The following is a 55,785-nucleotide window of genomic DNA, read 5'->3' on the forward strand; positions in this document are numbered from 1 at the left end:
CATCTCCGCCGGCCCGGTCGCACAGTTCAAACCGATCATGTCGATACCCAGCGGCTCCAACGCGGTCAGCGCCGCCCCGATCTCCGAGCCGAGCAGCATCGTCCCCGTCGTCTCCACCGTCACCGAACAGATCAGCGGAACGTTGATGCCGAGCGCGTCCATCGCACGGCGGGCACCGATGATGGAGGACTTGGTCTGCAACAGGTCCTGGGTGGTCTCCACCAGGAGGGCGTCGGCGCCGCCGGTGATCAGGCCCTCGGCATTGATCTGGTAGGCGTCACGGATCTGCGCGTAGGTGATGTGACCCAGGGTGGGCAGCTTGGTACCGGGGCCGATGGAGCCGAGGACCCAGCGCTGCTGACCGGTGGAGGCGGTGAACTCGTCGGCGACCTCGCGGGCGATGCGCGCACCGGCCTCCGACAGCTCGAAGTTGCGGTCCGCGATGTCGTACTCCGCCAACGCGGCGTAGTTCGTACCGAAGGTGTTGGTCTCCACACAGTCCACACCGACCGAGAAATACTCCTCATGGACGGAGCGCACGATGTCGGGGCGGGTGATGTTCAGGACCTCGTTGCAGCCCTCCAGCTGCTGGAAGTCCTCCATCGTGGGGTCCTGGGCCTGGAGCATGGTTCCCATGGCTCCGTCGGCGACGACCACGCGGGTGGCGAGCGCCTCTCGGAGGGCGTCGGCCCGGGTCTGGGTGTCTGCGGGCGGGTTCGGCAACGAGGCCATGGTTGAGCTCCCTGGGATGCGACGGCTGTCGGCTTTGCACCCCCTCTGTGTCAAGGGTGCACGCGGTCAGGGTAACCGCGCGGCGCCGGCCCCGGTGGGGCCGTCCCACGTGGCGGACTGCATTCTGTGCGCGGGGGTCCGTACGGGGAGCGGCGATCTCGCGCCGCCCCGGAAAGTGCCCGCACATGCACGAGGTCGACATCGACCGATAGTGTTCAGCATTGTCGAACTACGTCAGCAGGAGGCTGCGCGATGGCACGGAACATCCAGTCGCTCGAACGAGCAGCTGCGATGCTGCGGCTCCTGGCGGGCGGGGAGCGCCGGCTGGGTCTCTCGGACGTGGCGTCCTCCCTGGGCCTGGCCAAGGGCACGGCGCACGGGATCCTGCGCACCCTTCAGGCCGAGGGCTTCGTGGAGCAGGACCCGGCCTCGGGCCGTTATCAGTTGGGCGCCGAGCTGCTGCGGCTCGGCAACAGCTACCTGGACGTGCACGAGCTGCGCGCCCGCGCCCTGGTCTGGACGGACGACCTCGCCCGGGCGAGCGGGGAGAGCGTGTACGTGGGGGTGCTCCACAAGAGCGGGGTGCTGATCATGCACCACGTGTTCCGGCCGGACGACAGCCGCCAGGTGCTGGAGGTCGGGGCCATGCAGCCGCTGCACTCCACCGCCCTGGGCAAGGTGCTGTCGGCCTACGACCCGGTCGCGCACACCCAGGTGGTGGAGGTGGAGCGGGAGGCCTTCACCCCGCGCACGGTCACCGATCCGGCGGGCTTCGAGGAGGTGCTGGCGCTGATCCGGGCGCGCGGCTGGGCCTCCGACGTCGAGGAGACCTGGGACGGCATCGCCTCGGTGGCCGCGCCCATCCACGACCGGCGCCGGATGCCCGTGGGGGCGGTGGCCGTCGCGGGCGCCGTGGAGCGGGTGTGCGGGGAGTCCGGGGAGCCGCGGGCGGCCCTGGTGGCCTCCGTACGGGACTGCGCACGGTCGGTTTCGCGCGATCTCGGGGCGGGCCGGTTCTGAGCTTGATCTGACCGATCTGGTCCACCCGATGGCCGCTCCGACTGCCATTTGGGTGGACTTTTTCGTTTCCAGACTGACCAGTGGCTTGATTTGTTCGATCGTACCGCGTGGTAACGATCCGGTTCTTTGACCTGGCGGACCCTTGACGCGTTCTTCACCCAGGCGGAAAACTGCCGTTCACCGGTCGGCATTGTCGAACACCTAACGGCAATACGCGTTAGGGTATGGCGAGGCCAAGGACCGGTGCAGCACTCACCGAGTGCGTGGACCACCGGAGGGACCCGGTGTCCGCCCACCCCTGGACGTAAGACAAAGGAGTCGCGGGTGTCCAGCTCCGACATCTTCATCGGCGAGACCATCGGTACCGCCCTGCTCACTCTGCTCGGCGGTGGCGTCTGCGCCGCGGTCACGCTCAAGAGCTCCAAGGCCCGCAACGCGGGTTGGCTCGCGATCACCTTCGGCTGGGGTTTCGCCGTCATGATCGCCGCCTACGTCTCCGCTCCGCTCTCCGGGGCGCACCTGAACCCCGCGGTCACGGTCGGCATCGCCGTCAAGACCGGCGAGTGGGGCGACGTGCCCGTCTACTTCGCGGGCCAGCTGCTCGGCGCCATGCTGGGCGCGGTCCTGATGTGGGTCACGTACTACGGCCAGTTCCTCGCACACCTGTCCGACCCGGAGCACATCCGCGACGCCAAGCTCGGCCCGGAGGACCCGCACCCGCACGACACGGCCGGTCCGGTGCTCGGCATCTTCTCCACCGGCCCCGAGATCCGTAATGTCGTGCAGAACCTCGCGACCGAGATCATCGGCACGGCCGTCCTGGTACTGGCCATCCTGACCCAGGGCCTCCAGGACGACGGCAAGGGGCTCGGTGTCATAGGCGTCCTGATCACCTCGTTCGTGGTCGTCGGCATCGGCCTCTCGCTGGGCGGTCCGACCGGTTACGCCATCAACCCGGTGCGCGACCTCGGTCCCCGCATCGTGCACGCCCTGCTCCCGCTGCCCAACAAGGGCGGCTCGGACTGGGGGTACTCCTGGATCCCGGTCGTCGGCCCGCTCGCCGGTGCCGCACTCGCCGGCGGTCTGTACAACATCGCGTTCGCCTGATCAGCATCGGCCTGATCGCAAGATCCGCACCGACCTCCTGATTCCGCCTACTCACCAGACCCGCCAGGAGCAGCCACCATGACCAGCAGCACCGGCCCCTTCATCGCCGCGATCGACCAGGGCACCACCTCCTCCCGCTGCATCGTCTTCGACCGCGACGGCCGCATCGTCGCCGTCGAGCAGAAGGAGCACGAGCAGATCTTCCCGAAGCCGGGCTGGGTCGAGCACGACGCCACCGAGATCTGGACCAACGTCCAGGAGGTCGTGGCCGGGGCCATCGCCAAGGCCGCCCAGGACATTCCGGGCTTCACCACCGCCGACGTCAAGGCGGTCGGCATCACCAACCAGCGCGAGACCACCCTCCTGTGGGACAAGAACACCGGCGAGCCGGTGCACAACGCGCTGGTCTGGCAGGACACCCGCACCGACGCCCTGTGCAAGGAGCTCGGTCGCAACGTCGGCCAGGACCGCTTCCGCCGCGAGACCGGCCTGCCGCTGGCGAGCTACTTCGCCGGCCCGAAGGCCCGCTGGCTGCTCGACAACGTCGAGGGCCTGCGCGAGCGCGCCGCCGCCGGCGACATCCTCTTCGGCACCATGGACTCCTGGGTCATCTGGAACCTCACCGGTGGCGCGCAGGGCGGTGTGCACGTCACGGACGTCACCAATGCCTCGCGCACCATGCTGATGAACCTGCACACCCTGGAGTGGGACGAGAGCATCGCGCGGTCCATGGAGGTGCCGCTCGACCTCCTCCCCGAGATCAGGTCCTCCGCGGAGGTGTACGGCCACGTCAAGGAGGGCGTCCTCGCCGGTGTCCCGGTCGCCTCGGCGCTCGGTGACCAGCAGGCCGCCCTCTTCGGCCAGACCTGTTTCGCCGAGGGCGAGGCCAAGTCCACGTACGGCACCGGAACGTTCATGCTGATGAACACCGGCGACAAGATCATCAACTCCTACAGCGGCCTGCTGACCACGGTCGGCTACAAGATCGGCGACGAGAAGCCGGTCTACGCGCTGGAGGGCTCCATCGCCGTCACCGGCTCGCTCGTCCAGTGGATGCGCGACCAGATGGGCATGATCAAGACCGCTGCCGAGATCGAGACCCTCGCGTCCTCGGTCGAGGACAACGGCGGCGCCTACTTCGTGCCGGCCTTCTCCGGTCTGTTCGCCCCGTACTGGCGCTCCGACGCCCGCGGTGTGATCGCCGGCCTCACCCGGTACGTCACCAAGGCGCACATCGCCCGTGCCGTCCTGGAGGCCACCGCCTGGCAGACCCGCGAGATCACCGACGCCATGACCAAGGACTCGGGCGTCGAGCTGGCGGCCCTCAAGGTCGACGGCGGCATGACCTCCAACAACCTGCTGATGCAGACCCTCTCCGACTTCGTGGACGCCCCCGTGGTCCGTCCCATGGTCGCCGAGACCACCTGCCTCGGCGCCGCCTACGCCGCCGGCCTGGCCGTCGGCTTCTGGCCCGACACCGACGCCCTGCGCGCCAACTGGCGCCGCGCGGCGGAGTGGACCCCGCGCATGCCCGCCGAACAGCGGGACCGCGAATACAAGAGCTGGCTCAAGGCCGTGGACCGGTCCATGGGCTGGGTCGACGACGAAGACGTCAGCTGACCGCACCAGCTGAGTCAATCGACGAGGAGCTAAGAGAGATATGAGCAGCCTGCAGAGCGTTCCCGCCCTGGGTACGCACCCGACCGCCGGCACGAACGCGAGCCGCGCCGAGACCCGCGAGCAGCTGGCCAAGGCCACGTACGACCTGCTGGTCATCGGCGGTGGGATCCTGGGCACCTCGGTGGCCTGGCACGCCGCGCAGTCGGGCCTGCGGGTCGCCATGGTGGACGCCGGCGACTTCGCCGGCGCCACCTCCTCGGCCTCCTCCAAGCTCGTCCACGGCGGTCTGCGCTACCTGCAGACCGGCGCGGTCAAGCTGGTGGCGGAGAACCACCACGAGCGCCGGGTGCTGGCCAAGGACGTGGCCCCGCACCTGGTCAACCCGCTGACCTTCTACCTGCCCGTGTACAAGGGCGGTCCGGTGGGCGCGGCCAAGCTGGGCGCGGGCGTCTTCGCCTACTCCGCCCTCTCGGCCTTCGGCGACGGCATGGGCAAGGTCATATCCCCCGCCCGCGCCGCCGCCGACAACCCCGGTCTGAAGACCGACAACCTCAAGGCCGTCGCGGTCTACTACGACCACCAGATGAACGACTCCCGCATGGCCGTGATGACGGTCCGCGCGGCCGTCGAGTCCGGAGCGGTCGTCCTCAACCACGCCGAGGTCACCGGGCTGCGCATGACGCGCGGCCGGGTCTCCGGCGCCGAACTCAAGGACCGTCTCGACGGCACCGAGTTCGGGGTCGACGCACGCGTCGTGCTCAACGCCACCGGCCCGTGGGTGGACCACCTGCGGCGCATGGAAGACAAGCACTCGATGCCGTCGATCCGCCTCTCCAAGGGCGCGCACATCGTCATGAAGCGCAAGTCGCCGTGGAAGGCCGCCATGGCCACCCCGATCGACAAGTACCGCATCACCTTCGCCCTCCCCTGGGAGGACCAGCTGCTCCTCGGTACGACCGACGAGGTCTACGAGGGCGACCCGGCGGACGTGCGCGCCACCGAGTCCGACATCGACCAGATCCTGGACGAGGCGGCCTTCTCGGTGAAGGACGCCGATCTGGACCGTTCCCTGATGACGTACGCCTTCGCGGGCCTGCGGGTGCTGCCCGGCGGCCCCGGCGGGGTCGAGAAGGCCAAGCGCGAGACCGTGGTCTCCGAGGGCGCGGGCGGCATGCTGTCGGTGGCGGGCGGCAAGTGGACCACGTACCGGCACATCGGTCGCGTGGTCATGGACAAGCTGGCGAAGCTGCCCGGCAGCCCGCTGACGGAGGACATGGAGCCGCTCAAGTCGCTCGTGCGCCGGATCGCGCTGCCCGGTGTCGCCAACCCGAACGCGGTCGCGCACCGCCTGCTGGTGGACCGTGAGCCCGGCTCCCGGATGGACCCGTTGACGGCCCGCCACCTGGCCTCGCACTACGGCTCGCTGGCCTTCGACATCGCCCGTCTGGCGAACGAGGACCCGGCGCTGGCCGAGCGCATCCACCCCGACGGTCCGGAGATCTGGGCGCAGGTCGCGTACGCCCGCGACAACGAGTGGGCCGAGACGGTCGACGACGTGCTGCGCCGCCGTACGACGGTGACGGTCCGAGGCCTGGACGACGAGGCCGTACGGGCCCGGGTCCAGGAGATGCTGGGCCGGAAGGCGTAGCCGTAGTTCAGATGGGGAAGAGGGGCGGTTCCGAGAGGAACCGCCCCTCTGTCGTGGGCTGTGGCCGGTGCCCCATGAAGGCTTAGGCTGACCCCCGTACGCAAGGGAACTTCGGAAGGAGACCTGGGTGATCGAGCTTGAGGGCGTGCCCGAGCTGATCGACCCGGTCATGGTGGCCGCGTTCGAGGGCTGGAACGACGCGGGTGACGCCGCCTCCGGTGCGGTCGCGCACCTTGACCGGGAGTGGAAGGGCGAGGTCTTCGCGGCTCTGGACGCCGAGGACTACTACGACTTCCAGGTCAACCGTCCGACGGTGTGGCTGGACAACGGGGTCAGGAAGATCACCTGGCCGACGACCCGGCTGTCGGTGGTCCGGATCGGCGGTGCGAAGCCGCGGGACCTGGTGCTGGTGCGGGGTATCGAACCGTCCATGCGCTGGCGGTCGTTCTGCGAGGAGATCCTGGGCTTCGCCGTCGAGTTGGGCGTGGAGATGGTGGTCATCCTGGGCGCGCTGCTCGGGGACACCCCGCACACCCGGCCGGTGCCGGTGAGCGGGGTGACCTCCGACGCGGACCTGGCGCGGACGATGGACCTGGAGGAGACCAAGTACGAGGGGCCGACCGGGATCGTGGGCGTGCTCCAGGAGGCCTGCACCCATGCCGGGATGCCGGCGGTGTCCCTGTGGGCGGCGGTGCCGCACTACGTGTCGCAGCCGCCGAACCCGAAGGCGACCCTCGCCCTGCTGAACCGACTGGAGGACCTGATCGACCTGCGGATCCCGCTGGGCGAACTGCCCGAGGACGCGCGGGCCTGGCAGCTCGGGGTGGACCAACTGGCCGCCGAGGACAGCGAGGTGGCGGAGTACGTCCAGACGCTGGAGGAGGCGCGGGACACCGCCGACCTGCCGGAGGCCTCCGGCGACGCGATCGCCCGGGAGTTCGAGCGCTACCTGCGGCGCCGGGATCCCTCGGCCCCGTCGACCGGGGAGCCCGGTGACGGCTCGTACCTGCGGGACACCTCGGGCGGGCTGACCCTGCCGCCGAAGCGGAAGGCCGATCCGGCCGCCGCGCCGGAGGAGCCGGAGCCGTCGCCCGCGGCGGATTCGGGGTCCGAGCCGGGTTCGGGGTCCGAGCCGGAAGCGGGGCCCTCGGCGGATTCGGCGCCCGAGCCGGAAGCGGGGCCCGCGAAGCCGGGGCCCGCGGCCGAGTCGGGGCCAGTACCGGAGCAGGAGTCCGGGGCCGCGGCCGAGCCGCCGGCGGAGGCCGGGCCGGAGGAATCCGGCGACGACGCCCCGCCGCACCCCGACACCCCGGGGTCATAGCCCGGGCGGGCCCGGTTCGGACCCGGGCCGCGAACGTGAGAACGCCGGACCCGCCGCCTGCGCGGCGGGTCCGGCGTTGCGTCGTTCGGGGTCGCTCCGTGTCGCTCCGGGGCGGGTCGGTTACAGGGCCACGCCCAGGAGGGCGTCGACCGTACGGGAGACCAGGCCCGGGGCCGATTCGTCGTCCCCGCCGGAGGCGAGCTGGAGCTCGGCCCAGCGGTCCACGGCCGCCAGCGCGGCCGGGGCGTCCAGGTCGCGGGAGACGGCCTCTCGGACCTCTTCGACCAGGGCGTCGGCCGCGATCCCGTCCGGGCGGGAGACCGCCGCGCGCCAGCGCTCCAGCCGGGCCAGGGCCTCGTCGAGGACGGCGTCCGTCCACTCCCAGTCGGCGCGGTAGTGGTGCGCGAGGAGGGCCAGCCGGATGGCGGCCGGGTCGACGCCCGCGCGGCGCAGCGAGGAGACGAAGACCAGGTTGCCCCGGGACTTCGACATCTTCTCGCCGTCCAGGGCGACCATGCCCGCGTGGACGTACGCCTTGGCCATCGGGAACTCGCCCGTCAGCGCCTGGGCGTGCGAGGCACCCATCTCGTGGTGCGGGAAGGCCAGGTCGGAGCCGCCGCCCTGGATGTCGAAGCCCATGCCCAGGTGGTCCAGGGCGATGGCCACGCACTCGATGTGCCAGCCCGGTCGGCCGCGGCCCAGCGAGGCCCCGTCCCAGCTGGGCTCGCCCGGGCGGGCGGCCATCCACAGCATCGGGTCGAGGGGGTTCTTCTTGCCGGGGCGCTCCGGGTCGCCGCCGCGCTCGGCGGACAGCAGCCGCATCGCGTCGGCGTCGAGGTGGGACACGCCGCCGAAGTGCGGGTCGGACTCCACGGAGAAGTAGACGTCGCCCTCCAGCTCGTAGGCGGCGCCCGCGTCACGGAGCCGCTCCACCAGCGGCACGATGCCGGGTATGGCCTCCACGGCACCGATGTAGTGCTTCGGGGGCAACATCCGCAGGGCGGTCATGTCCTCGCGGAAGAGGGCGGTCTCGCGCTCGGCGAGCTCGGTCCAGTCGTGCCCGTCGCGCAGGGCCCGCTCCAGGAGCGGGTCGTCCACGTCGGTGACGTTCTGGACGTAGTGGACCTGTCGCTTGTTGTCGAGCCACACGCGTTGGACGAGGTCGAACGCGTTGTAGGTCGCCGCGTGACCGATGTGGGTCGCGTCGTACGGAGTGATGCCGCAGACGTAGAGACGGGCGACGGGACCGGGGGCGAGGGTGATCGTCCCTTGGGTCGCGGTGTCGTGGATCTGGAGGTCGCGGCCCTTGCCAGGAAGGGCGGGGACCTCAGAAGCGGGCCAGGCATGCATGCTTCGAGACTAACCGGACGCGTGTTCCGGAAACGAACCGGACCTGCACTGTTGGCCTGATGGGCGGTCTTGCGATCCGGCCGCGAGTGTGCCTCGCGCCCGGATCCGGCTCAGACCGGTGGCCAGGGGATCGCGGGCCACTCACCGGAGGGCTGCGGATGCCTCCCGGTACGCAGCAGGAGGGCCACACGGGCCCGTACGGCGGCCAATTCGACGGGGGTGATCAGTTCGGCCAGTCGGGTGGCGAGGGGCCCTTCGGGGGCCAGCTGCGTCTCCAGGGAATCGAGGACGGCGCGGGCCTCCTCGGTGAGCGGCTCCCCCGCCCATCCCCAGAGGAGGGTGCGCAGCTTGTCGTCGGTGTGGAAGGTCACTCCGTGGTCGATGCCGTAGAGCCGGCCGTCGGGGGCGGGCAGCAGGTGGCCGCCCTTGCGGTCGCCGTTGTTGATCACGGCGTCCAGGACGGCGAGCCGGCGCAGTCGGGGGTCGTCCGCGTGCACGAGCAGCGCGGTGCGGCCCTCGCCGACCTCGGCGAAGGCGACCGGCTTCCAGCCCTCCCCCGCCTCCTCGCCGTCGACGAGGGCCAGCAGGGAGGCCTCGGGGGACTCCCCGGCGTCGATCCAGTGCTGGACCATGCCCTCGCCGTAGGGGCCGTCGCGCAGCACGGTGGTCGGGACGAGCCCCCAGCCGGTGGCCTCGGAGACCAGGTAGGCGGCGCGTTCGCGCTGGGCGAGGTTGCCGTCGGGGAAGTCCCAGAGCGGCCGTTCGCCCTTGACCGGCTTGTAGACGCAGTCCACGCGGGCGCCCTCGTGCGTCACGGTGCACAGCAGGACGGCGTTGGACGCCTCGGCGATGCGGCCTCGGACGGTCAGCTCGCCTCGGGTGAGCAGCTCCTCGATCGGGGTCCCGGGGCTCACGCCTGGCGCCGGTACCCGTTCTGGCGGGGGCACACGTGCCCCTCCGGGTCCAGCGGCAGGCTGCACAGCGGGCACGGCGGCCGGCCGGCGTTGACCACGTCGAGGGCGCGCTTGGCGAAGGCCCGGGCCTGGGCGCCGGAGAGGCGGACGCGGAGCATCGGCGGGCCGTTCTCCTCGTCCTGGAGGAGCCGCTCCTCCGCCTCGGCGAGGTCCTCGTCCGAGCCGGCGTCGAGCTCGACGAGCGCCTGGGCCTCGACGATCATGCGCTGTTCCTCGCCGTCCCAGGCGAGCGCCATGGTGCCGACGCGGAACTCCTCCTCGACGGGGACGTCGAGCGGGGCGGTGTCGGCGGCCTCGGTGGAGGCGACGGCGGGGACCGGGGCGTTGCCGCCGGTGCGCCGTACGACCTCGTCGAGCAGCTCGTCCATCCGTTCGGCCAAGGCCGCGACCTGGGTCTTCTCCAGGGAGACGCTGGTGACCCGGGGGCCGGTGGAGGCCTGGAGGAAGAACGTACGGCGTCCAGGCAGACCGACCGTGCCGGCCACGAAGCGGTCCGGGGGGTCGTAAAGGAACACCTGACGGGGCACGTCCAGTCTCCAAGTCTCAGGCAGGGCAGGGCCGCGCGGTGGCGCCGACCCTGCCACCCTACTGCGCCGTTCGATCAGGCCGCGCCCGCGCCGCCCCCCACGACGGCGTTGCCCTCCCCCTCGGCGTCGTCGCGCGCGGGGGCCTGCGGGTGCGGCACCAGCGGGGCGAAGTCACCGGTGTCGCCGAGGCGGATCAGGAAGGGCCGGGTGGGGGTGTAGCGGATCACGGTGACCGAGCAGGGGTCGACGTGGATCCGCTGGAAGAGGTCGAGGTGCATGCCGAGGGCGTCCGCGACGAGGGACTTGACGATGTCGCCGTGCGAGCACATGAGGTAGACGGCGTCGGCGCCGTGCTCCTCCTCGATCCGCGCGTTCCACTCGCGTACGGCCTCCACGGCGCGGGCCTGCATCGCGCGCATGGACTCGCCGCCCGGGAAGGTGACCGCCGAGGGGTGCTGCTGGACGATCCGCATCAGGGGGTCTTCGGACAGCTCGGAGAGCTTGCGGCCGGACCAGTCGCCGTAGTGGCACTCCCCGATCCGCTCGTCGGGGTGCACGGCCAGGTCGGGGCGGGCCGCGAGGAGCGGGGCGAGGGTCTCCCGGCACCGCTGGAGCGGGCTGGTGACCACGGCGGCGAGGGGGATCCCGTCGAGGCGTCCGGGCAGGGCGGCGGCCTGTTCGGCGCCGCGTTCGTCGAGGGCCACTCCCGGGGTCCATCCGGCGAGCAGACCTGCGGTGTTGGCGGTGGACCGCCCGTGTCGTACGAGGATCAGCGTGGCCATGGGGGCAGCCTAAACGGTGCCGTGCGGTGGGAGCGCGGGCCGGTACGGAAGAATGCGCCGGGTGATTGTCGACTGCGCGATGTACCGGGACGGCCGCCGCTCCGAGGCACCCGAGGACTTCTCGGACGCCCTGGACGAGGCGAGGGCCATCGGTGACGCCTTCGTCTGGGTCGGCATGCACGAGCCGACGGCCGAGGAGTTCGACCACGTGAGCCGGGAGTTCGGGCTGCACGCGCTGGCCGTGGAGGACGCGCTGACGGCGCACCAACGGCCGAAGCTGGAGGTGTACGACGACTCCCTGTTCGTCGTCCTCAAGCCGGTGGTCTACGACGACGACGCGGACACGGTGAGCACGGGCGAACTGATGGTCTTCATCGGCGACTCGTTCGTGGTGACGGTCCGGCACGGCGAGGGGGCGGCGCTGTCCGCCGTGCGCCACCGGCTGGAGCGGGAGCCCGACGTACTGCGGCACGGTCCGACGGCGGTGCTGTACGCGGTGTGCGACGCGGTGGTGGACCACTACATCGAGGTGGCCGCCGAGCTCCAGGGGGACCTGGAGGAGCTGGAGGCGGAGGTGTTCTCCCCGAACGCGTCGAGCTCGAAGAACACGGCCGCCCGGATCTACGCGGCCAAGCGCCAAGTGCTGGAGTTCCGCCGGGCGATCAGCCCGCTCCTCCAGCCGATGGACCGGCTGGCCTTCGGTCAGGTGCCCTTCGTCCACGACCACGCCCAGCCCTTCTTCCGGGACGTGGCCGACCACCTGACCAAGGCGAACGAGTACATCGAGGGGCTGGACCGGCTGCTGTCGGACGCGCTCGCGGCGCACCTGGCGCAGATGGGCGTGCGGCAGAACGACGACATGCGCAAGATCTCCGCCTGGGCGGCGATGGCGGCCGTCCCGACGATGGTCGCGGGCATCTACGGGATGAACTTCGACCACATGCCGGAGCTGCGGCAGGGCTGGGGCTACCCGGCGGTGGTGGCGCTGATGGCGGGTCTGTGCTTCGGCCTGCACCGCATGTTCAAGCGGCGCGGCTGGCTGTAGCCGGCACGAGGGGGACGCCCTAGGCGTACTCGCGCACCGGCTTCGGCAGGCCGCCCAGGGCGTCGGGGCGCGTCGGCGGGCGCAGGCCGATCATCCGGTGCCAGCCGCCGAAGCGTTCGTAGGCGTACGTCGCGCGGATCCCGGCGGCGAGGGCGGCGGCCTTGGGAGCGGGCCAGCGCAGCAGGCGCCCCATGTGGTCCATGACGGCGAGGCTGACCTCGCGGTAGACGGCGATCTCGGCGAGCGCGCTCTCGCGCAGCACCCCCTGGATGGTCCGGCCGTGTCCGGCCCGGGCCAGGCGCAGGAGTTCCTCGTGGCAGTAGGCGAGGTGGTTGTCCTCGTCGTCGCTGATCATGCGGACGGCCCGGCCCAGGTCGGGGTCCGTGCCGAAGTGGCGCACCAGCATCCGCATCTGCTCGGAGGCTCGCTGTTCGGTGACCCGGCTGTGGGCGAGGTAGACGACGATGTCCCGCTCGGTCAGGGGCTCCTCGCGGCGCAGCGTCCCGTGGGCGAGGCCGATGCCCCGGCGTTCGAGCAGCATCGTGTAGTCGGTCTCGGGCGGGACGGGGACGGCGGTGAGGCCGCGCTTGTGCAGCAGGGCGCGGAAGATCCGGCCGTGCTTGTCCTCGTCGGCGCCGTGCCGGGTGATCTTGGGGGCGAGGTCGCGCATGCCGTCGGGCACGAGGGCGGCGATGCGGGCGTTCTCCCAGCCTCCCTGGGACTCCCCGCTCGCGGCGATGGAGCAGAACAGCTGGAAGGACTCGTCGTGCTCGACGATCTCCTGGAACAGGCTGCGGGCAGAGAGCATGCAACGAGTCAAAAGCGGATCCGCCGGCCGGGCAACCGATGCGCCGCGCCGCTCGGCCGAATGAGCGAGTACGACGGCCGCGCCCCGGGGCGTAACCCCGGGGGCCGGCCGCGCGTTGTTGGCTGTGTCGGCCGTGGCGGGGAAGACCCCCCGAGCCCCCACCACGGCCGCAGACCTCCCCCGGCGCACGCCGCCCTCCCGACCGCCGCGCGCGGCCCGCGGGAGGGTGGCGGCGCGGTGGATCAGGCCAGGCCGGCGAGTTCCATGGCCTCGGTGCCGGCCCGCAGGGCGGTGAGCCGCTCCTCGCGGGTGAATCCCGCCGGGGCCAGCGTCAGGGTGGTGACGCCGGCTTCCGCGTAGGCCTTCATCCCGTCGGCGATCCGCTCCACGGAGCCGAGCAGGGTGGTCGAGTCGATCAGGGAGTGCGGGACGGCGGCGGCCGCGCCCGTCTTGTCGCCGCCCAGGTACTTGGTCTGGATCTCGGCGGCCTCCTTCTCGTACCCCATGCGCTGGGCGAGCTGGTTGTAGAAGTTCTGCTTCGGGCTGCCCATGCCGCCGACGTACAGGGCGGTGTAGGGGCGGAACATGTCGGCCAGCGCCGTGACGTCCTCGCCGACGGCGAGGGGGACGGTCGGGCAGACGTCGAAGCCGTCCATGGTCAGACCGGCCTTCTCGCGGCCCGCGCGGACGTGCCGCAGGGCCGTCTCCTCCAGGTGTTCGGCCGCCGGGAAGATCAGCAGGGCTCCGTCGGCGATCTCGCCGGTCTGCTCCAGGTTCTTCGGTCCGATCGCGGCGATGTAGAGCGGGATGTGCTCGCGCTCGGGGTGCACGGTCAGCTTGAGCGGCTTTCCGGGTCCGCCGGGCAGCGGGAGGGTCCAGTGCTCGCCGTCGTAGGAGAGGCGCTCGCGGGTCATCGCCTTGCGGACGATCTCCACGTACTCCCGGGTCCGGGCGAGCGGCTTGTCGAACTTCACGCCGTACCAGCCCTCGGAGACCTGCGGGCCGGAGACACCGAGGCCGAGGCGGAAGCGGCCCTTGGTGAGGGAGTCCAGGGTGGCGGCGGTCATGGCCGTCATCGCGGGCTGGCGGGCGGGGATCTGGAAGATGGCGGAGCCGACGTCGATCCGTTCGGTCTGGGCGGCGACCCAGGCCAGGACGGTGGCGGCGTCCGAGCCGTAGGCCTCGGCGGCCCAGCAGACGTCGTAGCCCAACCGGTCGGCCTCCTGGGCGACGGCGAGGTTGTCGGCGTCCATGCCAGCACCCCAGTAGCCGAGATTGATGCCGAGCCTCATGTGTCGTCCCCTTACGGTCGCGCCTTGCGGTGTACCCATCAGTAACGTGAGTCTGCGGGGACTGTAGCGCGCCCGGCGGCCCCGCGGCAGTGCCCCAGTACTCTCAGCGCTCATGGAGCAGAGGCATCTCGGCCGCACCGGACTGCGCGTCTCCCGGATCGGCCTCGGCACCCTGACCTGGGGCCGTGATACCGGCGAGGAAGCCGCCGCCATGCAGTTGAAGACGTTCTGGGAGGCCGGCGGCACGCTCGTCGACACCGCCGACGTGTACGGCGACGGGGAGGCCGAGTACCTCCTCGGGCGGCTCGTGGGCTCCCTCGTACCGCGCCGGGACCTCGTCATCGCCACCAAGTCGGGCAGCGTGCCCGATCCGGACCGGCGCTTCAACGGCTCGCGCAGGCACCTGCTCGCCGCCCTGGACGACTCCCTGGACCGCCTCGGCACCGACCACGTGGACCTCTGGCAGGTGCACGCCTTCGACCCGGCGACCCCGCTGGAGGAGACCCTCCAGGCGGTGGACCTGGCCGTCAGCAGCGGGCGGGCCCGGTACGCGGGGGTGTCCAACTTCAGCGGCTGGCAGTTGGCGAAAGCCGCGACCTGGCAACTGGCCGCTCCCGGGACGCGGACCCGGCTGGCCTCGACCCAGATGGAGTACTCGCTGCTCCAACGGGGTGTGGAACGGGAGGTGTTGCCGGCGGCGTTGGACCTGGAGGTCGGCCTGTTGCCGTCCTCGCCCCTGGGACGCGGGGTCCTGACGGGCAAGTACCGCGACGGGACCCCGGCCGACTCCCGGGGCGCCTCGCAGTCGCTCGCCGCCCTGGTGGAGCCGTACCTGGACGAGGCGGCCCGGCTGATCGTGGACGCCGTGGTGACCGCGGCCCAAGGCCTGGCCGTGACCCCGCTCCAGGTGTCCCTCGCCTGGATCCGCGACCGGCCGGGGGTGGTCGCCCCGATCGTCGGGGCGCGGACAGCGGAACAGCTCTGCGCGGCGCTGTCGGTGGAGGCCCTTACTCTTCCGGAGGAGATCTGCCGGGCTCTGGACGATGTGTCGGCGCCCGTGCACCGCTATCCCGACCAGGACTGGAGCACGTTGTGAGTACGGACCCCGAGGCCGCCACCCCCGCTGCCGCGGAGGAAGCGGAGGCCCAGGCCGCCGGTGCCGCCACCCCCCGGCCCGGTCCGAGCGAGCCCCCGACCCCACGACCCGACGAGGACCCGGAGGCCGGGGAGGACCCGCAGGCCGGAGATACCGCCGAGGGCTCCGCCGATGTCGAGGCCTCCGAGGCGGACACGGGAGCGGACGCCGAGGTCGGGGCGCCGGTCGAGGCGGAAGGGGACGTCGAGGCGCCGGTCGCGGACGCCGAGGGCGAGGCGGAAGCGGAAGCGGACACCGAGAGCGAAGCCGACGCGGAGGCCGGCCCGGACGCGGAGACCGACCCCGACGCAGAGGCCGTCGGCGGGGCGGACGCTGACTCCGAGGCCGGTGCCGCCGAGGCGGAGGCCGTCGCCGCCACCCCCGCCGCGCCGGGCCTCACCGAGGCCCAGGCCGAGCTGGCCGCCCAGAAGGTCGAGCGGGAGCGCATCGCGCGCCGCAAGGCCGAGCGCGAGGCTCCGGTCGACGCGGGCGCCAAGCTCAGCGGTACGGCCGCAGACCTGCTGGCGGCCGTACGGGCCGTGGAGGGCGGGGGCAAGGCCCCCTCCGTCTACTTCGACGACGCCCCGGCCGCCCCCCGCACCCCGGCCCCCGCTCCCCCGGCGCCCCGCGCCGCGGCCGCTCCCGCCGTCGCCACGCCCCCCGCCTCGGTCGGCGACGTGGACGCCGTACGCGCCGTCCTGACCCGCGGGGGCGCGCCGGAGGCCCTGGCGGCCGCGACCGCGGAGGCGCTCGGCGAGGGCGCCGCCGAGCAGCTCGCCGAGGACCCCTGGCGCCTCTTGGCCGTCCCCGGCGTGCGCCCGACGCAGGCCGACGGCTTCGCGCAGGCCCTCCTCGGCCCGGAGGCCGGCCCCGCCGACGAGCGGCGCGGAGCCGCCCTGGTGGGCTGGCTGCTGGACCAGGCCGCCGTGAAGGGGCACACCGCCCTGGAGGCCCCGCTCCTGGAGAAGGCCCTGGCCCAGTACGGCGTCCCGACCCCGGCCGAGGCCCTGGAGGCGGCCATCGGGGACGGCGCGGTGCTGGTGTTCCACGAGCCGCTGGGCGAGCCAGTCGGGGAGGACGAGGAGCAGCCCGTACGCGTCCTCGTGGGCCTGGAGGAGTACGCCCTGGCGGAGGAGAGCCTGGCCGACGGGCTGGCCCGACTGTCCGCCGGCTTCGACGCCCCGGCGGACTGGAGCGCGGCGGCGAGCGGCCCCGGCGCGGAACTGGTCCGGGCCGTGTCGGCGCACGGCCTGGTCACCCACACGGGTGGTGAGGCCGCCCGCGCCGAGCCCTTGGCCCTGCTGGCGGCGGCGCGCGGGCTGGGCCTGCGGGCCTGCCTGGCCGCGCACGTCCCGGCCGGGGACGCCGTCACCGTGTCCGATCTGCTCTCGGGTGCGAAGGGCCCCGGGCGGGACGCCGACGGCCGCTTCGACCTCGACCTCCTCGTGGTGCTGGACGCCCCCCAGTTGGACGTCGAGACGGCCGCGGCCCTGGTGGAGTCGGTGCCGGACGGCGCCCGTCTGGTGCTGTCCGGCGATCCCGGGGTGCTCGGGTCGGCCGGGCCCGGGCGGGTGTTCGCCGATGTGCTGGCGGCCAGGGCCTGCCCGCAGGTGGTCTCCCGCGTCCCGGATCCCGGCCCCGTCGGCGAGCTGGTCTCGGGCATCGGGATCGGAGAGCTGAACCAGGTGGCCGCCCCCGGCAAGGAGGTCGTCATCGTCCCGGTGCGGGACGCCGGGGAGGCCGTCCACCGCACCGTGCAGCTGGTCGCCGAGTCGGTGCCCCGCGCCTTCGGGATCCCCGCCGAGGCCGTGCAGGTGATCACCCCGGGTCACGGCGGCTCGGCCGGGACCCGGGCGCTGAACGCGGCCCTGAAGGAGCGGCTGAACCCGGGCCCCGGCCGGTTCGGGGGCTTCGACCCCGGCGACCGCGTGGTCCACGTGCCCTCGCCCGGTCGGGCCGTGCCGGCCCGGGTGGTGACGGCCGACGCGGAGGGTCTGCACCTGGAGGACGCCGCGGGCGCGCGGATCGTCGTACCGAGGGAGCGGGTCGAGGCCCGGGTCCGGCACGGCTGGGCGGTGACGGCGCACCAGGCCGTGGGCGCGCGCTGGCCGGCGGTGGTCGTGGTCCTTCCGGGTGACGCGGCGCAGGCCCTGTCCCGGGACTGGGTGTACACGGCGTTCGGTCGGGCCGGGCGGCACCTGTCGGTGGTGCACGGGGTCGACCAGGCCTTGCCGCAGGCGGTGGCGGAGGGGCTCCCGAAGCCCCGCACGACCCGGCTGACGGGGCTCCTGCTGGCCCTGACGGCGGCCCAGGAGGAGCGGCCCGCCGAGTGACCCGCGCGGGCGGGCCCCTCGCCGCGCTCGTGGCGAGGGGCCCGCCGTGCGCTCAGGCGGGCGTCACGCCGGCGTCAGGCCCGGCGCGGCGCTCTGCCGTCCGGCGGCCTCCCCGCCGCCCACGCCGTCACCCTCGTGCCCCGCCCCGTTCCCGTGCCCGTCCTCGTCCTCGTCCTCGTCCTCGAAGGGTTCGTCCTCCTCGTCGAAGACGGAGCTGACGTCGAAGCGGTGCAGCACGTCCTGAAGGTCGGTCTCGCCGAAGGGGGCGCCCAGCCAGTCCCCCGGCTCCGCAACCTCCTCCAGGGCCGCGATCCACAGGGTGGAGTCGCCCTCCTCCAGCCCGAACTCCTTGTAGCGGGAGGCGATCTCGTCGGGCTCGTACTCCCCGAAGAGCACGCCCAGCGCGCCCGCCGTGCCGCCGTCCTCGACGAGTTCGGCGTCCCGGTCGTGCGAGGCGACCCGTTCGGCCTGGGCGATCAGCCGGGCGGGCTCGACGACCGCGTAGTCACGACGGATGAGCACGCTGAACGCGGCGGGCTCGACGGGGCCGGTGTAGGCGACACCGTCCTCGGGCGTGGGGATCTCGAAGGGGGTGACCTCGTCGTAACGGTCGTAGAGGAGTTCGTCGTACTCCTCGGCGGCGGCGGCGAGTTCGTTGAAGGCGGCGTAGACGGCCGGGTCCTCGTCCCCGATCCTGCTCTCGACCGCGGCGAGGTGACGGTCGAGAGCGTCCTTGACCGCCTCGGCGGCGGCGCGTACCTCGGCAACAGTGGGCAGAGCGGCATCAGACATAGTGCAGACGCTATCCGTAGGCGGGCTCCGCCCGCACAATAGATGCGATGCCGGAATACGAATTTGTCGACGTGTACGTGCCTCGCGGGACCTCCCGCCAGGAGGCGACCCGCCTGTTGACCGATCATGCCGAGTACGGGCACTGGGAGCTGGACCGACTGTCCCTGTACCGGAACGGCAGCCGCCGCGTGCGGTTGCGCCGCCGGATCATCCGCCAGGTCCGCGCGACCTGGTGACACACGAAGACGCGGGCCCCGGCTGCGGGGCCCGCGTCGTGAACTTCCGTCAGGCGGCGTTGCGGGCCCGGCGGTAGAGCACCGCGCCCCCGAGCAGCAGGCCGCCGGCGAGCGGTACGCCCGCCGTCAGCGCGCTGCCCGCGCCGGTGGCGGCGAGGGCGGGCGTACCCGTTCCCTGGCCGGTGTGGGTGACCGGGGTGACGGATCCGGTACCGGTGCCGGGAGCCGTGCCCGTACCGGGGTTGCCCGTGCCGGGGGTTCCGGGGTTGCCGGGGGTCTGGCCGCCCGGGGTGCCGGGGGTCTGGCCGCCCGGGTTGCCCGTGCCCGGGGTTCCGGGGTTGTCGCCACCGGGGGTCCCACCGCCCGGAGTGTGGCCCCCGCCGGGGGTGTGTCCGCCGGGCGTCCCCGGGTTCTGACCGCCCGGGGTGTGACCGCCCGGGGTGTGGCCTCCGCCGCCGGGGTGGTGACCGCCCGGCGTGCCCGGGTTCTGGCCGCCCGGGTGGGCCGGCTCGTCCTCGCAGGGCTCGTCGTCCCCGCCCTGCGGGTGCTGCGGCGGCCTGCCGGCTTCGTTGGCGCAGCGGTTCCCGAAGGCCGGGTTGAGGCCGCCCACCACGGTGATCGTGTTGCCGCAGGCGTTCACCGGCACGTCCACCGGCGCCTGGACGTTGTTCCCGGACAGGAGGCCCGGGGAGTTCGCGGCGTGTCCCGAGGCACCGGAGTCCGCCTGCGCGTAGCCACCGCCGAGCGCGAGAACACCCCCCGCGGCCGCCATGGTGATCAGTGTCTTCCTGGTGACCTGAACCGGTCGTCGCATCTGTACTCGTCCCCTGGTGTGTACGTGATCGCGACCGTCTCTCGACGGCCCGGCCGTCCGGGCTCCCCCGCCCGGTACGCCGAAGATCGAAGGTTTTAGGGCCGGAAAGTCCGGCGGCCCCGGAGCGCTGGAATGCGCTCCGGGGCCAAAACTTCAGATGCGTCAGGCGTTGACGCAGGTGTTGCCGAAGGCCGGGTTCAGCAGGCCGATCACGGAGATCGTGTTACCGCAGACGTTCACGGGCACGTGGACCGGGACCTGGATGACGTTGCCGGACGCGACACCGGGCGAGCCGATGGCCGCACCCTGCGCGCCCGCGTCGGCGACGGCGAGGCCGGCACCCGCGAGAACCAGACCACCGGTAGCAGCCGCAGCGGCGACAACCTTCTTGAGCATTGTTCCTCCTAGTAGGCAAGTGCGGTCCCAGCCGCGGACCGCACCACCTGTAACGAGGAGGGATCACCAGGGCTACGAGCGTATGAGCGCATTCACTCTTCTCAGTGGAATCCGCACGTCTGCCCGATTCTTCGACCTCAGGCGTTGTCGATGAACCGGTCGAGGACCCGGACCCCGAACTTGAGCCCGTCGACCGGCACCCGCTCGTCCACCCCGTGGAACATTCCGGCGAAGTCCAGCTCCGGCGGCAACTGCAGCGGGGCGAAGCCGAAGCAGCGGATCCCGAGGTCGTCGAAGGACTTCGCGTCGGTCCCGCCGGAGAGCATGTACGGGACCGCGCGCGCGATCGGGTCCTCGGCCCGGAGGGCGCCTTGCATGGCGTCCACGAGGCGGCCGTCGAAGTCCGTCTCCAGGGCCTTGTCCCCGTGCACGTCCTCCCGCTTCACCCGCGGTCCGAGGATCCGGTCGAGGTCGGCGAAGAACTCGTCCTCGTAGCCCGGCAGGAAGCGGCCGTCCACGTGCGCCGTGGCCTGCCCGGGGATGACGTTGACCTTGTAGCCCGCGCCGAGCATGGTCGGGGCCGCCGAGTTGCGCAGCGTGGCGCCGACCATCTTGGCGATGCCGCCGAGCTTGGCGAGGGTGGCGTCCATGTTGTCGGGGTCGAGGGGGGTGCCGAGCGCGTCCGAGAGCTCGTCCAGGAAGGACCGTACGGTCTTGGTCACGCGCACCGGCCACTGGTGGCGGCCCAGCCGGCCCACGGCCTCGCACAGCTCCGTGATGGCGTTGTCGTTGTTGGTCATGGAGCCGTGGCCCGCGGTGCCCTCCACCGTGAGCCGCATCCAGTGCATGCCCTTCTGGGCGGTCTCCACCAGGTAGAGGCGCAGGTTCTCGTTCACGGTGAAGGAGAAGCCGCCGACCTCACCGATGGCCTCGGTGACCCCTTCGAAGAGGCCGGGGTGCTTGTCGACGAGGTGCCGGGCCCCGTAGACGCCACCCGCCTCCTCGTCGGCGAGGAACGCCAGCACGATGTCGCGCGGGGGCTTGCGGCCGCTGCGCATCCGGTCGCGCACGACGGCCAGCGTCATCGCGTCCATGTCCTTCATGTCGACCGCGCCGCGGCCCCACACGCACCCGTCGGCGATCTCGCCGGCGAAGGGGTCGTAGGTCCAGTCCGCGGCGTTGGCCGGCACCACGTCGGTGTGTCCGTGGATCAGCAGGGCCGGCCGCGAGGGGTCCTCCCCCTCGATCCGGGCCACGGTCGAGGCCCGCCCCTTGTGCGATTCGAAGATCTGGGGCTCCAGCCCGACCTCGGCCAGCTTCTCGGCGACCCACTCGGCCGCCTTGCGCTCGCCGGGGCCCGAGTGGTCCCCGTAGTTGCTGGTGTCGATCCGGATCAGGTCCCGGCAGAGGTCGACGACCTCGTCCTCACCGGAGACACCCTTGCCCGCGCCCGCTTCGCTCACGCTGCTTCCTCCCACTGATCGGTACCGACTGCCTCCCCATCCTCGCCCCCCGGACCGCTCTCCCCAAGGGCGACCTCCGGTCACCGGGGGGTGTGATCGAGGACCCCGGAATGTTTGGTAATGTTTTCCACGTCGGAACGGCCCGCGAGGGACGCGAGACAGACACCTTGTCCGGGTGGCGGAATGGCAGACGCGCTAGCTTGAGGTGCTAGTGCCCTTTATCGGGCGTGGGGGTTCAAGTCCCCCCTCGGACACAGAAGAGAAGGACCCCGCTCCGGCGGGGTCCTTCTTCGTTTCCCCATGCAGTCGAGGGCCCCGTTTCCGATCTTGGGGATTCCGTTCACGCGCCGTGACGGTGCGTGTGAGGATGTGCCCATGTCGAGCACATTGGCGCTGCGTCACTGGCTTCAAGGGATACCGCCGGGACACTTGAGCGCCTTGCTGAACAGGCGCGAAGAGGCCCACGGCCTGGACTCACTCCGATTCTCCGGGGGCCCGGTCGACGGGAGGCTCCGCAAGCCTGCGGTCTCGCGAATCTGGGTGACCAAGGCCCCTCCAGGACTACTGAAGGACCTCGCCGTATGCGGAACCGGGATGGCCCGGTCCAGGCTCCAGCAGCTCGGATACAGCGACGCCGAGCTCTCGAACCCCGACCTGGCCACGCTCGAGCGCATGATGGCCTCCCTGCACCCCGCATGGGCGGGCCTGGCCCTCTACGGTATGGCCTTGGAAACGCGTTTCCCCGTGTCCCCGCTGGTACACGAGCACTGGGGCAGGCTCTGGTCCGCGGGACTGTCGGCCGCAGACGAACCCGCCGGCGATCAACGCACGGCAGTACTGTCGGACCACCACAGCGCTCTGCACATACCCGACGAGGCCACAGTCCCGGGAACACATTCCCCCGGAGCGGAGGGCGAGGTCCCGGACCTCGGGGCAGCCGAGCAGGCCACCGCTTCACTCAAGGACAACGGAGAACTTCTCGCGGCGAGTTTGACGTCCCTCGCGGACACCGTGCGGTCCGGTACCACGCAAAACACCGCTGCGGTCGGGGAGGAGATCGCGGAGTGGGTGGCCGAGCGGGACATGCTGTCCTCCCTCATCGACCGACTGGACCCTGATACCGGACCCTGGCGGCAGCAGGACGGGTACGTCTTCGTCGAGCAACTCCTGTCCCGCCTCAAGGTCCAGCAGGAGGAGGCGTCGGAGCGCAATGCGAAAGTGGACGCGCTAACGGCGCGGCGCGCCACATACCGACAGATGTTGGACGGTGCCGTCAGCGAGATAGAACGGCGCCAGCTCCAGTCGATGATCGACGGGTTCACGGCCGAAATGGCGACGCTCCGGCCCGATGGCGCCGCCCCGTCAGTGGAGTGTGTTCCCGAACCCGAGGTTCCTGCGGCGCGGAAGGCAACCACCGAAGCCGCCGTGGTTCCGCAGGCGCACCCCGAAGAGCCCGTGACGAGACCCATCGCCGAGCCGGAGGGCAATCCACCGTTGGCACCGGCGGTCGCCCAGTCACAGTCCGGGGCTCCGTCCGCGGTACCGGCCCCCGCCGACGAACCTGACGCGAACAGCACTCCGCCCCTCTCCTGCGAAGGCCCGTTCGACCGATCCGCCCGGGCCGACGAATCCAGGAAGCTTGATTCCTCCATCAGCGTCTGGAGCGGGGCCCTGCCCCCTGTACAGATGTTGATCGGGCAAGGGCGTCTGGCCGAGGCCTACTGGATCACCCTCGCGGCCAGGGAGCCCGCCCACCGGGCCCAGATTCTCGGCTTCGCGAACGCCGCCTTCCACAGCCCGCATGAGCAGGGCCAGGTGTTCGAGCTCCAGATCGCTGCGGAGGACCAGGAGATACCGGCGACCTCCGAGGACCGGGAGGCCTATCTCGTCGCGCTGGCCGCCAGCTTGCGTACCGGCCTGGTCGCCGGCTGGCCCCTGCGGATCGTGACAGAGTTCGTGCCACTGCAAGGGATGCCCGCCGCCTGGTCCGGTCTTCTCGATGCGCTCGTCGGGACGGTGCGGCAAACCATCCGCGTATCGCCGGGTGAGGTGTTGCGCACCTCTGCCGGCAATGGCAGCGCGCTGCGGCAGAAGATCGGCGCTCAGGCAGCGCAACTGAGTGAGGAACTCCCTCAGCGCACCATCAAACTCGCGCGGGGAACGCAGGTACTCCAGATCCTCGCCCGTGACGGGGCCCTCGCGCGCACCCTGCGTCTCGTCCGGGACTGGTCCGAGGGGCAGGTGGCCGCGGAGGCCTTGGCCGCCGATATGGAGCAGAACTACCGGCGCTCCGATGCGGCCGATCGGCTCATCCTCGCCGCCGACCGCCAGATACGGACCCCGAAACAGGCGAAGCAGGACATTCACTCGGCGGCGAGGGATCAACTGCGTCAGCACATCAAGTCTGTGGTGGACCTGCTGCGCGAGGCACTGACCGTCGCCGAATCGCCGGCCGGCAAGTACCAGACGCGCGGCCTCGGATCGGACCTGCCGAGGGCCGTGGCCGCCGCCCGGCAGGCGGCACCCCTGCCCGGTCCGGGCGGTGCGGCCCTGAGTCTGCTGCTCCAATGGTTGTGCGGAAAGGACCAGCTACGTCCTCAGGCGCTGGGATTGTCTCCGTCCAGTGATTGTCTGCTCGCCGTCCAAGAGCTCCGCTGGCCTGAGGAAGAGGGCCCGGACGCCTGGGCACCCGTGTGGGACGCCACCGACGTCTCGGCCTTGGTCGAGGCATTCGACCGGCCTGCCGCCGCTCCGGACGCGGTGGACGCGCACCTTCGGCGCGGGGACGTACATCTGGCACGGCGCCTGCTGGACTCCGTGGAGCAAGGCGAGCTGTACGGGGTCGCCTTGCCTGAGACGGACCAGTCAGGTCAGCTCAGGCGGCTGATCGACGACGCCGGAACCGAGTGGCAGTCCCGCCTGGCCGCACAGTTGGACCGTGCCTCCGCACTCCTCGCCCAGATCAGAGCCCAGAACCTTGTCTCGCCAGAGCAAGAGCGAACGCTGACCGCGCGCCTCCTTGACCTCGGCCGTGGCGACACCGAACGTTACGGCGCCTCCATCGCGGCGGCCGAGGCCGTCATCACGGACCTGCGGACGCTCGTCGATGGCAAGACCCGACGTCTGCGCACCGACCTGGCGGCCCTGACCCTGGAGGCGGACGCGAACCACAGGATCGGCACACTTCTCGACGCAGGAGACACGGTCACCGCGGAGGAATTGCTGTCTTTCGCCCGTCAAGGTAGCCGGCTGCCCGACTGGCAAGGGGCGAACGGTTCGGAACTCGACGAGTTTCTGGCCGGAGTCGGCCATCCCGGTGCCCCACAGACGGGCCAGCCTCACGGAAGCGCCGGCTGGTGGGCGAAGCACTATTCACAGGGGCAGCCACTGGTCGACTTCGTCGTGCCGTCCCTCGAGGCCTGGGAGGAGCTCCGCAATCCACACAGCCGCAGTGGAGCCTTCCAGAAGCACGTCCCCAGCGTGCTACGCCTGCTCGGGCTGCAGACGATCGGCAAAGTGGTCTTGGAGGAGGAAGGCCGCCGCAAGGACTGGAGCGTGCTGCGACTCCAGGTGAGGGCCACCATTAGCGAGAGCTTGCCGGGGTACGTCGCGGGTCTCGGCTCCCGGGCGCGAGGGTCTTATAAGATCCTCGTGATCTCGGACGAACAGCGCGGCGACGGCCCTCTTCGACACCTTCCCGACTCCGCCTTGGGCGCCAACATCATCCTCTACCTCCAGCCGTTGGGAGCCGAAGGGCGGCGCCGGCTGGCCGACCGCTCGCGCAGCCGACCGCAACAAGCGCTCGTCGTGGACCCGACGGTGATCGGCTGGGTCGCGGCCAAGGAGCCACGTTCTTTCCGTGCGGTGCAGCGGGTGACGCTCCCGTGGACCGGCTGGAACCCGTACACGCCCTACGAGGCGGGACTGGTCCCACCGGAGGTCTTCAAGGGTCGAGATGAGGAGAAGAGCGCCCTGATGCGGCGCGACGGGAGCCTCTTCCTCTACGGAGGCCGCCAGTTGGGGAAGTCCTCCTTGCTGCGGCAGGTCGCGGACATCTTCAAGCGGGACAACGGATCCGATCACGTCGCGGTCTACATCGACCTCCTCAAGGCCGACATCGGGCACGCCGAGCCGCCGGAACGTATCTGGACGGCGCTGGTGGCCGAACTGAAGCGCCAGAACGTCCTCGGTGACCGGGTCTCGGACCACGCTTCCCCCGAGGAGATCGCCGATCACATCCGACAATGGTTGGGGGTGGTCCCCACCCGTCGGATGCTGGTGCTCGCCGACGAGGCCGACGCCTTCTTGAACGCCGACTCGCGAACCCTCTACACGGAGGGTGGGCAGTCCAATTTCCGTACGGTCAAGCGCCTCCAGCGCCTCATGGACGACACCGACCGCGGGTTCAAAGTCGTCTTCGCAGGCCTCCACCAAGTACAGCGCTTCAACCACCTGACAAACGTCGTCACCGCGCACGGTGGTCCCGGGATCCAGGTCGGACCACTCAAGCCCAACGCGGCGGTCGAGCTGGTGACCGAACCGCTGGCGGCCGTCGGCCTGGTCTTCGCGACTCCCGAGCTCGTATGGCGCATCCTGGCCATCACCAACTACCAGGCCAACCTGGTGCAGATCTTCTGCAGCGAGCTGGTCAAGGCCATGCTGGGCCGAACCCTCACCACCGACGGACACCGGCCGAAGATCACTGCACAAGACGTCCAGGGGGTCGCCGCTTCCAGCGAGGTCCGCCAGCGCATCGCCGAGCGGCTGCGCTTCACGCTCAACCTGGAGGATCGCTACCGGGTACTCACCCTGCTGATCGCCTTGAGCAGCCTCCGCGAGAGCTACTCTCGCGGCTACAGCCCGCAGGAACTGTTGGGAATGGCCCGAGAGGTATGGCCAGAGGGGTTCCCGCTGCACAGCGTGAACCAGGTGCGGATCGACCTGGAGGAGATGGAAGGGCTCGGGCTCCTCATCCAGCTCAGCGGCGACCGCACCTTCGCGATGCGCAGCCCGAACGTAGTCAACATGCTCGGCACCTATGAGGAGTTGGACGCCGAGCTGAGGGCCACGGAGTTCAGCTTGCCCTACGACTACAATCCGCGTTCGGCCCGCCGCTCCCTGCGCAACGACAGGTACGGCATCCAGCGGATGAGTCCCCTCACCGAAGGGCAACTGCGCGAGATGCTCGAGGCGGGCACCGCCCTCGTGGCCGCGTCGGACGGTCTGGGTGCCGCGCTCGTAGGTCGCGCCGTGCAGACGTTCGTCGAAGGGCATCAGGTCAAGGTGCTGCCCTACGGGCCGGGCGCCGATGTCTCCCGAGCCATCGCCGAGCACGTGCGGCTGAGGCATCACCACCTGTTGCTGCTCGACATGCGGGGCGAGGCCGCTTCGACCGTACGCGCCGCCGTCGCGAAGCTGGCAACGTACACGTCGGGCGACCGGCGCGAGCGAGCTGGGGCGAGCGGGGCCGGGAAGCCCGAAGCGACGCGGAAACTGGCTGTGGTGGTTGCCGATCCCATGCCGTCGGGCGTCGTCGAAGGGATCGGAGCCGTCCTCGTGCAACCGGAGCGGTGGACGGTGATGGGCCTGCGGGCCTGGCCCGAGTCCCCGTTCTCCTCCCCTGAGGAGCGACGGGCCCTGTTCGAGGCCACCGGGGGCTGGCCCTCGATGGTGGAGCGGGCCATCCACCTCGTCCGCGAGCGCGGTGAGACCCACGATGCCGCGTTGGCCTCATTCCGCTGGGAGAACCCGACCGAGGAGTTCCTGCAAGGCCACTTCCAGCGCAGCGGACTGGAACAGGACAGTGTGCGGATACTCGGCGAGTGGGCCGAGTACTACTCGGAGAAGGAACGCCGTGACGGGCTTGCGCTGCTGACTCCGCAGGACCTCGCGGACATCCTGGGTGCCGATCTCGCAGTCGCCGAGGAAATGCTCGACAAGCTGGACACACTCGGTGTCCTGGACGAGTTGGCCGAGGGAGTCACGATCGACCCGGTTACCTTCCGATGCCTGCGCGCCTCGCGGGTGGAGGGCACGGCATGACCTCTCGGGCCCCGGCTGGTGCGTTCCTTCGCCTGTCGGGGCTGCGGCAGCACCTGGCCGGTATCGAACGGGACCTGCGCGACGGGCTGAGCTGTCTGTGGATTCTGCCCTCTTCCCTGGTGGAAGGGACGGCAGCCGACCAGTATGTGGAAGAACTTCGAGCGGCTTTGGAGAACGTGGTGGAGGTCCCCGGCCCCGCAGGGGCCGGATCCGGCCCCTCCTCCCCCAGAGCCGCCGCCGCGCCGCCTTGTACGGCTTCCTCAGGCGATTGGTACGACGACGGACCGGATGACGGCTTCCTCGACGACTACGACGACGGGCTGGGCGATCCGCACTGGCCTTCCGGCGTGACAGTCTCCCGGCCTCCGGATCCGCACACCGGCTCCGCACTCGAGGAGCGGCTCGCTCGGGAACTCGGCGTATTCGGCGACCCAGTGGACTACCTCACCTCCGAGGAGGCCGCTGGTGCTCCCGTCATCATGGTCCGGGGGTGGTACGAGGAGGACAAGGAAAGCTTGGCCCGACTACTGCGCAGGCTCACAGCCGCCGTCAAGGGGAGCGGTCTGCCACCGGAGCGTCGCCCACGGTTGTTCGTCGCGGCACGCGTGGACGATCTGGCCGGTGACGTGCACGAGTCTTTGGACGCCGCCTTCGGCCGAGTGCACTGGTGGTGGTCCGTCTGGGGTCGACTGGACACCGCAACGGTCATCGCCGAAGCGGCCACGACCCCTCTGTCTGGCGTCGGCCCGGGCAGTCCCTTGAAGCGGATCCACGACGCTGTGCGTGCCGAGACCGTCACCGAGGTCAGCGGTCCGGACATGGGATTGGCCGTCGGGCTGACCGGGGACTGGGATGGGCTGCCGTCGTCCCTGCGCGCGTGCCTGGTCACCCTGTGCCCCGCCGAAGAAGGTTCCCCGGCGGACGTACCCACGTGTGCGCAGGCCGTGGGGCCGGCGGCGACGGCCTACGCCGCCGCGCCGGCCCCGAGCGTGCGCGGTCAGTGGAGTGCCGGACTCCTCGACGGATGGGAGGGACAGCTCAGGCTTTCCGTCCCGGTGTGGATCGCCGGTGCGGGCTCCCAGGCCCAGCTCGACAAGCTCGTTTGGCAATCTCAGAACCGGGTCTTGCTCCCCCTCATCGACGACGCTCGGGCGGAGCTCGCCTCGCGCCTCCACGAATTCGCGCCGCACGGCATACGGCGCCTCCACCTCCTCTACCAAGACCGGTACGCGACGGTGGCCGACCTAGGCTCCATGGAACTCGGGGACATCTGGTCCGGGGTGAAGCAAGGTTGCATCCGAGTGAGCGGCATGCAGTACGACCGACTCAAGACGCTGCGCCACGCTCGCAACGAGCTCGCACACAGACGCCCGCTGAACGACAGGAGCCTGGAGGCAACGGTGCGGGTCCTGGCACAACACAGGTAGACGCCGCGGGCCCCTGGGCAGAGCACCTCGGTCGGCGGTGAGATGCGGTCAGCGGCGGGAGGCCGCTATTTCGGCCACGCGGCCGCGGACCAGGAACCAGCCGCCGACCAGGGCCGCCGCGATGACCGGGACGAAGAGGACCGTGGTGCGGCCCACGCCTCCGTCGGACCACATCAGGACCAGCACCGTGACGAGGAAGACCAGGGTCACGATCTGGGTGTACGGGGCCCAGGGCAGCCGGTAGGAGGGGCGCTCCAGGAGGCCCTGGCGTGCGCGGCGCCAGAAATGGAGGGAGCAGAGCATGACCATCGCCCAGGTGCCCAGGATGCCGAGCGAGGCGAAGTTGAGGACGATCTCGAAGGCGTCCTTGGGCATGAAGTAGTTCAGGCCCACGCCCGCGACGCCGAAGGCGGCGGTGAACAGGACGCCGCCGTAGGGGACCTTGCCCTTGTTCATGACGCCGGTGAACTTGGGGGCGGATCCGGACATCGCCATCGAGCGCAGGATCCGGCCCGTGGAGTAGAGGCCCGAGTTCAAGGAGGACAGGGCCGCCGTGAGGACCACCAGGTTCATGACGCCCGCCGCGCCGGGGACGCCGAGCTTGTCGAAGACGGTGACGAAGGGGCTCTGGCCCTCGGAGTACGAGGTGTACGGGAGCAGCAGGGCCAGCATGACCACGGAGCCGACGTAGAAGACGCCCACGCGCCACATGATCGAGTTGATCGCCTTCGGCATGATCTTCTCGGGGTTCTCGGTCTCGCCGGCGGCGACTCCGCACAGCTCGACGGAGGCGTACGCGAAGACGACGCCCTGGATGACCAGGAGCATCGGGAGCATGCCGACGGGGAAGAGCCCGCCGTTGTCCGTGATGGAGGACAGGCCCGGGGTGTGGCCGTCGATGGGGTGGCTGGTGGCGACCAGGTAGATGCCGACGAGCAGGAAGATCGTCAGGGCGGCGACCTTGACCAGGGAGAACCAGAACTCCATCTCGCCGAAGTACTTCACCGAGATCAGGTTCGCGGTGAGGACGACGGCCAGGGCGATGAAGGCGAGGACCCACTGGGGGACGTCGGTGAACATCGACCAGAAGTGGGCGTAGGTCGCGGCGGCGGTGATGTCGGCCACCGTGGTGGTGGACCAGTTGAGGAAGTACAGCCAGCCCGCCGTATAGGCGCCCTTCTCGCCCATGAACTCGCGCGCGTAGGAGACGAAGGCTCCGGACGAGGGGCGGTAGAGGACGAGCTCGCCGAGGGCGCGGACCACGAAGAAGGCGAAGATCCCGCAGACCGCGTAGGCGATCGCGAGGGAGGGGCCGGCGCCCGCGAGGCGGCCTCCGGCACCGAGGAACAGGCCGGTGCCTATCGCCCCGCCGATGGCGATCATGTTGATGTGGCGGGACTTGAGGTCCTTGCTGTAGCCCTCGTCACCGGCGTCGACGTGGCGGTTCGACGCCTCGGCGGGGGCCGTGGTCAAGGTGCGGTCACTCATACGGGACTTCGCCTTCGTGGGTCGGACAGGCAGGTCCGGATGCCGCGTGCGGGAGAGCTGGGTGGTGTCTCCCGTGCGCGGTTCCGGTGATTTTGTCGCCCCAGGAGACCATGGGGGTCCGCTACCCGCCAAAATCGGGCCCCTACGCGCGAAGGCCCCCGTCGACCATGGAAAGGGTCTTCGGGGGCCGTTTGGGAGGACGAATCCGAGGCCGACGGCCCGGTTCCGCGCGGGGGGGGTCAGTCCTGCTCGGTGGTCTCCGCGGCCTGGTCGAGGCGGAAGGCCTCGTTGCCCAGGCCGATCCGGGCGTGGACCGCGGGGCGGCGGGACTTCAGCAGCAGCCCGTGGACCAGGCCGGCCAGCGCGGCCACCGCGATGATGCCGGGCAGGAGCCAGCTGAGCGCGGAGCCCTTCTCGGCGCCGACGAGGACGGCGAAGTCCTTGACGGTGTAGAGGGCGATGCCGACCAGGGCGACGCCGGCCAGGCCGGCCGCGACGAGCCGCCAGACCTGGGCGCCGGCGGTGCCGCGGCGCACGAAGAAGGCGATGACGGCGAAGGAGGCGGCGGCCATGAGGACGGTCACGCCGAGGGCGCCGACGCTGCCCATCCAGGTGAACAGGTGCAGGACGGGGGTGGTGGGGTCGCCCGCCGGTCCGGGGTCGGTCAGCGCGAAGACCAGGACGACGAGGGCCGCGATGACCGTCTGCAGGAGGGAGCCCGTGGCGGGGGCGCCGGTGCCGGGGTTGGTCCGGCCGAAGCGGGACGGGAGCAGGCCCTCGCGGCCCATGGCGAAGGCGTAGCGGGCGACGACGTTGTGGAAGCTGAGCATGGCCGCGAACATGCCGGTGACGAAGAGGACGTGCAGGACGTCGGTGAAGCCGGCGCCGAGACGGCTCTCGGTGAGGGTGAAGAGCAGGCCGGGACCCGCTTCCCCGGCCGCCTTGGTGATCTGGGCGGGGCCGGTGGCGACGGTGAGGGCCCAGGCGCTGAACGCGAAGAAGAGGGCGACGAAGCCGACGGCGAGGAACATCACGCGGGAGACGACGATGTGCGGCTTGCTGGTCTCCTCCGCGTACACCGGGGACTGCTCGAAGCCGACGAAGGCGGCGATGCAGAAGCACAGGGCGGTGCCGAGTCCGGCGCCGGAGAGGGCGCCCGGGTCGAAGGCGCTGAGCGAGAGGCCTTCGGGACCGGGCTTGCCGAGGGCGGCGACGTCGAAGACGACGACGAGGGCGCACTCGATGAGGAGGAGGACGCCGAGCACCTTGGCGTTGAGGTCGATCTTCAGCCAGCCGAGGGCGCCGGTGGCGGCGACCGCGAGCAGGGCCGGGATCCACCAGGCGACCTCGGTGTCGAGGTAGGTGGCGAAGAGCCCGGATATCTCGAAGCCGAGGATGCCGTAGACGCCCACCTGCATGGCGCTGTAGGCGACGAGGGCCACGAGCGAGGCGGACGCTCCGGCGGTGGGGCCGAGGCCGCGGGCGATGTAGGCGTAGAACGCGCCGGCGTTGTGGACGTGGCGGCTCATCTCGGCGTAGCCGATGCCGAAGAGGGCGAGGACGACGCCGAGGATCACGAAGAGCAGCGGCTGGCCGACGATGCCCATGACTCCGAAGATGGTGGGCATCACCCCGGCGACGACCATCAGGGGCGCGCTGGCGGCCAGCACGGACAGCAGGAGTCCGGCGGTGCCGAGCCGGTCGGCGCGCAGGGCGCGGTCCTCGCCCTTGTACGTGCGGATCTCGGCCTCGGCTTGGAGCGTGGTGGATCTGCCCGTCGGCATGGCGGGTCCTTTCGGCGGATGTCTGACCGGCTGGTCCGACTGGTCGACTGGTCTGGGGTCAGGCGGTGCCGAGCGCGGCGTTGCGCGCGGCGAGGAAGGCCTTGTGCGGGTCGCGGTCCGGATAGGACCAGGGGGCGCGGGTGGCGTGGCTGCCGATGCGGTGGAACAGGGCGGCGGCCTCTGCGGGGCGGCCTTCGCAGAGCTTGGCGTGGGCGAGGAAGTTGAGGTCGACGCGGTTGCGCGGGTGGTCCTCGCGTTCCCACTCCAGCCACCAGTCGAAGGCGGAGCGCAGCACCTGTCGGGCGCGGCGGCCGGTCCAGTGCTCGACGGCGGCTTCGGGGGTGGTGTGGCCGTGGGCGGCGGAGAGGACCCGGTAGCGCTCGGCGTGGGCGATGACGGGGAGCACCGCGAGCGGGGAGTCGGCCGGGGACTCCTCGGCGGCCCAGGCCGCGAAGTCGTAGACCTCATGGAGGGGGTCGTGGCCGGAGGCCGGGTCGCGTTCGGCGAGCTTGGCGACCATCAGGTGGTGGGCGTGGTGGTGCTCGCGGTGGCGGGCCCGGACCTGGTCGAAGTGGCGGGTGAACTCCTCTTCGGTGCCGAAGGCGCGGGAGAGCATGAGGAGGCCCAGCCAGGGGGTGGGGTCGGCGGGCAGCAGGGCGGCGGCGCGGCGGCAGGCCTCGTCGGCGGCCTGCGGACTCCCCTTGCCGCGCAGGGCGGTGAGGACGGAGGCGCAGGCCAGGAGGGTCGCGGCGTCGGCGCTGCCCGGTTCGGCGAGCAGCCATTCGCCGGCCCAGGCGGTGGCGGCCGGGGTGTCGGCGAGGACGACGACGCGGTGTCCGCGGCGGTCCCAGTCGTCTCCGGTGCCGACGAGGAGGGTGCGCGCCTTGGACCAGCGACCCTGGGTGAACTGGGTTCGTACGGCCACGAGTTCGAGGTCGCACAGGGCCGGGTCGAAGAGCTGGGCGTCCCGTTTGCGGGCACGGCCGAGGGGCGGCGGAGGCGGGGACATCCGCTGGTTCCCTCCATAACGCGGGCGCGGGTGGACGACGTACGCGGGAGCACGCACGGGTGGCACCGGGGCGGTGCGGGGTACTGCGTGGTGTTTCGGGCCGATCATGCGCGTGAGCGATACGGATGATCACGCACAGCAAACCGGTACGCACAGCTCCGAGTCAAGGTCCGGCCAAATCCGTGGCGAGTTTCAACTGGTGCGGCACTTGGTCGAGTTGGGGTGCTCGTGGCGGTTCGTGGGGGATCGAGGGGCGCGTCGGGCGGCCTCGTGGGGCGGGTGCGCGGCTACCTTCGAGGACGTTTCCCCGTACCTCCCGGGACTGCCCGGCCCGCGGCGCGCTCAGCCGGTGGCGGCCGTGCTGAGCGGGGCGAAGGCCACGACGGCGGCGCTCTCGGAGGAGTACGAGGCGCAGGGCGAGGCGTTGCCGGAGGCGGGTGCGCGCCCGGTGTCGGTGGGCTCCGGCGGGCGCCGGTAGGCCGTCGTGGAGGTGACGGGGGTCCGCGTGGTGCGGCCGGCCGAGGTGGAGCCGCGGCACGCGCCGGACGGGGGCGAGGGTTTCGCGACCGTGGCCGAATGGCGCACCGCGCACGAGCGGTGCCGGCACGGCGGACCGCTCGGTGCGGCGGCGATGGACGGCCCTTCGACACCGGCCGGCGCGGCCCTCGGCCCACCGCTCGCGCGCCGGCGCGGCCCTCAGCCGCCGGCCGGCGCGACCCTCAGCCCACCGCCTCCGCGGCGGCGCGGCCCGCCGCGCGGCCGGAGAAGATGCAGCCGCCGAGGAAGGTCCCCTCCAGGGCCCGGTAGCCGTGGACCCCTCCGCCGCCGAAGCCGGCCGCCTCGCCGGCCGCGTAGACACCGGGGAGCGGTTCGCCCGCGGGGGTCAGGACGCGGGAGGAGAGGTCGGTCTCCAGGCCGCCCAGGGACTTGCGGGTCAGGATGGAGAGCCGGACGGCGATCAGCGGGCCCGCCCCGGGGTCCAGGATGCGGTGCGGGGCGGCGGTGCGGATCAGCCGGTCGCCGAGGTACTTGCGGGCCCCGTGGATGGCCGTCACCTGGAGGTCCTTGGTGAAGGGGTTGGCGATCTCGCGGTCCCGGGCGACGATCTCGCGCCGGACGGTCGCCTCGTCGAGGAGGTTCTCCTTGGTGACGGCGTTCATCCCGCGCACCAGGGCGGAGAGGTCGCGCTCGACGACGAAGTCGGCGCCGTTGTCCATGAAGGCCTTGACCGGGCCGGGCACCGCCTGGCGGGCGCGGTCGATGACGCCGCGGACGGACTTCCCCGTCAGGTCGGGGTTCTGTTCCGAGCCGGAGAGGCCGAACTCCTTGCCGATGACGCGCTGGTTGAGGACGAACCAGGTGTGGTCGTGGCCCGTCCTCATGATGTGTTCCAGGGTCCCGAGGGTGTCGAATCCCGGGAAGAGCGGTACGGGCAGTCGCTTGCCGGTGGCGTCCAGCCAGAGGGAGGACGGGCCGGGCAGGATGCGGATGCCGTGGCGGGCCCAGATCGGGTCCCAGTTCTCGATGCCCTCGGTGTAGTGCCACATCCGGTCCTTGTTGATGTGGCTGGCGCCGGCGCCCTCGGCGATGCCCAGCATGAGGCCGTCCACGTGCGCCGGAACCCCGGACAGCAGCCGCTCCGGCGGGGTGCCGAGGCGGGCCGGCCACTGGCCGCGCACGAGGTCGTGGTTACCGCCGATGCCCCCGCTGGTCACGATCACCGCCTGGGCCCGGAGGCTGAAGGCCCCGGTGGCCTCGCGGCTGCTCGCGGAGCCCCGTACGACGTCGGAGGGGGCCAGGACCTCCCCGGTGACGGTGTCGACCGTGCCGGCGGTGGTGGTGAGGCCGGTGACGCGATGCCGGAAGCGGAGTTGGACCAGGCCCCGGGCCACGCCGGCGCGGACCCGGCGCTCGAACGGCTCGACCAGACCGGGCCCGGTGCCCCAGGTGATGTGGAAGCGGGGTACGGAGTTGCCGTGGCCGTTCGCGTCGTAGCCGCCGCGCTCCGCCCAGCCGACGACGGGGAAGAAGCGGACCCCCTGGGCGTGCAGCCAGGGTCGCTTCTCGCCGGCCGCGAAGTCGACGTACGCCTCGGCCCAGCGGCGCGGCCAGGCGTCCTCCTCGCGGTCGAACCCCGCGGTCCCGTGCCAGTCCTGGAGGGCGAGGGCGTGGCTGTCCTTGATCCGCATCCGGCGCTGTTCGGGCGAGTCCACGAAGAACAGGCCGCCGAAGGACCAGTGCGCCTGGCCGCCGATGGACTGCTCCGGCTCCTGGTCGAGCAGGATGACCTTGCGGCCCGCGTCGACCAGCTCGGCGGTGGCGACGAGCCCCGCCAGGCCCGCTCCGATCACGATCACGTCGGCGTCGTACGTCGTCATGGGTCTGCCCGTCCTCCGGTCGGTGGTGGGGCAGATCCTTTGCTACGGAGCGGTAACCAGTCAACAGCGGTGGTTGGATGGATCGCGTGAGTGCCGCTGATGAAGTACTGGACGTGGTGGACCGGGACGACCGGGTGATCGGACGGGCCCCGAGGGGCGAGGTGTACGCGCGGGGGCTGTTGCACCGGTGCGTCTTCGTGCTGGCCCGGGACGCGCGCGGGCGGGTCTTCGTACACCGGCGGACCGACTCCAAGCTGGTCTTCCCCTCCCACTACGACATGTTCGTGGGCGGGGTGCTGGGCGCCGGGGAGGACTACCCGGACGCGGCCCTGCGGGAGGCCGAGGAGGAGCTGGGGGTGAGCGGGCTGGAGCAGCCGGTACCGCTGTTCAAGTTCCTGTACGAGGGGCCGGGCGGCGCCTGGTGGTCGTACGTGCACGAGGTGCGCTGCGAGCTGCCGGTGGCCCCGCAGGTCTCGGAAGTGGACTGGCACACCTGGCTGGCGCCGCCGGAACTGGAGCGGCGGGTCGCCGACGGGACGTGGGCGTGGGTGCCGGACGGGCTGGAGGCCTACCGGCGACTGACCGCGTTCCGGGCGGGTGGCGGCTGACCTCTCCACGGGGTGGCGGGGTGGCTCCCGGGCGCGTCGCGGGGTGGCGGCCGGGCGCATCGCGGCCGGCGCCGGGGCGGTCCCGGGTCTGGGGGGCGGGGCCCCGTAGATTGGTGTGATGATCGGTTTCGTCAAGGACGTGCGCCTCTGGTTCTCCCCGCGGGAGCTGAGGGACGAGGGCGAGACCCCGGACTACCGCTTCTCGCTGGCCAACGAGCGCACGTTCCTGGCCTGGATCCGGACCGCCCTGGCGCTCGTCGGCGGCGGTTTCGCCGTGGACCAGTTCCTGCCGGACCTGCGCTGGGGCGTGCGGGTGTCCATGTCCATCGTGCTGCTCGCGGTGGGGGCGGCGTGCGCGGTGCGCGCGGTGAACCACTGGGTGCGGTGCGAGCGGGCGATGCGGCGGGGCGAGGACCTGCCCCTGTCACGATTCCCGGTGGTGCTCAGTCTGGGGGTGTCCCTGGTCGCCCTGGGCATGATCGTGGTCGTGCTGCTGGGCTGGACCACCGGTCGGTGAGCGCCCCCGGGACGGCGGACGGCGAGCGGGACGCGGGGCTCCAGCCGGAGCGGACCCGGCTCGCGTGGCGGCGTACCACGCTGGCCTGCTCGGTGGCCGCGGTGCTGGCGCTGCGGCAGGCGCTGCACGGGTCGGGGTCGCCGCTCAAGGTGACCGGGGCGGCGGTGATCGCGCTGATCTGGGTGACCTTCCTGTGGCTGTCGCACCTGCGGATGCGGGAACTGGCGGCCGCGCGCCCGCCTGTGCTCGCGCCCCGGCGTGCGCTGGCGCTGGTGCTGTGCACCGTGGGGCTGGCCCTGTTCGCGCTGACGGTGATCCCCTGAGGTCGATGCCGGTCGACGCCGGTCGACGCCGATCGACGCCGCGCATGACATGCGGCATGCGGCGCGCGGCGACACAGAAGCGGACACAACGGGCGTTCGGGGGTGTTTCGCACTAGCCTCTGCGCCATGACGACCCTGCACCACGAGCACCCCACGCACGAGCACACCCACGGCCCGACCTGCGGGCACCGGGCGGTCGAGCACGGCGACCACGTGGACTACGCGCACGACGGACACCTCCACCGGGAGCACTCCGGGCACTGGGACGAGTGCGAGACCCCGGCCCACACCGCCCACGAGGACCACCCGCACGCGCACGGCGCGGACTGCGGGCACGAGTCGGTCGCACACGGCGACCACGTCGACTACGTCCACGACGGGCACCGGCACGCCGAGCACGACGGCCACTACGACGACCACTGACACCTCCCGCCCCTCCCCCGCTCTCCCCCGGCGTCACGACGACTGACAGGATGCCGACGGCCAGTCAAAGTGACCCGGGGAGAGCCTCCATGACCGTCGAAGCGCCGTACGTCGTCCAGCCCGCCCCCGGGGTGTACGCCTACGTCCAACCGGACGGGGGCTGGTGCCTGAACAACGCCGGATTCGTCAGCGACGGCGGCCGGACCCTGCTCGTCGACACCGCGGCGACCGAGCGGCGGGCCCTGGCCCTGCGCGAGGCGGTCGTCGCGGCCGGAGCGGCGCTGCCCCGCACGGTCGTCAACACCCACCACCACGGCGACCACACCTACGGCAACACGGTGTTCGCGCCGGAGGCCGTGATCGTCGGCCACGAGGCGGCGCGGGCCGAACAGCTCGCGGCGGGGCACCAGCTCGAACTGATATGGCCGGGCACCGACTTCGGGGCGATAGAGATCACGGCGCCCGACCTCACGTACAGCGAGCGGCTGACCCTCCACGTCGGGGAGACGGAGGTGCGGGTGCTGCACCCGGGCGTGGCACACACCACCGGGGACTCGGTGGTGTGGCTGCCGGAGAGCCGGGTGCTGTTCACCGGCGACCTGGTCTTCGCCGGAGGTACGCCCTTCCTGGCCATGGGCTCCCTGTCCGGGTCGCTGCGGGCGCTGGAGCTGCTGCGCTCGCTGGACGCGGAGACCGTCGTACCGGGCCACGGGCCGCTGACCGATCCGTCCGCCTACGACTCCACCGAGCGGTACCTGCGCCGGGTCGACGAACTCGCCCGGGAGGGTTGGGACGAGGGCCTCCCCCCGCTGGAAGTGGCGCGCCGGGCCGACCTCGGGGAGTTCGCGGCCTGGCGGGAGAGCGAGCGGCTCGTGGCCAACGTGCACCGGGCGTACGCGGAGCTGGCCGGGGCGGCGGAGGGGGCTCCGCTGGACATCCTGGCCGTGCTGCGGGACATGACGGCGATGAACGGCGGGACTCCGATCCTCTGCCACGCGTGAGACCCCGGCCGCGCGGGGGCGAGGGCCGGGAGCCAGGGCCGGTGCCGGTGCCGGTGCCGGTGCCGGTGCCGGGAGCGTTCTCCCGGCCTGCCCTCTGGACGACATACCGACTGGTCGGCATGATGGCTGCGAGCAACCCCCACCGTCCACTCCGTACGGAGGTGCGCACCATGACCGCAGTCCCGCCGGACCCGCCCGCCCCTCAGGACCCCGCCCCACAGGACGCCTCGCCCCGGGGCCTCGACCTGGAGCGGCTGCGCGGTCGTCTCGACGCCGCGCTCCCCGGGCTCGTGGCCGGACCGCTCAGCGGCCGACTGATCGAGGGGGGCCGGTCGAACCTCACGTACGCGGTGACCGACGGCTCCTCGCGCTGGGTGGTGCGCCGGCCGCCGCTGGGCCACGTCCTGGCCACCGCGCACGACATGCGGCGCGAGCACCGGGTGATCGCGGCCCTGCACGGGACGGCCGTGCCGGTGCCGGAGCCGGTGATGCTGTGCGAGGACGCGGAGGTGCTGGGGGCGCCGTTCTACGTGATGGAGTACGTCGAAGGGGTCCCGTACCGGACGGCGGAACAGCTGGCGGGGCTCGGCCCCGAGCGCACCCGGCGGGCGGTGCTGGGCCTCGTGGACACCCTGGTCGATCTGCACGCGGTCGATCCGGAGGCGGTGGGCCTGGGCGACTTCGGCCGACCGGAGGGCTTCCTCGACCGGCAGTTGCGCCGCTGGGGCAAGCAGCTCGCGGCCTCCCGGGGCCGGGAGTTGGCGGGGATCGACGAGCTCCAGGCCGCCTTGGGCCGGTCCCTGCCCGTCTCCGGCGCCCCAACCGTGGTCCACGGGGACTTCCGGCTGGACAACGTCCTGATCGGCGGCCCCGACGACGCGATCCGGGCGGTGCTGGACTGGGAGATGTCCACGCTGGGCGACCCGTTGACCGACCTCGGGCTGCTGGTGATGTACAGCTCCGACCTGGGCCTGGGCGATTCCCCGGTGAGTACGACCAGTGGCGCGCCGGGCCATCCGGCGCCCGCCGAACTGATCGAGCGCTACGCCGCCCGGTCGGGGCGCGACACCGGGGCGATCGCCTGGTACACGGCCTTCGCCTGGTTCAAGCTCGCCGTGATCCTCGAAGGCATCCACTACCGCTACACGCTCGGACAGACCGTCGGCGCGGGCTTCGACCGGATCGGCGAGCTGGTGCCGGTCTTCATCGAGCACGGCCTGACCACCCTCACGGAACTTCAGGAAGGCTGAGGCGCTCCCCATGGACTTCGCATTCGACACCCGGACCGAGGAACTCCGCGAGCGCCTGCTCGCGTTCATGGAGGAGTACGTGCACCCGGCGGAAGCCCTCGCCGCCGAGCAGCGCGCACGGCTGGCCTCGCCCTGGGACACCCCGGCCGTGTTCGGCGAACTGAAGGCCGAGGCGCGCCGCCAAGGCCTGTGGAACCTCTTCTTCGTGGACCGGGACGACCACTCCGACCGACGGTACGGGGCCGGGCTGACCAACCTCCAGTACGCCCCGCTGGCCGAGATCACCGGGCGCAGCCCGCACCTGGCCCCCATGGCGACGAACTGCGCCGCCCCGGACACGGGGAACATGGAGCTGCTCGCGCAGTTCGGGAACGACGAGCAGCGCAAGCGGTGGCTGGAGCCGCTGCTGGCCGGGGAGATCCGGTCGGCCTTCGCGATGACCGAGCCCGAGGTGGCCTCCTCGGACGCGACCAACATCGAGACGCGCGTCGAGCGGGTGGGTGACGAGTATGTGATCACCGGCCGCAAGTGGTACATCTCCGGGGCGATGAACCCGGACTGCAAGGTCTTCATCGTGATGGGCAAGACGGACCCGGAGGGCTCCGACCCGCGCCGCCAGCAGTCGATGGTGTTGGTCCCGCGCGACACCCCGGGCGTGGAGGTCCGCCGAGCGATGACGGTGTACGGGTACGCGGACCACGATCACGGCGGGCACGCCGAGGTGGTCTTCCACGGCGCCCGGGTGCCGGTCTCGCACCTGATCGGCGAGGAGGGTGGCGGCTTCGCCATCGCCCAGGCGCGGCTCGGCCCGGGGCGGATCCACCACTGCATGCGGCTGATCGGCATGGCGGAGCGGGCGATCGAGCTGATGTGCCGCCGCGCGGTGGGACGTACGGCCTTCGGGAAGGAGCTGGCGGCGCAGGGCGTCGTCCAGAACTGGATCGCTGACGCCCGGGTCACCGTGGAGCAGCTGCGGCTGCTGGTGCTCAAGACGGCCTGGCTGATGGACACGGTGGGCAACCGCGGCGCCCACACCGAGATCCAGGCCATCAAGATCGCGACCCCGCGCGCGGTGGTGGGGATCCTGGACCGGGCCGTGCAGTTGCACGGGGCGGGCGGGGTCAGCCAGGACACCCCGCTGGCCGAACTGTGGGCGGCGGCGCGGACGCTGCAACTGGCGGACGGGCCGGACGAGGTGCACCAGCGTTCGCTGGCGCGGCGGGAGTTGCGGAAGTACGTCGACCGGGGCTGACCGCGGTCGGGGACGAACGTGGAGCATTCGTGCGGGAGTTCGAGCGAGGATGTGTGCATGGTGAAGGTGGTGCGGGGAGCCTTTTAAGAAACCTTGTTGAATATCCCCGGAAGGCGGGTGCGATCTTGATTTGCGCCTGTCAATCGGAACAGGGTTCTCCAGAAGGTTCGACGCCCCACACGTCACCACGAGGAGACCCCTCCACATGTCAACTCACAAGCGCTCCAACCGTTTCCGGTACGCGGCAGTCGCCACGGGAGTCGCCACCGCGGCAGCCGTGACCCTGTTCGCCACCCCCTTCGCGGGGGCGGCGGCGCCGCCGGAGGGAACGGTCTACGGACTGAACGCGCCGGGCGCGATCAGCGGGAGCTACGTCGTCATCCTCGACGGTTCCGCGGACAAGCAGCAGCTCGCCAACAAGTACGGAGGCGAACTGCAACGCACCTACGGCTCCAAGGTCAACGGCTTCTCGGCCTCGGGGCTCAGCGAGACGGAGGCCAAGCGGCTCGCGGCGGACCCGGCCGTCGGCAAGGTCGTGCAGAACAAGAAGTTCAGCGTCAACTCCACCCAGCCCAACCCGCCGTCCTGGGGGCTGGACCGCATCGACCAGACCGCGACGGAGGGCGACAAGAAGTACGACTATCCCGACAGCGCCGGTGAAGGGGTGACGGCCTACGTCATCGACACCGGCATACGGGTGACGCACAAGGACTTCGGAGGCCGGGCGACGCACGGCTTCGACGCCGTCGACAACGACGACAGCGCGGACGACGGCAACGGCCACGGCACGCACGTGGCCGGGACCATAGCGGGGACCTCGCACGGGGTCGCCAAGAAGGCGAAGCTGGTCGCGGTGCGGGTGCTGGACGACAACGGCTCGGGCACCACCGAGCAGGTCGTCGCCGGCATCGACTGGGTCACCCAGCACCACTCCGGACCCTCCGTGGCCAACATGAGCCTCGGCGGGGGCGCCGACGAGGCGCTCGACGAGGCGGTCCGCCGGGCGATCACCTCGGGGGTCACCTTCGCCGTCGCGGCGGGCAATGAGTCGGCCGACGCCGGTCAGGGCTCCCCGTCCCGCGTCACGGAGGCGATCACCGTGGCGTCGAGCACCATCGACGACGCCCAGTCCTCCTTCTCCAACTTCGGCTCCGTGGTGGACCTGTACGCGCCGGGTTCGGACATCACCTCGGACTGGAACGACAGCGACACCGGCACCAAGACCATCTCCGGCACCTCCATGGCCACCCCGCACGTGGTGGGCGCGGCAGCCGTCTACCTCGCCGGGCACCCCTCCTCGACCCCCGCGCAGACCGCGGCGGCGCTGACCGCGGCGGCGACGGCGGGCGCGGTGACCAACCCGTCCTCCGGCACGGCGAACAAGCTGCTGAAGGTGACCCCGTAACGGATCACCTCGGGTGACACCGGCCCGCCGCCCGGCCGCCCCACCAGGGGCGTGCCGGACGGCGGGCCGGCCGTCGTGCCGGGACGCCCCGGGGCCGTCCCGGGGGTCGGTCGGGCGGGTCGGCGGGTGACCTTCGGCCCGCGAGGTCCCGTACGAGGTGGGCGGAGGGGGCCGGGCGGGTGGGCTATATTCGGGATATCCCCCCACCGAAGGTGCATATCGCCATGCCCAGCTCGACCCTGAACCCGGCCGCCGCCGCCCCGGCCGCCCCCACCGCGGCCGTCGCCACCCCGATCGCCGCCCCGGCGACCTCGGCCGCCACCGTCCCGCAGGCCCCGGCGCCGCGCCTCGCCAACCCCGGGCCGCTCGGCCTCGCCGCGTTCGCGCTGACCACCTTCGTGCTCAGCCTGTTCAACTCCGGCCTGGTCGAGAACGCCGCCCTCAGCGCCGTCGTCCTGCCCCTGGCCCTGTTCTACGGCGGCCTGGCCCAGTTCGTGGCGGGCGTGCTGGAGTTCCGCCGCGGCAACACCTTCGGCACCACGGCGTTCGTCTCGTACGGCGCCTTCTGGATGTCCTTCGCGGGCTACGTGAAGTTCGTCGTCCCGACCCTGCCCGCCGACCAGGCGCACATCGCGACCGGCTGGTTCCTCATCGCCTGGTTCGTCTTCACCGCGTACATGTCGATCGCCGCACTGAAGCTGGACCTGGCCCACCGGGCGCTGTTCATCGTGCTGGCCCTGACCTTCCTCTTCCTCGCGCTCGGCGACCTCTCGCAGGTCACCGCCCTCGGCCACGTCGGCGGCTTCCTCGGCCTGCTGTGCGCGGGCATCGCCTGGTACGTCTCCTTCGCCGGGGTGGCCGAGGAGACCTGGGGCCGCAAGGTCCTCCCGCTGGGCTGAGGCCGCCCTGAGGGCTGTCCCGTAATCCCTGGTGGGCGCGCTCAGCTTCCCGCGCGGACGTCGGGCCGTACGGTGTCGCGGCCCGGAGCCCCGTGGGGCGCCTGGGCCTCCTGCGTCATGTGGGGCGCGTGGGTCGCCAGGCCTCCCGACGCCGTGCGGATGACCTCGTCCAGCACGTCCCGCGAGCGCACCAGATCGCCGATCATCCGGTCGATCCGGTCCCGCTCCACGGCCAGTTCCGCCGGCAGCGCCGGAGTGGCGCGCACCGACGGGCCGCCGTCCTCGTCCCGCATGCAGGGCAGGATCCGCGCGATCTTCGTGCTGTGCAGGCCGGCCGCGTACAGCTCCTGGATCCGGATGACCCGGTCGACGGCCCGCTCGGAGAAGTCGCGGTGGCCGCCGGGCGTGCGGTCGGAGACCAGCAGGCCCTGCTCCTCGTAGTAGCGCAACGAGCGCTCGCCGACCCCCGTGCGCGCCGCCAGTTCGCCGATCCGCATGCCCGCCCACCCCTTGAACCTGACATCAATGTGAGGTTTTACGGTACGCGGCATGACGCAGACACCGCAGGCCCCCGCCGCTTCCCGCCTCTTCGAATCCGCCCGCCTCGGCCCCCTGGACCTCCCCAGTCGCCTGGTGATGGCGCCGCTGACCCGCAACCGCGCCGGGGCCGACGGCGTCCCCGGGCAGCTGATGGCCGACTACTACGCGCAGCGCGCCTCGGCCGGCCTGATCATCGCGGAGGGGACCACCCCGAACGCCGTCGGCCAGAGCTACCCGTACATCCCCGGCATCCACACGCCGCGGCAGGTCGCCGGTTGGCGCCGGGTCACCGAGGCGGTGGGGGCGGCCGGGGGACGCATGTTCCTGCAGCTCCAGCACTCCGGCCGGGTGGGGCACCCGGACACCAGCGGGTACGTCCCGCTCGCCCCGTCGGCGGTCCGCTTCCCGGAGCCGCTGCACACGCCCGGTGGGCTCCGCGACGGGGTCACGCCCCGCGCGATGACGGCCGAGGACGTCGAGGCCACGATCGGGGACTTCGCGACGGCCGCCCGGCGCGCCGTCGAGGCGGGATTCGCCGGGGTGGAGGTGCACTCCGCCAACGGCCACCTGGCGCACCAGTTCCTCGCCCGGAACACCAACCTCCGCACCGACGCGTGGGGAGGGTCCGTCGAGCGCCGGATCCGGTTCACCGTCGAGGTGGTCCGGGCCGTCGCCGAGGCGGTGGGCCGCGACCGGGTCGGCGTACGGATCTCCCCCGGACAGAACGTCAACGGCATCGACGAGGGCGACACCGCGGAGATCTATCCGGCGCTGGTCACGGCCCTCGCGGAGCTGGAGCCGGTCTACCTGCACCAGGTCCACGCCGACCCGGACGACGCCCTCTTCGGCCGGATCCGCAAGGCCTGGCCGGGCACGCTCATCGCCAACCCGGTGCTGTCCCGCGAGGAGGTGTCGGCCGACGGCGGCAAGGCGCGCGGCGAACTCCTGCTGGCCGGGGGCGCCGACCTGATCGCCCTGGGCCGGGGCTTCCTGGCCAACCCGGACTTCGTGGAACGCCTGCGCACGGGAGCCCCCCTCAACGAGGTCCGGCCGGAGTTCCTGATGTACGTCCAGGGACCGGAGGGCTACACGGACTACCCGACCCGGACCGGACGGGACCGCGCGGTCACCCGGTAGGACTACGCGGACGCGGGGGCGCGGGCGGCAGCGCGGTGGGCCGCCTCGTCCGCGCCCGCGAGCCGGAAGTACACCGGCGGCAGGACCAGTTCGAGCACCGTCAGCGCCACCTGGAGCCCGTCCGGCCACCCGTGGACGGCCAGCGACAACAGCCTCCCGAACCCGCCCAGCAGGAACACTCCGGCCAGCCACCGGACCACGTTCGCCGGGATCGGCGACTGCCGGGCCGCCCAGATCCAGGCGAGTCCGTAGCCCGCGAACGTCGCGCCCAGGAAACGACCCAGGCTGTCGACGGTGGCGCCGGCCCCGCCCGTGCCGGGGACCGCGGCGTTCCCGAGCAGCACGTGCGTGACTCCGATCGCCACGCACACCGCTCCCAACGTCAGCGCGAGCCACTTGAGGGTCTTGCTCATGTGCCGACCTCCCACCCCTGGTAAGTAGACGTATGTCCACTAGTAGGGACCCGTTGGTGGACGTGTGTCAACTAGGATCGGCGTCGTGCCACCTCCCCGCCGACGCCTCGGCCCCGACGAACGCCGCGCCCAACTCCTCGCCGTCGGCGCGCTCCTCTTCGCCCGACGCCCCTACGAAGAGGTGTCAATGGGAGGGGTCGCCGAGGAGGCCGGGATCTCCCGCGCCCTGCTGTACCGCCACTTCGCCGGCAAACAGGAGCTGTTCGCGGCCGTCTACCGGCAGGCGATCGACGGGCTCTTGGAACGGGTCCCGCTCGACCGGCCCGGCGACCTGGTCGGGCAACTCCTCGACGGACTCGACGTCCACCTCGACTACTTCGTCGCCCACCGCAACACCGTGCTCGCGGCGAACCGCGTCCTCGCGGGCGACCCGGTCGTCCAGACGATCATCGACGGCGAGCTGGACGTCCTGCGCAACCGGCTGCTCGACGTCCTCCCGCTCACGGACGACTCCGTACGGGCCGCCGTGGCCGCCGTCCTCAAGAGCTGGCTGGTGTTCGTCCGGGTGATCTGCCTGGACTGGCTCACCGAGGAGACCTGCACGCGCACGGAGTTGCGCGACGCCTGCGCCGGCGCGCTGCTCGGCGCGCTGCGGCCGTTCGTCCCGCCGTCCGTCCCGGCGTCCCTCCCGCCGGCGTCCGTCCCGCCGTTCCTCGACCCGGGCTCCGTGAGCCCGGGCTGAGGACATCAGGGGCGCAGCGAGCGCAGCAGGAGGTCCGCGAGGTGGTCGCCGACCTCGGCCGGGGTGAGCGGGCCGTCGGTGCGGTACCAGGTCGACAGGTGGTGGACCGAGCCGAAGTAGTAGTCCACCACCAGGTCGGCGGGGGTGGCCGTGGAGAACACGCCGGTGCGCTGCCCCTCCTCGACCAGGGCGCGGAAGCGCTCGTGGTAGCGCCGGCGCTCGGACCGCACCTGCTTGTACTTCTCGGGGCTGAGCTGGTGCATCGACCGGAAGAAGATCATCGCGTCGTCGAGGTTCTCGATGGTGGTGACCACGACGTCGGCGGCGGCGGCCCGCAGCCGTTCCTCGACGGGGGCATCGGATCCGGCCACCGCGTCGAGCCGCTGCTGCTGGAGGCGCAGCATGCGCGCGTACACCTCGTGCAGCAGATCGTCCTTGGATCCGAAGTAGTGGTAGAGGGCGCCCTTGGTGACCCCGGCCGCCTCGACGATCTCCTGGACGGAGGTGCGGTCGTAGCCCCGCTCGGCGAAGAGCCTGGTGGCCACGGCCAACAGCCGCTGCGGAACCGGGGTTTCCGGGTCGCCCTCCGCGGGCCCCGTGGTGGTCCTGGCGGCCATGGCGCTCGCCTTCCTTTCCTGATGCCTCGCCCGCGCGCCGCGCTGTCCGACCGCTACGGCCACTCTGCCGTAGTGATGGTTTTCAGCCGCGTTCACGCAGTTCCCGTCGCAGGATCTTGCCACTGGTGGTCTGGGGAAGAACAGGCAGGACCTCGACCTGGCGCGGGTACTTGTACGCGGCGAGCCGCTCGGCGCAGTACGCGGACAGTTCCGCCGCCCCGACCGAGGTCCCCGGGCGCAGGCTGACGTACGCCTTCACGCTCTCCCCGCGGTACGGGTCGGGGATCCCTACGACGGCCGCCTGTCGGACGGCGGGGTGGGAGTAGAGCACGTCCTCCACCTCGCGCGGCCAGACCTTGAAGCCGGAGGCGTTGATCATGTCCTTCTTGCGGTCGACCACGTAGAGCCAGCCCTCGGGGTCCATGAAGCCGATGTCCCCGGTCCGCAGTTCCCCGTCGGGTAAGGCCGCCGCGGTCTCCTCGGGCAGCCCCCAATAGCCGGGGACGACCTGGGGGCCCCGGACGGCGATCTCGCCGCACTCCCCGAGGGGGACCTCGGCTCCCGCCTCGTCGAGGATCCGTACGAGGGTCTGCGCGCCCGGGAGTCCGACGGACAGGGTGCCGGAGGCGGGGTCGACGGGGGCCTCCAGGTGCACGGGGACCGAGGCGCAGGGGGCGGTGCACTCGGTGAGGCCGTAGCCGTTGCGGAGGTAGAAGCCGAAGGAGGCGCGGAGCCGTTCGACGAGCGCCGGCGGGAGCGGGGCGCCGCCGGAGGAGACCACCTTCAGGGAGGCGAAGTGGTCGCGGGTGGCTCCGGGATGGGCGGCGAGGGCCATGAAGGCGGTGGCCGGGCCGACGGTGTAGTCCGGGCGGTGTTCGAGGAGGGCGTCGAGGACGACGGCGGCGTCGAAGCGGTGGGCGAGCACGAGGGTGCCGGCGTTGACGAAGGCGGCGGCCAGCTCGCAGACCAGGCCGGTGATGTGGAACAGGGGCGCGAGGGCGAAGTAGCGGGAGCCCTCGGGGAGGGGGTGGCCGGTGACCTGGCGGGTGGCGTTGTAGGTGAGGGCGCCGTGCGGGTTCAGGGCGCCCTTGGGGGTGCCGGAGGTGCCCGAGGTGTAGCTGATGAGGGCGGTGTCGGTGGCGGTGAGACCGGGGTCGGGCGGCGCGGGGAGCCCCCGGCGGGCGACGGTGGCGAGGTCGTCGGGGGCGCTGGGGGTCCCGGAAGCGGCGGGGCTCGCGGGGCCGGTGGGGGTCCCGGGGGCGGCGGGGGTCCCGGGGGCGGTGGGGCTCGCGGGGGCGGTGGGGCTCGCGGGGCCGGTGGGGGTCGCGGGGGTGGTGGGGGTCCCGGGGGCGGCGGGGCTGTCGGGGCCTGTGGATGTGCCGGGGGCGGCGGGGGTCCCGGGGGCGGCGGGGCTGCTGGGGGCGGCGGGGCTGCTGGGGGCGGTGGAGGTCCCGGGGGCGGGCGTGGTTCGGGGGGACGGGAAGACGCGGGGGTCGTCGCGGGTCTGGAAGTCCCGGTCGTCGGCGGTCAGGGTGACCCGGACTCCGGTCCCCCGGACGGCCTCGCCCAGGTACTCCACCCAGGCGCGGGCCCCGCAGACGAGCGCGGCGGCGCCCGAGTCCCGCAGGACGTGCCCGACCTCGGCGGACTTGTACATCGGGTTCAGCGGCACGACCACCGCCCCGGCCTTCCAGGCGGCCAGCACGGCCAGCACGAAGTGCGGGGTGTTCTGGAGCATCACGGCGACCCGGTCGCCCCGGCCCACACCCCGGGCGGCGAGGTGTCCGGCGAGGGAGTCGGACAGGGCGTCGGCCTCCGCGTAGCCGATCACGCCGTCGAAGTACGCGAGGGCCGGGCGCTCGGGGGCCCGGGCGACGGCGGCCCGGAAGGCGGCCGCCACGCTCGGCGCCGGAGTGACGGGGGCGAGCTGCTCCGGGCTCAGCCGGCCCAGCCAGGGGCGGGCCGCGTACGGCGACGCCGCGGGCGGCGCGGGCACCTGCGGCAGGGGGAGCGCCGGGGGCAGGGGACGCGCCGGGGGCACCGGCGCCGTCACGCGGTCTCCCATTTGCGCTGGAGGTGGTTCATTCCGCTCAGCCAGCGGTCGGGGTCCGTGGCGCGCGCGACGGAGAAGTCCGCCACCTCGGGGTGCGGGAGGATCAAGAACCGGCCCTTCTCCATGCCGTCGAACAGGGCGTCCGCGACCGCGTCCGGCTCGATCGCGGTCGGCGCCAGGACGAGTTCGCCCGCCGAGCCCGCGGCGGTCAGCATGTCGGTGCGCACGCCCTGCGGGCAGATGGCGTGGACCTGGACCCCCCGGTGGCGGTAGGTCAGCGAGAGCCATTCCGCGAAGGCGAGGGCACCGTGCTTGGTGACACTGTACGGCGCGGCTCCGATCATGGTCAGCAGCCCCGCGGCCGAGACGGTGGACACGAACCGGCCGCTCCCCCGCTCCAGCCAGTCGGGCAACAGGGTCCGGGCCGCGCGCACGTGCGCCATGACGTTGGTGTCCCAGGCCGCGTCCCAGACCGCCTCGTCGGCGAAGGCGTCCCCGCCCGAGGCCAGGCCGGCGTTGGCGCAGTAGACGTCCACGGTGCCGCCGAGGGCCTCGCGGGCCGAGGCCGCCACCGTGGAGGCGTCGCCGGGGAGGGCGATGGCGCGGGCGCCGATCTCCCCGGCCACCGAGGCGGCCCGGGCCGGGTCGAGGTCGTTGACGACGACGGTGGCGCCTTCGGCGGCGAAGCGGCGGGCGAGGGCCGCGCCGATTCCGCCGCCCGCGCCCGTGACGACGACTCGCTGGTCCTGGTACGCGCTCACGGGGGTCACCTCTCGTCGCCGACTGACGGGTCCCGGGCAGACTAACCAGTCGGTATGTCAGGGCGGAAGGGGGTCGCGCCCTAGCGTGTCCGGATGACGCTGACGCGACGCGGGCTGCTGGGACTGGCGGGGGCGATGGGGGCGGCGGGGGCTGTGGGTGTCGCGGGGGTGACCTCGGCCGCGACCGGCGAGCGGGTCCGTACCGGGTTCGAACGGCTCGCCGCCGACGGGTACGCGGAGCTCTCGGGGCAGCGGATCGGCGTGGTGACCAACCCGACGGGCATCACCGCCGACGCCCGCCACCTGGTCGACGTCCTGCACGCCGACGACCGGGTGGACCTGGTGGCGGTGTTCGGGCCGGAGCACGGCTTCCGGGGCACGGCGCAGGCCGGCGGATCGGAGGGGTCCTCACGGGATCCGGCGACGGGCCTGCCCGTGTACGACACGTACGACAAGAGCGGCCAGAAGCTCGCGGACCTCTTCACGGCGGCGGGCGTCGACACGGTCGTCTTCGACATCCAGGACGTCGGGGCGCGGTTCTACACCTACGTGTGGACCCTCTACGACTGCATGCGCGCGGCAGCCCTGGCCGGCAAGGCGGTGGTGGTGCTCGACCGGCCCAACCCGGTGGGGGGACGGCGGGCCGCCGGGCCGGTGTTGGAGCGGCCGTACGCGAGCTTCGTGGGCCGGGAGCCGATCGCGCTGGCGCACGGGATGACGGCGGCCGAGCTGGCGCTTCTGTTCAACGGGGAGTTCCTCGCGGCGGCTCCGGTCCGGCTGCGGACGGTGTCCATGTCGGGTTGGCGGCGGGCGTCCCTCTTCGGGGAGACCGGGCTGCCCTGGGTGCCGCCGAGCCCGAACATGCCGACGCCCGCCACGGCCCTCGCGTACGCCGGGACCTGCCTGTTCGAGGGGACGAACCTCTCCGAGGGGCGGGGTACGACCACCCCCTTCGAGCTGATCGGCGCGGAGGGCGTCGACCGGGGCTGGGCGGAGGCGGCGAACGGGCTGGGACTGCCCGGGGTGTGGTTCCGGGAGGCGTGGTTCACCCCCGCCTTCTCCAAGCACTCCGGGAAGTCGTGCGGCGGGGTCCGGCTGATCGTGCACGACCCGGTGGCCTTCGATCCGGTCCGGGCGGGGATCGGGCTGCTGGTGACGGCGCGCCGGGCGTGGAGCGGCTTCGGGTGGCGGTCGGACCACTGGATCGACCGGCTGACCGGCTCGGACCGGGTGCGGACGCTGGTGGACGCGGGTGCGGGGGTGGAGGAGATCGCGGGCGACTGGGCGGCGGGGCTGGCGCGCTTCGCGGCGGTACGGGAGAAGTACCTGCTCTACCCGTGATCGGAGCCGCCGGGGGGCTGGTCCCGGGGCCGCCGCGGCGGGATGCTGCGAGCACCGCGACGGAACGCGCCGCGGGCTCGGGGTGAAGGGGGCGTCATGGCGCGCACGGGTGGCGGACCGGTGCCGGGGACCACGACCGGAGCGGGGGAAGCGACGGGGCCGGGACCGGGAACCGGGGCGGGGGCAGGGACCGGGGCGGGAGTGGCGGCCTTCGGGCCGTTCGGGCCGTTCGGCGGCGGGTCGGGGTCCTTCGGACCGTTTCGGGCCGCGCCCTCGGCGGCCGGGGCCGGGATCGGGGTGCGGCCGTACCAGGAGCTGACCTTCGACTCCCAGGGGGACGTGGACCCGGCGACCAGGGAGGCGGTGGCCCGGATCGAGGCCACCGACCTGCTGGTCTTCGCACACGGCTGGAACAGCGACCGGACTACGGCGACCCGGCTCTTCGACCGCTTCTTCGCCCCCTTCCCAGACCTGGTCGGCACGGGCGTGCGCCTCGGGTACGTCGGGGTGGTGTGGCCGTCGATCCGCTTCTCCGACGAGCCGATACCCGACTTCGAACCGCACGGCGCCGCTCTCGACGCGGCCGCGGCGGGGCCCGCCCTGGACCCCGCCACGCGGCGGGCCCTCGGGGAGTTCTGGCCGGGTCGGGAAACGGAGTTGGACCGGGTCGCCGAGCTGCTGGCCGAGCGACCGGACACCGAGGCCGCCTTCGTCGAGTTCGGGGCGCTGGTACGGGAGCTGGCCCAGGTCGACCGGGCCGCCACGGCGGCGGCCGCGCAGGTGCCGGAGCTCTTCTCGCGGGACGTCCTGGAGGTGTGCCGAGTCCTGACGCGGACGCTGGCCCGCGCCGAGGCGGAGGCGGACGGGCGTTCGACGGATGGGGCGGAGGTCGCGGAGTTCTCCCTCGGAAGTGGAGCGCGTTCCCTGTGGGGCGGCGCGAAGGAGCTGTTGCGCCAGGCGACGTACTACGAGATGAAGAAGCGGGCCGGAGTGGTCGGCGAGCACGGTCTCGGCCGGGTCCTCACGGACCTCGCGGGGCGCCGGCCGGCCCTGCGGGTCCACCTGATCGGGCACAGCTTCGGCGGCCGGGTGGTGTCCTTCGCCCTGCGCTCCGTACCGGACGGGAACCGCTCGCTGAAGTCGCTGACCCTGCTCCAAGGGGCCTTCTCCCACTATGCGTTCAGCGGGCGCCTGCCCCACGATCCGGACCGCGGCGGAGCCCTCGGCGGGCTCCAGCGCCGAGTGGCGGGACCGGTCGTGGCCTGCCATTCCGTACACGACACCTCGCTGGGGCTGTTCTATCCGCTGGCCTCGCGGATGGCGGGGGATTCGGCCGGTCTGCTCGGTTTCGACGAGCGGTGGGGCGCTGTCGGGCACGATGGGGTGCGCGCGGTGCCCGGAGCCCCGCGCCTGACCCTGGAGGCGGCCCTGCGGGACGGGCTCCCGGAGGCCGGTTGCGTCAGTGTGGACGCGGGTTCCGTGGTGCGTTCCGGCGGAGCCCCGTCGGGGGCGCACAGCGACATCTGCCACGAGGAACTCGCCCGGCTCGTGGTCGGCGCGGGGCGCATGGGGCGCTGAGTTCCGGCCATGTGCCACCCGCACGCCTCGACCGCCCCCGCATGCGCCCGCATCCGGCAGGGCATGTTGGGCACGTCGGGGCGGGCTGCTTCGTTCGACGGAGTAGCACGGGCACGGATGTGAGCGGGGGCATGGCGGAGGTGAAGGTGCGATGGCGGGATTCCGAAGTCTGGCCTACCAGGTGCGTGACGCGCGCAATGACCGGGCCCTGCGGCGCCACTCGCTGCGCCGCTGCCTGGAACGGTTCGCGCCGTACGGGCACCGGGCGACGTGGTGGCACCTGTGCGACCGGCACGGGATCGCCCCCGAGGACCGGGGCGCCGACCCGCTGCGTCTGGTAGCGGCGTTGGAGGAGCTGGAGGACGCGCGGGCGGTCTGGTTGGAGTACGAGAGGCAGTTCGCGGAACGACGCAGACGGGAGAAGCACGACGGGGTGCGCCGCCCGGAATGGGCGTGGGGCGGCACCGGCGACGCGGTGGTGCGGTGCGCCGATCCGGGGGTGCGGCCGGACGGGACCTTGGGCGAGGTCCTGCGGCGGCTGGTGCGGGCGTTGGAGTCGGAGCCGGGGACGGGGTGCCCGGTGTGCGGGGATCGGGAACTGCGCTGGCCGACCTCCCTGGCCGGGCGCGGGTCCTGGGCCGGTGAGGGTGCCTGGGCCTGGGACGGGCCGTTGTGCGCGGGGTGCGGGATCGTGGTGCCGCGACCGGCACTGGCGGGGGCGACGGTGGTGGATCCGGCGGCGGCGGGAGCGGCATGAGTTTCGGGACACGGGTCGGGGACGGCGTGTTGCAGGTGGCGCTGAACGGCTCGCGGGACGCGGCCGAGGGGGCGGCGGTGCCGATGTCCCCGCGGGACCTGGCGGAGGCGGCCCTGTCTTCGGTGGCCGCCGGGGCCGGGGAGGTCCTGGTGCATCCGCGGACCCCGTGCGGGCGCGAGAGCCTCTCGCCCCGGGTGGTCGGTCCGCTGTTGGAGGAGTTGCGCGGCGCGGGGGTCCGCGTACCTCTGACGGTGCCGGCGGACGTCGCGGCCGAGCCTGATCCGGAGGGGCGCCTGGAGCGGGTGCGGTCCTGGACGGTGTTGCCGGACCGGGCGTCGGTGCGGTTCTCGGAGCCGGGAGCGCGGGAGTTGGGGCAGGCCCTGCTGGAGCGGCGGGTCGCCGTGGACGCCGTGGTCCCGCTGGGCGGCGGGGTCGGGCCGGAGCCGCTGGCCCGGTTCCTGGAGTGGGCCGTGCCGGACCGGGGGCGGGTCCGGCTGGTGGTGGAGCTGGCCGAGGCCGATCCGGCGCTGGTGGCGGGGCTGCGCTGGCTGCCGCCGGTCCCGATCGTGCTGTTCGGGCGGGACGAGGCCGCCTGGCCGGTGCTGCGGCTGGCCGCGCGGTGCGGAGCCGGAGCGCGCATCGGCGTCGCGGAGGTGCTGCGGCTTCCGGACGGGCGTGTGGCCCGCTCCAACGCTCAGCTGGTCGAGGCCGCCCGCGCGGAGGTCGTCGCTCGCGCCGGCGGGGTCCGACCGGGCGCTGGCGGCTCGACTCCACGGTGACGGCGCCCGGGGCACGCCGCTCTGGGCGGAGCGGCACACCCGGACCGGGCGGGGCCCTCAGAGTCGGGAGCCGCTGCTGCGTTCGCCGAAGACGTCGTCCGGGTTGGACAGGGCGCAGGTCTTCAACGACAGGCAGCCGCAGCCGATGCAGTCGGACAAGTGGTCGCGCAGGCGGCCGAGTTGGGCGATGCGCTGGTCCAGCTCGGCACGCCAGTTCTCGGAGAGTCGCGCCCAGTCCTGTGGGGTGGGCGTGCGCTCCTCGGGGAGTTGGGCGAGCGCGTCACGGATGTCCGCGAGCGGTATCCCGACCCGCTGGGCGGCCCGCACGAAGGCGACCCGGCGCAGCGCCTCCCTGGTGTAGCGGCGCTGGTTGCCCGAGGTGCGGCGGCTGCTGATCAGGCCTTTGGCCTCGTAGAAGCGCAGGGCGGAGACGGCGGCCCCGCTGCGCGCGGAGAGCTGACCGACGGTGAGTTCGTGGACCTTCTCGGGAATCTGCGGCACTCGGCCGAGCCTAGTCGGAGGTCCGTTGACACGGGGATGTGGCCCCCCGCATGCTGAGCAAACGCTTATTCGTCAGATCGGGCAGCGGAATCCGCGCGCACCACGGGAGACAGGGGCAGGGCATGGCCGAACCGAGGATCTTCACCTCCGCCGAGGAGCTGCGCGCCGGCATCGGCGAGCCGCTCGGGCCGAGCGGGTGGCTGGAGGTGGACCAGAAGCGGATCGACCTGTTCGCCGACGCCACCGGGGACCACCAGTGGATCCACGTGGACCCCGAGCGGGCGGCCTCCGGCCCCTTCGGCTCCACCATCGCGCACGGCTATCTGACGCTGTCGCTGCTGCCGAGCCTGGTGCCGCAGATCATGCGGGTCGAGGGCATGCGCATGGGCATCAACTACGGGGTGAACAAGGTCCGTTTCCCGGCCCCCGTGCCCGTCGGCTCGCGGCTGCGCGCCACGGCGGTGATCACGGAGGTCACCGAGGCGGGGGGCGGGGTCCAGGTGTCGGCGACCGTCACCGTCGAGGTCGAGGGCGGCGAGAAGCCGGTCTGCGTGGCGGAGTCGGTGTCCCGCTACTACTTCTGAGCCGGGGTCGCGGTCGCCCCCGGGGCGGGTCGGGCCTCCGGTCGAGCCGCCGGTCGGGCGGCCACCATGCGGAGCACGAGGTCGGCGTAGAGCGCGCCGACCTCGTCGGGCGTGCGGGGGCCGGCGGTACTGAACCAGCGGGCCACGTCGATGCACAGGGACAGCACGGCGAGGGTGGTGCCCGGCACGTCCGGGACCTCGAACTCTCCGGCCCGCACGCCCTCGACGACGATCCGGCGTACGGCGGCGTCACTGCGGCGGCGCAGGGCGACGATCTCGGCCCGGTGCTCGGGGGCGAGGGCGTCGAGCTCGTACTGGACCACGCGCGCGGTGGTGTGGTGGGCGGCGTGCCAGCGCACGAAGGACCGTACGGCCGCGTCGAGGCGCTCGGCCGCGCTCCCGTCGCCGGCGGCGGCGGTCTCCAGGATCTCCAGGGCCTTGTCGTGCCCGATGCGGCTGATCCGGTGGAGCAGCTCTTCCTTGGTCTTGTAGTGGATGTAGAGCGCGGCCGGACTCATCCCGGCGCGGCCGGCGATGTCGCGCGTGGTCGTCGCGTGGTAGCCGCGCTCCGCGAAGGCCTCGACGGCGGCGACGAGCAGCCTGCGCGCCGCGTCGGGGGTGACCTCCGACCACGGCTGGTAGCCACCGGTCTCCGCCGCGCTGTCCATCGCTCGCTCACCCTCGTCGTCTTGTAGGAATGCACATCCTACCGGAGGGGGTGAGCAAGCGCTTAGCGATCCTGGGCCGTGGGCTGCTTGGGCGCGAAGGGGTCGTAGGAGGT

At 72.2% G+C, this 55,785-nt stretch carries 51 protein-coding genes and 1 tRNA gene (1 of these 52 only partly in view); 28 read left to right on the forward strand and 24 right to left on the reverse strand.

What is annotated here, in order from left to right:
* Positions 1-732 (reverse strand): homocysteine S-methyltransferase family protein (locus tag ACIOD1_RS28490; RefSeq protein ID WP_401905450.1); only part of this gene is annotated, 732 nt, incomplete at its 3' end.
* 252 nt (positions 733-984) lie between these two features.
* Between ACIOD1_RS28490 and ACIOD1_RS28495 the strand changes: the two genes are divergently transcribed.
* The 5 genes from ACIOD1_RS28495 to ACIOD1_RS28515 all read left to right on the forward strand — a co-directional run bounded on the left by ACIOD1_RS28495 (position 985) and on the right by ACIOD1_RS28515 (position 7,448).
* On the forward strand, positions 985-1,752 hold the full coding sequence (locus ACIOD1_RS28495; RefSeq protein WP_365623267.1) for an IclR family transcriptional regulator: 768 nt from the start codon (positions 985-987) through the stop codon (positions 1,750-1,752).
* Between the two features lie 324 nt (positions 1,753-2,076).
* A complete protein-coding gene (locus ACIOD1_RS28500; protein WP_365623269.1) occupies positions 2,077-2,859 on the forward strand; it encodes an MIP/aquaporin family protein in 783 nt (260 codons plus the stop codon).
* Positions 2,860-2,937: 78 nt separating this feature from the next.
* A complete protein-coding gene (gene glpK / locus ACIOD1_RS28505) occupies positions 2,938-4,479 on the forward strand; it encodes a glycerol kinase GlpK (protein WP_365623271.1) in 1,542 nt (513 codons plus the stop codon).
* Between the two features lie 40 nt (positions 4,480-4,519).
* On the forward strand, positions 4,520-6,127 hold the full coding sequence (locus ACIOD1_RS28510; protein WP_365623273.1) for a glycerol-3-phosphate dehydrogenase/oxidase: 1,608 nt from the start codon (positions 4,520-4,522) through the stop codon (positions 6,125-6,127).
* A gap of 127 nt (positions 6,128-6,254) precedes the next feature.
* A complete protein-coding gene (locus tag ACIOD1_RS28515; RefSeq protein ID WP_365623275.1) occupies positions 6,255-7,448 on the forward strand; it encodes a PAC2 family protein in 1,194 nt (397 codons plus the stop codon).
* 120 nt (positions 7,449-7,568) lie between these two features.
* Here the strand turns inward: ACIOD1_RS28515 and mshC are convergent, their stop codons facing one another.
* The 4 genes from mshC to ACIOD1_RS28535 all read right to left on the reverse strand — a co-directional run bounded on the left by mshC (position 7,569) and on the right by ACIOD1_RS28535 (position 11,081).
* A complete protein-coding gene (gene mshC, locus ACIOD1_RS28520) occupies positions 7,569-8,798 on the reverse strand; it encodes a cysteine--1-D-myo-inosityl 2-amino-2-deoxy-alpha-D-glucopyranoside ligase (RefSeq protein WP_401905456.1) in 1,230 nt (409 codons plus the stop codon).
* A 110-nt stretch (positions 8,799-8,908) separates the two neighbouring features.
* Positions 8,909-9,745 (reverse strand): SCO1664 family protein, encoded by an 837-nt coding sequence (locus ACIOD1_RS28525; RefSeq protein ID WP_401905459.1) that lies wholly within the window; start codon positions 9,743-9,745, stop codon positions 8,909-8,911.
* Positions 9,709-10,299 (reverse strand): DUF3090 domain-containing protein, encoded by a 591-nt coding sequence (locus ACIOD1_RS28530; RefSeq protein WP_365623281.1) that lies wholly within the window; start codon positions 10,297-10,299, stop codon positions 9,709-9,711. Before ACIOD1_RS28530 ends, ACIOD1_RS28525 begins: the two co-directional genes overlap by 37 nt.
* 74 nt (positions 10,300-10,373) lie before the next feature.
* On the reverse strand, positions 10,374-11,081 hold the full coding sequence (locus tag ACIOD1_RS28535) for a histidine phosphatase family protein (protein WP_401905462.1): 708 nt from the start codon (positions 11,079-11,081) through the stop codon (positions 10,374-10,376).
* A 52-nt stretch (positions 11,082-11,133) separates the two neighbouring features.
* Between ACIOD1_RS28535 and ACIOD1_RS28540 the strand changes: the two genes are divergently transcribed.
* Positions 11,134-12,126 (forward strand): magnesium and cobalt transport protein CorA, encoded by a 993-nt coding sequence (locus ACIOD1_RS28540; protein WP_365623285.1) that lies wholly within the window; start codon positions 11,134-11,136, stop codon positions 12,124-12,126.
* Positions 12,127-12,145: 19 nt separating this feature from the next.
* Here ACIOD1_RS28540 and ACIOD1_RS28545 read toward each other — a convergent pair whose 3' ends face one another.
* Both ACIOD1_RS28545 and ACIOD1_RS28550 read right to left on the reverse strand, forming a co-directional pair.
* Entirely contained in the window at positions 12,146-12,934 is a 789-nt protein-coding gene (locus tag ACIOD1_RS28545; RefSeq protein ID WP_365623287.1) for a ferritin-like domain-containing protein, read from the reverse strand.
* 242 nt (positions 12,935-13,176) lie between these two features.
* Positions 13,177-14,226, reverse strand: coding sequence for an LLM class F420-dependent oxidoreductase (locus ACIOD1_RS28550; protein ID WP_365623289.1), 1,050 nt, complete (start codon positions 14,224-14,226; stop codon positions 13,177-13,179).
* A gap of 112 nt (positions 14,227-14,338) precedes the next feature.
* Between ACIOD1_RS28550 and ACIOD1_RS28555 the strand changes: the two genes are divergently transcribed.
* Positions 14,339-15,322: an aldo/keto reductase gene (locus ACIOD1_RS28555; protein ID WP_401905466.1), complete on the forward strand. Its 984-nt coding sequence runs from the start codon at positions 14,339-14,341 to the stop codon at positions 15,320-15,322.
* On the forward strand, positions 15,319-17,694 hold the full coding sequence (locus ACIOD1_RS28560) for a helix-hairpin-helix domain-containing protein (protein WP_365623293.1): 2,376 nt from the start codon (positions 15,319-15,321) through the stop codon (positions 17,692-17,694). The genes ACIOD1_RS28555 and ACIOD1_RS28560 overlap by 4 nt, the downstream gene beginning before the upstream one ends.
* Before the next feature lie 63 nt (positions 17,695-17,757).
* On the opposite strand, the gene ACIOD1_RS28565 is transcribed toward ACIOD1_RS28560, so the two are convergent.
* On the reverse strand, positions 17,758-18,486 hold the full coding sequence (locus ACIOD1_RS28565) for a hypothetical protein (RefSeq protein ID WP_401905469.1): 729 nt from the start codon (positions 18,484-18,486) through the stop codon (positions 17,758-17,760).
* A 47-nt stretch (positions 18,487-18,533) separates the two neighbouring features.
* On the opposite strand from ACIOD1_RS28565, the gene ACIOD1_RS28570 reads away from it, so the two are divergent.
* On the forward strand, positions 18,534-18,722 hold the full coding sequence (locus tag ACIOD1_RS28570; RefSeq protein WP_365623297.1) for a DUF5703 family protein: 189 nt from the start codon (positions 18,534-18,536) through the stop codon (positions 18,720-18,722).
* 49 nt (positions 18,723-18,771) lie between these two features.
* Here the strand turns inward: ACIOD1_RS28570 and ACIOD1_RS28575 are convergent, their stop codons facing one another.
* From ACIOD1_RS28575 to ACIOD1_RS28585, 3 genes are all read right to left on the reverse strand, one after another.
* Positions 18,772-19,494: a chaplin gene (locus tag ACIOD1_RS28575; RefSeq protein WP_365623299.1), complete on the reverse strand. Its 723-nt coding sequence runs from the start codon at positions 19,492-19,494 to the stop codon at positions 18,772-18,774.
* A gap of 204 nt (positions 19,495-19,698) precedes the next feature.
* On the reverse strand, positions 19,699-19,932 hold the full coding sequence (chpH, locus tag ACIOD1_RS28580) for a chaplin ChpH (RefSeq protein ID WP_365623301.1): 234 nt from the start codon (positions 19,930-19,932) through the stop codon (positions 19,699-19,701).
* A gap of 137 nt (positions 19,933-20,069) precedes the next feature.
* Positions 20,070-21,395 (reverse strand): M20/M25/M40 family metallo-hydrolase, encoded by a 1,326-nt coding sequence (locus tag ACIOD1_RS28585; protein WP_365623303.1) that lies wholly within the window; start codon positions 21,393-21,395, stop codon positions 20,070-20,072.
* Positions 21,396-21,564: 169 nt separating this feature from the next.
* Here ACIOD1_RS28585 and ACIOD1_RS28590 point away from each other — a divergent pair.
* The 3 genes from ACIOD1_RS28590 (at position 21,565) to ACIOD1_RS28600 (ending at position 28,864) form a co-directional block, all read left to right on the forward strand.
* Positions 21,565-21,649, forward strand: a tRNA-Leu gene (locus ACIOD1_RS28590).
* 121 nt (positions 21,650-21,770) lie between these two features.
* Positions 21,771-27,437, forward strand: coding sequence for a hypothetical protein (locus ACIOD1_RS28595; RefSeq protein ID WP_401905475.1), 5,667 nt, complete (start codon positions 21,771-21,773; stop codon positions 27,435-27,437).
* The gene (locus ACIOD1_RS28600) at positions 27,434-28,864 is read left to right on the forward strand and encodes a hypothetical protein (RefSeq protein ID WP_365623306.1); all 1,431 of its coding nucleotides are present in this window, start codon (positions 27,434-27,436) and stop codon (positions 28,862-28,864) included. The genes ACIOD1_RS28595 and ACIOD1_RS28600 overlap by 4 nt, the downstream gene beginning before the upstream one ends.
* Before the next feature lie 48 nt (positions 28,865-28,912).
* Here ACIOD1_RS28600 and ACIOD1_RS28605 read toward each other — a convergent pair whose 3' ends face one another.
* The 5 genes from ACIOD1_RS28605 to ACIOD1_RS28625 form a co-directional block, all read right to left on the reverse strand.
* Positions 28,913-30,352 carry an amino acid permease gene (locus ACIOD1_RS28605; protein WP_365623308.1) on the reverse strand — a complete coding sequence of 480 codons (1,440 nt, stop codon included), beginning with the start codon at positions 30,350-30,352 and terminating at the stop codon, positions 28,913-28,915.
* Between the two features lie 239 nt (positions 30,353-30,591).
* Positions 30,592-32,136, reverse strand: coding sequence for an APC family permease (locus ACIOD1_RS28610; RefSeq protein WP_401905478.1), 1,545 nt, complete (start codon positions 32,134-32,136; stop codon positions 30,592-30,594).
* Positions 32,137-32,194: 58 nt separating this feature from the next.
* Positions 32,195-33,145, reverse strand: coding sequence for a hypothetical protein (locus tag ACIOD1_RS28615; RefSeq protein ID WP_401905481.1), 951 nt, complete (start codon positions 33,143-33,145; stop codon positions 32,195-32,197).
* 342 nt (positions 33,146-33,487) lie between these two features.
* Entirely contained in the window at positions 33,488-33,730 is a 243-nt protein-coding gene (locus ACIOD1_RS28620) for a hypothetical protein (RefSeq protein WP_401905484.1), read from the reverse strand.
* Positions 33,731-33,864: 134 nt separating this feature from the next.
* Positions 33,865-35,523, reverse strand: a complete 1,659-nt coding sequence (locus tag ACIOD1_RS28625) for an FAD-binding dehydrogenase (RefSeq protein ID WP_401905486.1) — start codon at positions 35,521-35,523, stop codon at positions 33,865-33,867.
* Between the two features lie 77 nt (positions 35,524-35,600).
* On the opposite strand from ACIOD1_RS28625, the gene ACIOD1_RS28630 reads away from it, so the two are divergent.
* The 9 genes from ACIOD1_RS28630 to ACIOD1_RS28670 all read left to right on the forward strand — a co-directional run bounded on the left by ACIOD1_RS28630 (position 35,601) and on the right by ACIOD1_RS28670 (position 43,201).
* Entirely contained in the window at positions 35,601-36,131 is a 531-nt protein-coding gene (locus ACIOD1_RS28630; protein ID WP_401905488.1) for an NUDIX hydrolase, read from the forward strand.
* A gap of 118 nt (positions 36,132-36,249) precedes the next feature.
* Positions 36,250-36,648 (forward strand): DUF202 domain-containing protein, encoded by a 399-nt coding sequence (locus ACIOD1_RS28635; protein ID WP_365623320.1) that lies wholly within the window; start codon positions 36,250-36,252, stop codon positions 36,646-36,648.
* Positions 36,645-36,971 carry a DUF202 domain-containing protein gene (locus tag ACIOD1_RS28640; RefSeq protein ID WP_365623322.1) on the forward strand — a complete coding sequence of 109 codons (327 nt, stop codon included), beginning with the start codon at positions 36,645-36,647 and terminating at the stop codon, positions 36,969-36,971. Before ACIOD1_RS28635 ends, ACIOD1_RS28640 begins: the two co-directional genes overlap by 4 nt.
* 126 nt (positions 36,972-37,097) lie before the next feature.
* The gene (locus tag ACIOD1_RS28645) at positions 37,098-37,394 is read left to right on the forward strand and encodes a hypothetical protein (protein ID WP_365623324.1); all 297 of its coding nucleotides are present in this window, start codon (positions 37,098-37,100) and stop codon (positions 37,392-37,394) included.
* Positions 37,395-37,483: 89 nt separating this feature from the next.
* Positions 37,484-38,395 (forward strand): MBL fold metallo-hydrolase, encoded by a 912-nt coding sequence (locus tag ACIOD1_RS28650; RefSeq protein WP_365623326.1) that lies wholly within the window; start codon positions 37,484-37,486, stop codon positions 38,393-38,395.
* A gap of 170 nt (positions 38,396-38,565) precedes the next feature.
* Positions 38,566-39,645, forward strand: a complete 1,080-nt coding sequence (locus tag ACIOD1_RS28655; protein ID WP_401905492.1) for a phosphotransferase family protein — start codon at positions 38,566-38,568, stop codon at positions 39,643-39,645.
* A 10-nt stretch (positions 39,646-39,655) separates the two neighbouring features.
* Positions 39,656-40,897: an acyl-CoA dehydrogenase family protein gene (locus ACIOD1_RS28660; RefSeq protein WP_365623330.1), complete on the forward strand. Its 1,242-nt coding sequence runs from the start codon at positions 39,656-39,658 to the stop codon at positions 40,895-40,897.
* A 205-nt stretch (positions 40,898-41,102) separates the two neighbouring features.
* Positions 41,103-42,302: a S8 family serine peptidase gene (locus ACIOD1_RS28665; protein WP_365623332.1), complete on the forward strand. Its 1,200-nt coding sequence runs from the start codon at positions 41,103-41,105 to the stop codon at positions 42,300-42,302.
* Between the two features lie 224 nt (positions 42,303-42,526).
* On the forward strand, positions 42,527-43,201 hold the full coding sequence (locus ACIOD1_RS28670; protein ID WP_365623334.1) for an acetate uptake transporter: 675 nt from the start codon (positions 42,527-42,529) through the stop codon (positions 43,199-43,201).
* A 41-nt stretch (positions 43,202-43,242) separates the two neighbouring features.
* Here ACIOD1_RS28670 and ACIOD1_RS28675 read toward each other — a convergent pair whose 3' ends face one another.
* Positions 43,243-43,698: a MerR family transcriptional regulator gene (locus ACIOD1_RS28675; RefSeq protein WP_401905496.1), complete on the reverse strand. Its 456-nt coding sequence runs from the start codon at positions 43,696-43,698 to the stop codon at positions 43,243-43,245.
* 52 nt (positions 43,699-43,750) lie between these two features.
* On the opposite strand from ACIOD1_RS28675, the gene ACIOD1_RS28680 reads away from it, so the two are divergent.
* Positions 43,751-44,878, forward strand: a complete 1,128-nt coding sequence (locus ACIOD1_RS28680) for an alkene reductase (protein ID WP_401905499.1) — start codon at positions 43,751-43,753, stop codon at positions 44,876-44,878.
* 2 nt (positions 44,879-44,880) lie between these two features.
* On the opposite strand, the gene ACIOD1_RS28685 is transcribed toward ACIOD1_RS28680, so the two are convergent.
* Entirely contained in the window at positions 44,881-45,291 is a 411-nt protein-coding gene (locus ACIOD1_RS28685) for a DUF4345 domain-containing protein (protein WP_365623338.1), read from the reverse strand.
* Positions 45,292-45,376: 85 nt separating this feature from the next.
* On the opposite strand from ACIOD1_RS28685, the gene ACIOD1_RS28690 reads away from it, so the two are divergent.
* The gene (locus ACIOD1_RS28690) at positions 45,377-46,033 is read left to right on the forward strand and encodes a TetR/AcrR family transcriptional regulator (RefSeq protein ID WP_365623340.1); all 657 of its coding nucleotides are present in this window, start codon (positions 45,377-45,379) and stop codon (positions 46,031-46,033) included.
* Positions 46,034-46,038: 5 nt separating this feature from the next.
* On the opposite strand, the gene ACIOD1_RS28695 is transcribed toward ACIOD1_RS28690, so the two are convergent.
* The 3 genes from ACIOD1_RS28695 to ACIOD1_RS28705 all read right to left on the reverse strand — a co-directional run bounded on the left by ACIOD1_RS28695 (position 46,039) and on the right by ACIOD1_RS28705 (position 49,473).
* Positions 46,039-46,650 (reverse strand): TetR/AcrR family transcriptional regulator, encoded by a 612-nt coding sequence (locus ACIOD1_RS28695; RefSeq protein WP_365623342.1) that lies wholly within the window; start codon positions 46,648-46,650, stop codon positions 46,039-46,041.
* Positions 46,651-46,732: 82 nt separating this feature from the next.
* Positions 46,733-48,715 (reverse strand): AMP-binding protein, encoded by a 1,983-nt coding sequence (locus ACIOD1_RS28700; protein WP_401905503.1) that lies wholly within the window; start codon positions 48,713-48,715, stop codon positions 46,733-46,735.
* Positions 48,700-49,473, reverse strand: coding sequence for an SDR family oxidoreductase (locus ACIOD1_RS28705; RefSeq protein WP_401905506.1), 774 nt, complete (start codon positions 49,471-49,473; stop codon positions 48,700-48,702). Before ACIOD1_RS28705 ends, ACIOD1_RS28700 begins: the two co-directional genes overlap by 16 nt.
* An 84-nt stretch (positions 49,474-49,557) precedes the next feature.
* Between ACIOD1_RS28705 and ACIOD1_RS28710 the strand changes: the two genes are divergently transcribed.
* From ACIOD1_RS28710 to ACIOD1_RS28725, 4 genes are all read left to right on the forward strand, one after another.
* Positions 49,558-50,805: a DUF1343 domain-containing protein gene (locus ACIOD1_RS28710; protein ID WP_365623346.1), complete on the forward strand. Its 1,248-nt coding sequence runs from the start codon at positions 49,558-49,560 to the stop codon at positions 50,803-50,805.
* A gap of 297 nt (positions 50,806-51,102) precedes the next feature.
* Positions 51,103-52,383 (forward strand): serine-threonine protein kinase, encoded by a 1,281-nt coding sequence (locus ACIOD1_RS28715; RefSeq protein ID WP_365623348.1) that lies wholly within the window; start codon positions 51,103-51,105, stop codon positions 52,381-52,383.
* Positions 52,384-52,534: 151 nt separating this feature from the next.
* Positions 52,535-53,140 (forward strand): hypothetical protein, encoded by a 606-nt coding sequence (locus ACIOD1_RS28720; protein ID WP_365623350.1) that lies wholly within the window; start codon positions 52,535-52,537, stop codon positions 53,138-53,140.
* Positions 53,137-53,919, forward strand: coding sequence for a 3-keto-5-aminohexanoate cleavage protein (locus tag ACIOD1_RS28725; protein ID WP_365623352.1), 783 nt, complete (start codon positions 53,137-53,139; stop codon positions 53,917-53,919). Before ACIOD1_RS28720 ends, ACIOD1_RS28725 begins: the two co-directional genes overlap by 4 nt.
* Positions 53,920-53,976: 57 nt before the next feature.
* Here the strand turns inward: ACIOD1_RS28725 and soxR are convergent, their stop codons facing one another.
* A complete protein-coding gene (gene soxR, locus ACIOD1_RS28730; protein WP_365623354.1) occupies positions 53,977-54,420 on the reverse strand; it encodes a redox-sensitive transcriptional activator SoxR in 444 nt (147 codons plus the stop codon).
* A 122-nt stretch (positions 54,421-54,542) separates the two neighbouring features.
* Between soxR and ACIOD1_RS28735 the strand changes: the two genes are divergently transcribed.
* A complete protein-coding gene (locus ACIOD1_RS28735) occupies positions 54,543-55,004 on the forward strand; it encodes a MaoC family dehydratase (RefSeq protein WP_365623356.1) in 462 nt (153 codons plus the stop codon).
* Here ACIOD1_RS28735 and ACIOD1_RS28740 read toward each other — a convergent pair.
* Positions 54,995-55,672, reverse strand: a complete 678-nt coding sequence (locus ACIOD1_RS28740) for a TetR/AcrR family transcriptional regulator (protein ID WP_365623358.1) — start codon at positions 55,670-55,672, stop codon at positions 54,995-54,997. The two genes, ACIOD1_RS28735 and ACIOD1_RS28740, sit on opposite strands and share 10 nt — an antisense overlap.
* A gap of 62 nt (positions 55,673-55,734) precedes the next feature.
* Positions 55,735-55,785: the 3' portion of a YiaA/YiaB family inner membrane protein gene (locus ACIOD1_RS28745; RefSeq protein ID WP_365623360.1), read on the reverse strand. The gene runs 258 nt beyond the window's last position; the window shows 51 of its 309 coding nt (coding positions 259-309); the start codon falls outside the window, past its right edge — the gene reads right to left on this strand; it ends in the stop codon at positions 55,735-55,737.

The organism is Streptomyces sp. NPDC088097, from assembly GCF_044741845.1.
Taxonomy (GTDB): domain Bacteria; phylum Actinomycetota; class Actinomycetes; order Streptomycetales; family Streptomycetaceae; genus Streptomyces.

What these genes read in the sequence shown, in the direction of transcription:
- ACIOD1_RS28545 (WP_365623287.1), bottom strand. Translation starts at nt 12,934, where the DNA reads ATGCTCTCTGCCCGCAGCCTGTTCCAGGAGATCGTCGAGCACGACGAG.
- ACIOD1_RS28565 (WP_401905469.1), bottom strand. Translation starts at nt 18,486, where the DNA reads ATGTCTGATGCCGCTCTGCCCACTGTTGCCGAGGTACGCGCCGCCGCC.
- ACIOD1_RS28675 (WP_401905496.1), bottom strand. Translation starts at nt 43,698, where the DNA reads ATGCGGATCGGCGAACTGGCGGCGCGCACGGGGGTCGGCGAGCGCTCG.
- ACIOD1_RS28740 (WP_365623358.1), bottom strand. Translation starts at nt 55,672, where the DNA reads ATGGACAGCGCGGCGGAGACCGGTGGCTACCAGCCGTGGTCGGAGGTC.
- ACIOD1_RS28685 (WP_365623338.1), bottom strand. Translation starts at nt 45,291, where the DNA reads ATGAGCAAGACCCTCAAGTGGCTCGCGCTGACGTTGGGAGCGGTGTGC.
- ACIOD1_RS28695 (WP_365623342.1), bottom strand. Translation starts at nt 46,650, where the DNA reads ATGGCCGCCAGGACCACCACGGGGCCCGCGGAGGGCGACCCGGAAACC.
- ACIOD1_RS28570 (WP_365623297.1), top strand. Translation starts at nt 18,534, where the DNA reads ATGCCGGAATACGAATTTGTCGACGTGTACGTGCCTCGCGGGACCTCC.
- ACIOD1_RS28575 (WP_365623299.1), bottom strand. Translation starts at nt 19,494, where the DNA reads ATGGCGGCCGCGGGGGGTGTTCTCGCGCTCGGCGGTGGCTACGCGCAG.
- ACIOD1_RS28605 (WP_365623308.1), bottom strand. Translation starts at nt 30,352, where the DNA reads ATGAGTGACCGCACCTTGACCACGGCCCCCGCCGAGGCGTCGAACCGC.
- ACIOD1_RS28725 (WP_365623352.1), top strand. Translation starts at nt 53,137, where the DNA reads ATGAGTTTCGGGACACGGGTCGGGGACGGCGTGTTGCAGGTGGCGCTG.
- ACIOD1_RS28595 (WP_401905475.1), top strand. Translation starts at nt 21,771, where the DNA reads ATGTCGAGCACATTGGCGCTGCGTCACTGGCTTCAAGGGATACCGCCG.
- ACIOD1_RS28735 (WP_365623356.1), top strand. Translation starts at nt 54,543, where the DNA reads ATGGCCGAACCGAGGATCTTCACCTCCGCCGAGGAGCTGCGCGCCGGC.
- ACIOD1_RS28555 (WP_401905466.1), top strand. Translation starts at nt 14,339, where the DNA reads ATGGAGCAGAGGCATCTCGGCCGCACCGGACTGCGCGTCTCCCGGATC.
- ACIOD1_RS28600 (WP_365623306.1), top strand. Translation starts at nt 27,434, where the DNA reads ATGACCTCTCGGGCCCCGGCTGGTGCGTTCCTTCGCCTGTCGGGGCTG.
- ACIOD1_RS28670 (WP_365623334.1), top strand. Translation starts at nt 42,527, where the DNA reads ATGCCCAGCTCGACCCTGAACCCGGCCGCCGCCGCCCCGGCCGCCCCC.
- ACIOD1_RS28550 (WP_365623289.1), bottom strand. Translation starts at nt 14,226, where the DNA reads ATGAGGCTCGGCATCAATCTCGGCTACTGGGGTGCTGGCATGGACGCC.
- ACIOD1_RS28610 (WP_401905478.1), bottom strand. Translation starts at nt 32,136, where the DNA reads ATGCCGACGGGCAGATCCACCACGCTCCAAGCCGAGGCCGAGATCCGC.
- ACIOD1_RS28720 (WP_365623350.1), top strand. Translation starts at nt 52,535, where the DNA reads ATGGCGGGATTCCGAAGTCTGGCCTACCAGGTGCGTGACGCGCGCAAT.
- mshC (WP_401905456.1), bottom strand. Translation starts at nt 8,798, where the DNA reads ATGCATGCCTGGCCCGCTTCTGAGGTCCCCGCCCTTCCTGGCAAGGGC.
- ACIOD1_RS28660 (WP_365623330.1), top strand. Translation starts at nt 39,656, where the DNA reads ATGGACTTCGCATTCGACACCCGGACCGAGGAACTCCGCGAGCGCCTG.
- ACIOD1_RS28625 (WP_401905486.1), bottom strand. Translation starts at nt 35,523, where the DNA reads ATGACGACGTACGACGCCGACGTGATCGTGATCGGAGCGGGCCTGGCG.
- ACIOD1_RS28665 (WP_365623332.1), top strand. Translation starts at nt 41,103, where the DNA reads ATGTCAACTCACAAGCGCTCCAACCGTTTCCGGTACGCGGCAGTCGCC.
- ACIOD1_RS28650 (WP_365623326.1), top strand. Translation starts at nt 37,484, where the DNA reads ATGACCGTCGAAGCGCCGTACGTCGTCCAGCCCGCCCCCGGGGTGTAC.
- ACIOD1_RS28635 (WP_365623320.1), top strand. Translation starts at nt 36,250, where the DNA reads ATGATCGGTTTCGTCAAGGACGTGCGCCTCTGGTTCTCCCCGCGGGAG.
- ACIOD1_RS28700 (WP_401905503.1), bottom strand. Translation starts at nt 48,715, where the DNA reads ATGGGAGACCGCGTGACGGCGCCGGTGCCCCCGGCGCGTCCCCTGCCC.
- ACIOD1_RS28630 (WP_401905488.1), top strand. Translation starts at nt 35,601, where the DNA reads ATGGATCGCGTGAGTGCCGCTGATGAAGTACTGGACGTGGTGGACCGG.
- ACIOD1_RS28710 (WP_365623346.1), top strand. Translation starts at nt 49,558, where the DNA reads ATGACGCTGACGCGACGCGGGCTGCTGGGACTGGCGGGGGCGATGGGG.
- ACIOD1_RS28510 (WP_365623273.1), top strand. Translation starts at nt 4,520, where the DNA reads ATGAGCAGCCTGCAGAGCGTTCCCGCCCTGGGTACGCACCCGACCGCC.
- ACIOD1_RS28655 (WP_401905492.1), top strand. Translation starts at nt 38,566, where the DNA reads ATGACCGCAGTCCCGCCGGACCCGCCCGCCCCTCAGGACCCCGCCCCA.
- ACIOD1_RS28680 (WP_401905499.1), top strand. Translation starts at nt 43,751, where the DNA reads ATGACGCAGACACCGCAGGCCCCCGCCGCTTCCCGCCTCTTCGAATCC.
- chpH (WP_365623301.1), bottom strand. Translation starts at nt 19,932, where the DNA reads ATGCTCAAGAAGGTTGTCGCCGCTGCGGCTGCTACCGGTGGTCTGGTT.
- ACIOD1_RS28535 (WP_401905462.1), bottom strand. Translation starts at nt 11,081, where the DNA reads ATGGCCACGCTGATCCTCGTACGACACGGGCGGTCCACCGCCAACACC.
- ACIOD1_RS28645 (WP_365623324.1), top strand. Translation starts at nt 37,098, where the DNA reads ATGACGACCCTGCACCACGAGCACCCCACGCACGAGCACACCCACGGC.
- ACIOD1_RS28615 (WP_401905481.1), bottom strand. Translation starts at nt 33,145, where the DNA reads ATGTCCCCGCCTCCGCCGCCCCTCGGCCGTGCCCGCAAACGGGACGCC.
- ACIOD1_RS28540 (WP_365623285.1), top strand. Translation starts at nt 11,134, where the DNA reads ATGCGCCGGGTGATTGTCGACTGCGCGATGTACCGGGACGGCCGCCGC.
- ACIOD1_RS28495 (WP_365623267.1), top strand. Translation starts at nt 985, where the DNA reads ATGGCACGGAACATCCAGTCGCTCGAACGAGCAGCTGCGATGCTGCGG.
- glpK (WP_365623271.1), top strand. Translation starts at nt 2,938, where the DNA reads ATGACCAGCAGCACCGGCCCCTTCATCGCCGCGATCGACCAGGGCACC.